53 protein-coding genes (2 of these 53 only partly in view) are annotated in these 57,299 nt (G+C 64.2%); 24 read left to right on the top strand and 29 right to left on the bottom strand.

All coding sequences use genetic code 11. The features are described 5' to 3' along the window. From EP376_RS04460 to EP376_RS04435, 6 genes are all read right to left on the bottom strand, one after another. A protein-coding gene (locus tag EP376_RS04460) for a DUF6691 family protein (protein ID WP_127654321.1) crosses the window boundary here: on the bottom strand, positions 1-297 show its 5' portion. It extends 144 nt beyond the left edge of the window; the window shows 297 of its 441 coding nt (coding positions 1-297); it begins with the start codon at positions 295-297; its stop codon lies beyond the left edge, outside the window. A gap of 2 nt (positions 298-299) precedes the next feature. After that, complete coding sequence (locus tag EP376_RS04455) at positions 300-734, bottom strand: YeeE/YedE family protein (protein WP_127654320.1); 435 nt, start codon at positions 732-734, stop codon at positions 300-302. Between the two features lie 182 nt (positions 735-916). Next, a complete protein-coding gene (locus tag EP376_RS04450) occupies positions 917-1,582 on the bottom strand; it encodes a Crp/Fnr family transcriptional regulator (RefSeq protein ID WP_127654319.1) in 666 nt (221 codons plus the stop codon). Between the two features lie 152 nt (positions 1,583-1,734). Continuing rightward, a complete protein-coding gene (locus tag EP376_RS04445) occupies positions 1,735-2,709 on the bottom strand; it encodes an ABC transporter permease (RefSeq protein WP_127654318.1) in 975 nt (324 codons plus the stop codon). Continuing rightward, entirely contained in the window at positions 2,706-4,223 is a 1,518-nt protein-coding gene (locus EP376_RS04440; protein ID WP_127654317.1) for a sugar ABC transporter ATP-binding protein, read from the bottom strand. Before EP376_RS04440 ends, EP376_RS04445 begins: the two co-directional genes overlap by 4 nt. A gap of 45 nt (positions 4,224-4,268) precedes the next feature. Continuing rightward, a complete protein-coding gene (locus EP376_RS04435) occupies positions 4,269-5,183 on the bottom strand; it encodes a substrate-binding domain-containing protein (protein ID WP_127654316.1) in 915 nt (304 codons plus the stop codon). Between the two features lie 98 nt (positions 5,184-5,281). Between EP376_RS04435 and EP376_RS04430 the strand changes: the two genes are divergently transcribed. After that, positions 5,282-6,769: a xylulokinase gene (locus tag EP376_RS04430; RefSeq protein WP_127654315.1), complete on the top strand. Its 1,488-nt coding sequence runs from the start codon at positions 5,282-5,284 to the stop codon at positions 6,767-6,769. 59 nt (positions 6,770-6,828) lie between these two features. Here the strand turns inward: EP376_RS04430 and EP376_RS04425 are convergent, their stop codons facing one another. The 6 genes from EP376_RS04425 to EP376_RS04400 all read right to left on the bottom strand — a co-directional run bounded on the left by EP376_RS04425 (position 6,829) and on the right by EP376_RS04400 (position 14,044). Further along, positions 6,829-8,394 (bottom strand): ABC transporter substrate-binding protein, encoded by a 1,566-nt coding sequence (locus tag EP376_RS04425; RefSeq protein WP_127654314.1) that lies wholly within the window; start codon positions 8,392-8,394, stop codon positions 6,829-6,831. Between the two features lie 144 nt (positions 8,395-8,538). Beyond that, positions 8,539-9,546 (bottom strand): ACR3 family arsenite efflux transporter, encoded by a 1,008-nt coding sequence (gene arsB, locus EP376_RS04420; protein WP_127654313.1) that lies wholly within the window; start codon positions 9,544-9,546, stop codon positions 8,539-8,541. Further along, positions 9,543-10,811 carry an organoarsenical effux MFS transporter ArsJ gene (gene arsJ / locus EP376_RS04415; RefSeq protein WP_127654312.1) on the bottom strand — a complete coding sequence of 423 codons (1,269 nt, stop codon included), beginning with the start codon at positions 10,809-10,811 and terminating at the stop codon, positions 9,543-9,545. The genes arsB and arsJ overlap by 4 nt, the downstream gene beginning before the upstream one ends. Further along, positions 10,808-11,806 (bottom strand): ArsJ-associated glyceraldehyde-3-phosphate dehydrogenase, encoded by a 999-nt coding sequence (locus EP376_RS04410; RefSeq protein ID WP_127654311.1) that lies wholly within the window; start codon positions 11,804-11,806, stop codon positions 10,808-10,810. Before EP376_RS04410 ends, arsJ begins: the two co-directional genes overlap by 4 nt. Further along, entirely contained in the window at positions 11,803-12,642 is an 840-nt protein-coding gene (locus EP376_RS04405) for an arsenate reductase/protein-tyrosine-phosphatase family protein (protein WP_127654310.1), read from the bottom strand. The genes EP376_RS04410 and EP376_RS04405 overlap by 4 nt, the downstream gene beginning before the upstream one ends. Positions 12,643-12,724: 82 nt before the next feature. Continuing rightward, on the bottom strand, positions 12,725-14,044 hold the full coding sequence (locus tag EP376_RS04400) for an MFS transporter (RefSeq protein WP_127654309.1): 1,320 nt from the start codon (positions 14,042-14,044) through the stop codon (positions 12,725-12,727). A gap of 251 nt (positions 14,045-14,295) precedes the next feature. On the opposite strand from EP376_RS04400, the gene EP376_RS04395 reads away from it, so the two are divergent. The 12 genes from EP376_RS04395 to EP376_RS04340 all read left to right on the top strand — a co-directional run bounded on the left by EP376_RS04395 (position 14,296) and on the right by EP376_RS04340 (position 27,699). Continuing rightward, positions 14,296-17,166, top strand: coding sequence for a monovalent cation/H+ antiporter subunit A (locus tag EP376_RS04395; RefSeq protein ID WP_127654308.1), 2,871 nt, complete (start codon positions 14,296-14,298; stop codon positions 17,164-17,166). A 2-nt stretch (positions 17,167-17,168) separates the two neighbouring features. Next, positions 17,169-17,525, top strand: a complete 357-nt coding sequence (locus tag EP376_RS04390; RefSeq protein ID WP_127654307.1) for a Na+/H+ antiporter subunit C — start codon at positions 17,169-17,171, stop codon at positions 17,523-17,525. Beyond that, positions 17,525-19,063: a monovalent cation/H+ antiporter subunit D gene (locus EP376_RS04385; protein WP_127654719.1), complete on the top strand. Its 1,539-nt coding sequence runs from the start codon at positions 17,525-17,527 to the stop codon at positions 19,061-19,063. The genes EP376_RS04390 and EP376_RS04385 overlap by 1 nt, the downstream gene beginning before the upstream one ends. A gap of 3 nt (positions 19,064-19,066) precedes the next feature. Then, complete coding sequence (locus tag EP376_RS04380; RefSeq protein ID WP_127654306.1) at positions 19,067-19,558, top strand: Na+/H+ antiporter subunit E; 492 nt, start codon at positions 19,067-19,069, stop codon at positions 19,556-19,558. After that, positions 19,555-19,824 carry a K+/H+ antiporter subunit F gene (locus EP376_RS04375; protein ID WP_127654305.1) on the top strand — a complete coding sequence of 90 codons (270 nt, stop codon included), beginning with the start codon at positions 19,555-19,557 and terminating at the stop codon, positions 19,822-19,824. The genes EP376_RS04380 and EP376_RS04375 overlap by 4 nt, the downstream gene beginning before the upstream one ends. Before the next feature lie 15 nt (positions 19,825-19,839). Continuing rightward, a complete protein-coding gene (locus tag EP376_RS04370) occupies positions 19,840-20,223 on the top strand; it encodes a Na+/H+ antiporter subunit G (protein WP_127654304.1) in 384 nt (127 codons plus the stop codon). Between the two features lie 134 nt (positions 20,224-20,357). Beyond that, the gene (locus EP376_RS04365; protein WP_238928568.1) at positions 20,358-21,479 is read left to right on the top strand and encodes a LacI family DNA-binding transcriptional regulator; all 1,122 of its coding nucleotides are present in this window, start codon (positions 20,358-20,360) and stop codon (positions 21,477-21,479) included. A gap of 11 nt (positions 21,480-21,490) precedes the next feature. Continuing rightward, complete coding sequence (locus EP376_RS04360) at positions 21,491-22,834, top strand: ABC transporter substrate-binding protein (RefSeq protein ID WP_127654303.1); 1,344 nt, start codon at positions 21,491-21,493, stop codon at positions 22,832-22,834. Positions 22,835-22,929: 95 nt separating this feature from the next. Continuing rightward, complete coding sequence (locus EP376_RS04355) at positions 22,930-24,174, top strand: carbohydrate ABC transporter permease (protein WP_127654302.1); 1,245 nt, start codon at positions 22,930-22,932, stop codon at positions 24,172-24,174. Continuing rightward, positions 24,171-25,385 carry a carbohydrate ABC transporter permease gene (locus EP376_RS04350; protein ID WP_127654301.1) on the top strand — a complete coding sequence of 405 codons (1,215 nt, stop codon included), beginning with the start codon at positions 24,171-24,173 and terminating at the stop codon, positions 25,383-25,385. Before EP376_RS04355 ends, EP376_RS04350 begins: the two co-directional genes overlap by 4 nt. Continuing rightward, positions 25,382-26,647, top strand: a complete 1,266-nt coding sequence (locus EP376_RS04345; RefSeq protein ID WP_127654300.1) for an MGH1-like glycoside hydrolase domain-containing protein — start codon at positions 25,382-25,384, stop codon at positions 26,645-26,647. The genes EP376_RS04350 and EP376_RS04345 overlap by 4 nt, the downstream gene beginning before the upstream one ends. After that, on the top strand, positions 26,647-27,699 hold the full coding sequence (locus EP376_RS04340; protein ID WP_127654299.1) for an ABC transporter ATP-binding protein: 1,053 nt from the start codon (positions 26,647-26,649) through the stop codon (positions 27,697-27,699). Before EP376_RS04345 ends, EP376_RS04340 begins: the two co-directional genes overlap by 1 nt. Before the next feature lie 9 nt (positions 27,700-27,708). Here EP376_RS04340 and EP376_RS04335 read toward each other — a convergent pair whose 3' ends face one another. Then, positions 27,709-28,968: an AGE family epimerase/isomerase gene (locus EP376_RS04335; protein ID WP_127654298.1), complete on the bottom strand. Its 1,260-nt coding sequence runs from the start codon at positions 28,966-28,968 to the stop codon at positions 27,709-27,711. A 274-nt stretch (positions 28,969-29,242) separates the two neighbouring features. On the opposite strand from EP376_RS04335, the gene EP376_RS04330 reads away from it, so the two are divergent. The 5 genes from EP376_RS04330 (at position 29,243) to EP376_RS04310 (ending at position 35,851) form a co-directional block, all read left to right on the top strand. Beyond that, positions 29,243-30,781, top strand: a complete 1,539-nt coding sequence (locus EP376_RS04330) for a glutamate synthase-related protein (protein WP_127654297.1) — start codon at positions 29,243-29,245, stop codon at positions 30,779-30,781. Positions 30,782-30,808: 27 nt separating this feature from the next. Then, entirely contained in the window at positions 30,809-31,855 is a 1,047-nt protein-coding gene (locus EP376_RS04325) for a glutathione S-transferase C-terminal domain-containing protein (protein WP_127654296.1), read from the top strand. Positions 31,856-32,036: 181 nt separating this feature from the next. Continuing rightward, the gene (locus EP376_RS04320) at positions 32,037-32,783 is read left to right on the top strand and encodes an acyl-homoserine-lactone synthase (protein WP_338068374.1); all 747 of its coding nucleotides are present in this window, start codon (positions 32,037-32,039) and stop codon (positions 32,781-32,783) included. A gap of 208 nt (positions 32,784-32,991) precedes the next feature. Then, positions 32,992-34,161 carry a response regulator gene (locus EP376_RS04315; protein WP_127654294.1) on the top strand — a complete coding sequence of 390 codons (1,170 nt, stop codon included), beginning with the start codon at positions 32,992-32,994 and terminating at the stop codon, positions 34,159-34,161. Positions 34,162-34,510: 349 nt separating this feature from the next. Beyond that, complete coding sequence (locus EP376_RS04310) at positions 34,511-35,851, top strand: cytochrome P450 (protein ID WP_240652428.1); 1,341 nt, start codon at positions 34,511-34,513, stop codon at positions 35,849-35,851. A 17-nt stretch (positions 35,852-35,868) separates the two neighbouring features. Here the strand turns inward: EP376_RS04310 and EP376_RS04305 are convergent, their stop codons facing one another. Beyond that, entirely contained in the window at positions 35,869-37,281 is a 1,413-nt protein-coding gene (locus EP376_RS04305) for a sensor histidine kinase (protein ID WP_127654293.1), read from the bottom strand. Positions 37,282-37,755: 474 nt separating this feature from the next. Here EP376_RS04305 and EP376_RS04300 point away from each other — a divergent pair, with 474 nt between their 5' ends. Next, positions 37,756-38,859: a response regulator gene (locus tag EP376_RS04300; RefSeq protein WP_127654292.1), complete on the top strand. Its 1,104-nt coding sequence runs from the start codon at positions 37,756-37,758 to the stop codon at positions 38,857-38,859. Positions 38,860-38,867: 8 nt separating this feature from the next. Here EP376_RS04300 and EP376_RS04295 read toward each other — a convergent pair whose 3' ends face one another. The 9 genes from EP376_RS04295 to EP376_RS04255 are packed head-to-tail and all read right to left on the bottom strand — an operon-like array spanning position 38,868 to position 45,757. Next, positions 38,868-39,260 carry a CBS domain-containing protein gene (locus tag EP376_RS04295; RefSeq protein ID WP_127654291.1) on the bottom strand — a complete coding sequence of 131 codons (393 nt, stop codon included), beginning with the start codon at positions 39,258-39,260 and terminating at the stop codon, positions 38,868-38,870. Then, complete coding sequence (locus EP376_RS04290) at positions 39,257-39,433, bottom strand: hypothetical protein (RefSeq protein WP_164744860.1); 177 nt, start codon at positions 39,431-39,433, stop codon at positions 39,257-39,259. Before EP376_RS04290 ends, EP376_RS04295 begins: the two co-directional genes overlap by 4 nt. A gap of 11 nt (positions 39,434-39,444) precedes the next feature. Then, a complete protein-coding gene (locus EP376_RS04285; RefSeq protein WP_127654289.1) occupies positions 39,445-40,422 on the bottom strand; it encodes an FAD:protein FMN transferase in 978 nt (325 codons plus the stop codon). Positions 40,423-40,425: 3 nt separating this feature from the next. Then, positions 40,426-41,649, bottom strand: coding sequence for an NADH:ubiquinone reductase (Na(+)-transporting) subunit F (gene nqrF / locus EP376_RS04280; protein WP_127654288.1), 1,224 nt, complete (start codon positions 41,647-41,649; stop codon positions 40,426-40,428). After that, complete coding sequence (nqrE, locus tag EP376_RS04275) at positions 41,646-42,260, bottom strand: NADH:ubiquinone reductase (Na(+)-transporting) subunit E (RefSeq protein WP_127654287.1); 615 nt, start codon at positions 42,258-42,260, stop codon at positions 41,646-41,648. The genes nqrF and nqrE overlap by 4 nt, the downstream gene beginning before the upstream one ends. Then, positions 42,257-42,922 carry an NADH:ubiquinone reductase (Na(+)-transporting) subunit D gene (locus EP376_RS04270; protein ID WP_127654286.1) on the bottom strand — a complete coding sequence of 222 codons (666 nt, stop codon included), beginning with the start codon at positions 42,920-42,922 and terminating at the stop codon, positions 42,257-42,259. The genes nqrE and EP376_RS04270 overlap by 4 nt, the downstream gene beginning before the upstream one ends. A gap of 3 nt (positions 42,923-42,925) precedes the next feature. Further along, positions 42,926-43,720 (bottom strand): Na+-translocating NADH-quinone reductase subunit C, encoded by a 795-nt coding sequence (locus EP376_RS04265; protein ID WP_127654285.1) that lies wholly within the window; start codon positions 43,718-43,720, stop codon positions 42,926-42,928. After that, positions 43,707-44,489, bottom strand: a complete 783-nt coding sequence (locus EP376_RS04260) for an RnfABCDGE type electron transport complex subunit D (RefSeq protein ID WP_127654284.1) — start codon at positions 44,487-44,489, stop codon at positions 43,707-43,709. The genes EP376_RS04265 and EP376_RS04260 overlap by 14 nt, the downstream gene beginning before the upstream one ends. Then, entirely contained in the window at positions 44,486-45,757 is a 1,272-nt protein-coding gene (locus EP376_RS04255) for a Na(+)-translocating NADH-quinone reductase subunit A (RefSeq protein WP_127654283.1), read from the bottom strand. Before EP376_RS04255 ends, EP376_RS04260 begins: the two co-directional genes overlap by 4 nt. Positions 45,758-45,940: 183 nt before the next feature. Here EP376_RS04255 and EP376_RS04250 point away from each other — a divergent pair, with 183 nt between their 5' ends. From EP376_RS04250 to EP376_RS04240, 3 genes are all read left to right on the top strand, one after another. Then, a complete protein-coding gene (locus tag EP376_RS04250) occupies positions 45,941-47,122 on the top strand; it encodes a cytochrome c3 family protein (RefSeq protein ID WP_127654282.1) in 1,182 nt (393 codons plus the stop codon). Between the two features lie 130 nt (positions 47,123-47,252). Next, the gene (eutB, locus tag EP376_RS04245) at positions 47,253-48,260 is read left to right on the top strand and encodes a hydroxyectoine utilization dehydratase EutB (RefSeq protein ID WP_127654281.1); all 1,008 of its coding nucleotides are present in this window, start codon (positions 47,253-47,255) and stop codon (positions 48,258-48,260) included. Continuing rightward, positions 48,250-49,233: a cyclodeaminase gene (locus EP376_RS04240; protein WP_127654280.1), complete on the top strand. Its 984-nt coding sequence runs from the start codon at positions 48,250-48,252 to the stop codon at positions 49,231-49,233. The genes eutB and EP376_RS04240 overlap by 11 nt, the downstream gene beginning before the upstream one ends. Before the next feature lie 5 nt (positions 49,234-49,238). Here EP376_RS04240 and glpK read toward each other — a convergent pair whose 3' ends face one another. Together glpK and EP376_RS04230 are read right to left on the bottom strand one after the other, a co-directional pair. After that, a complete protein-coding gene (gene glpK, locus EP376_RS04235) occupies positions 49,239-50,729 on the bottom strand; it encodes a glycerol kinase GlpK (protein WP_127654279.1) in 1,491 nt (496 codons plus the stop codon). A 66-nt stretch (positions 50,730-50,795) separates the two neighbouring features. Next, positions 50,796-51,512: an RlmE family RNA methyltransferase gene (locus EP376_RS04230; RefSeq protein WP_127654278.1), complete on the bottom strand. Its 717-nt coding sequence runs from the start codon at positions 51,510-51,512 to the stop codon at positions 50,796-50,798. Between the two features lie 124 nt (positions 51,513-51,636). Between EP376_RS04230 and EP376_RS04225 the strand changes: the two genes are divergently transcribed. Beyond that, positions 51,637-53,130: a hypothetical protein gene (locus EP376_RS04225; protein WP_127654277.1), complete on the top strand. Its 1,494-nt coding sequence runs from the start codon at positions 51,637-51,639 to the stop codon at positions 53,128-53,130. Between the two features lie 150 nt (positions 53,131-53,280). Here EP376_RS04225 and EP376_RS04220 read toward each other — a convergent pair whose 3' ends face one another. From EP376_RS04220 to EP376_RS04210, 3 genes are read right to left on the bottom strand one after another with little or no spacing between them, the layout of a single operon-like run. Beyond that, positions 53,281-54,348: a methyltetrahydrofolate cobalamin methyltransferase gene (locus EP376_RS04220; protein WP_127654276.1), complete on the bottom strand. Its 1,068-nt coding sequence runs from the start codon at positions 54,346-54,348 to the stop codon at positions 53,281-53,283. Between the two features lie 9 nt (positions 54,349-54,357). Next, positions 54,358-55,287, bottom strand: coding sequence for a methylenetetrahydrofolate reductase (locus EP376_RS04215; protein ID WP_127654275.1), 930 nt, complete (start codon positions 55,285-55,287; stop codon positions 54,358-54,360). Between the two features lie 29 nt (positions 55,288-55,316). Beyond that, positions 55,317-55,613 carry a virulence factor gene (locus EP376_RS04210; RefSeq protein ID WP_127654274.1) on the bottom strand — a complete coding sequence of 99 codons (297 nt, stop codon included), beginning with the start codon at positions 55,611-55,613 and terminating at the stop codon, positions 55,317-55,319. A gap of 274 nt (positions 55,614-55,887) precedes the next feature. Here EP376_RS04210 and EP376_RS04205 point away from each other — a divergent pair, with 274 nt between their 5' ends. Next, on the top strand, positions 55,888-57,000 hold the full coding sequence (locus EP376_RS04205) for a Ppx/GppA phosphatase family protein (protein ID WP_127654273.1): 1,113 nt from the start codon (positions 55,888-55,890) through the stop codon (positions 56,998-57,000). Positions 57,001-57,057: 57 nt separating this feature from the next. Here EP376_RS04205 and EP376_RS04200 read toward each other — a convergent pair whose 3' ends face one another. Beyond that, a protein-coding gene (locus EP376_RS04200) for an anhydro-N-acetylmuramic acid kinase (RefSeq protein ID WP_127654272.1) crosses the window boundary here: on the bottom strand, positions 57,058-57,299 show its 3' portion. It continues 871 nt past the right edge of the window; the window shows 242 of its 1,113 coding nt (coding positions 872-1,113); its start codon lies off the right edge, out of view; its stop codon occupies positions 57,058-57,060.

The raw sequence follows: 57,299 nt of genomic DNA, 5'->3' as shown, positions 1-57,299 counted from the left end.
GCCAGAGATCCCCCAGCCGATGCCGAAGACGGCCGATCCCCCGACAAGGCGCACGTCGATGTCGCGTCGGGTGGGCAGCTTGAACCCGTCTTCGAAGATCGGGGCCTTGCGACCCAGAACGAGCCGGAAGCCCACGAAGGCCGTCACGAAGGCCGAGGCCATCACAAGGATGAGCGACGGATCGAAGGTTCCGGCGACGTCAAAGAAGTTCAGGACCTTGGCCGGATTGGCCATTCCTGAAATCGAAATCCCGACACCGAAGATGACTCCGATCAGATAAGTGCTGAGCAAACGCATTGTCATGCCCCCAGTATATGACGAACGACGTAAACAGTCGCGAAAGTTGTTGCCATGAACGTGAATGTCGCGACGATCGACCGCGGCGACAGCCGCGCCATGCCACAGACACCGTGTCCGGAGGTGCAGCCCGACCCGTAGGTCACGCCAATCCCGACGATGATGCCACCCACGATCAGGGCGGCGGTCGAGACGGGAACCTGGACCGCGGGCATCTGCCCGGTTACCGCCATCACGATCAGCGGTCCGGTTGCCATCCCCAGCAAGAGCGCGATCCGCCATGCCGCATCGGACAAGTTGTTGGGCCGGATCACACCGGCCAGAACACCTGTCGCGCCCATGACGCGCCCCAGTGTCAGCATCAGTAGGACCGATGCCGTCCCGATAAGCGCGCCACCGGCCAGCGATTGCACGGGTGTGAATGCCGTCTCGATCATGTGTGTCCTCCGTTTGTCTGTTCGCGGCCAAACGGCATGTCCGATGCCGATGTCCTGTTGTTATTACGTGTCATTTCCGTTCCCCTGGAATCAGTTCTGATCCTAGGTACCCAAACGCGGTGCCCGCGTCGGTGACCTTGTTACATTCAGAGCACTGAATTCGAAATTCGCCCGAAACAGAGTCAGACGGCATCCACCAGGCGCTCGAGCGCGGGCTGATCAGACAGCACGATATGCCCGCGCGATTGCTGCACCAGCCCGCGTTTCTGGAAGTCCGCCAACTGGCGCGAGATGACCTCACGCGCGGTGCCCAGTTCGGTTGCGAGTTGCTGGTGCGTCACCTTGAGGTCGTTGGATTCGCCCGCCAGATCGATCAGCCGTTCCGCGAGGCGCACATCGATCTTGCCGAAGGCCACATCGTCAATGACCCGGAACAGATCGGTGATCCGCCGCGCATAGGCCGCGAAGACGAAATCGCGAAACTGGCTCGACACTGTCAGCAATTCGTCAAAGACGGCGCGCGGGATCGACACGGCCTTGATGTCGGTTTCGGCCACGCCTTCGGCGGCATAGGCCTCGTGAGCCAGAAGACAGGCAGTCGTGAGAACGCAGCTCTGCCCAGCCTCAACCCGGTAGAGCACGATTTCTCGCCCCTTTTCAGAGGTTTGCGAGACGCGTACCGTCCCGTCCAGCAACAGCAAAAGGTTGTCGGGGATGTTCCCGGGGCCAAAGATGTGGGTCCCGGCCGATACGTTGATCACGCGGCTGCGGTCGACAAGTTTGGTCCGCACCGGGTCCGGCAACCGTGCCAATCCGCTGAATTGTTCTATCCAATCGCCGCTCGCCATGCTCGTGCTCGTCCTCTTGTTTCCGCAAAGCGGGTATCTCTGCGGCCCTCTGACTTGCCCCAATCACACCGGGGCCGCACCACTTACACTCACAGACATTCAGATATTCGATCAGACACGGCAGACAAGGCCCCCGCCCGCTCACCTTGCCGTCAGGCCCTCCGGGTCAGCCCCCTCCGGCCAAGTGCGCTCAGACCCACCGCGATCAGGATGATCGCGCCCACCAGAACCTCGCGCACATAGCTGTCGACCCGCATCTGCGTGAGCCCGTTGTCCAGCACGCCAAGGACAAGCACCCCCGCCAGCGTGGCCAGAACCCGCGGCTGCCCGTCGCGGGTCAGCGTCATGCCCAGAAACACCGCCGCGATCGCCGTCAGCATCAACCCGTCGCCCTGCGTCGGATTGGCCGAAGCCACGCGGCTGGCATACATCAGCCCAGCAAGCGCCGCCCCCACGCCAGTGAAGGCAAAGGCCGACAGGCGCAACCACATCACCGGCAAACCGGCAAGCCGCGCGGCCTCGCTGTTGCCGCCGATGGCATACAGCCTGCGGCCATAGCTGGTCTGTTCCAGCACGATCCAGATCAGGACGATGACGACGACGGCAACCAGCGTCAGGTTGGGCAGGATCAACGCCCTCTCGTCCACCATGCCGATCTGCGGCCCGCCGCGCGCGAAATCGCCGAACGCCGCCGGGATGTCCCGGCCGAAGATTGTGCGCCCGTCGCTCACGACAAAGGCGATCCCGCTGAACACGGTGAGCGTCGCCAGCGTCGCCACGAAGGGCAATATGCCTACCAGACTGACCATCACCCCGTTGAACAGCCCGCCCAGAAGGCCCACGCCGAGGGCCGCGAGGATGGCAACGGGGATCGACACCTCCTGCACGAAAAGCACCGCCGCCACCACGCCGGCCAGCGAGGCCATCGACCCCACCGAAAGGTCGAAATCGCCCATCACCATCACGACGGTCATGGTGGCCGCGACCACGGCCAGCATGCTCACCTGTTGCGAGATGTTGAGCCAGTTGCGTGCTGTCAGGAAGGTCTCGGGCAGATTGATCGCGAAGAACAGCACCACCGCCAGCATCCCCGCCAGCCCGCCGAACCGCCGGATGATCCCGGTCATGCCGCATTCTCCCTTCCGTCCTGATGATAGAAGCGCTGCAAGAGCCCCGCCTCCGACAGCCCCTCGGCCGTGACGATCTCGGCCAGCCGCCCATCGCGCATCACCGCCACCCGGTCCGACAGGCCCAGAAGCTCTGGCAGGTCAGAGGAGGCCATCACGACGCCCAGCCCCTCGTCGCTGAGTTGCCGGATCAGGCGATAAATCTCGAACCGGGCGCCGATATCGACGCCGCGCGTCGGCTCGTCAAGCAGAAGAACCCGTGGGCCGCCCGCAAGCGCGCGGGCAAACAGAACCTTCTGCTGGTTGCCGCCCGACAGCTCTTCGCAGGCCTGCGTCAGTGACGCTGCCTTCAGCCGGACCCGCCTGCCCTGCTCTTCGGCAAGGCCCGCCTGCCTGCGCGGGTCGAGAAACAGCCCGGCGCGGGCCAGCGGCCCCAGATGCGGCAGCGCCACGTTTTCGGTGATCGCGCGGCCCAGCATCAACCCTTCGGAACGCCGCTCTCGCGGAACATAGGCAAGCCCCCGTGCCCAGGCCTGTGCCGGCCCACCGATCAGTGCTCGGCCGTCAAGACGCACCTCGCCCGCGCGCGCGCGCAATTCGCCGAGGATGGCGCGCAGCAACGCGCCCCGACCCGACCCCGAGACACCGGCAACACCGAGGATTTCGCCCGCGCGCAGGTCGAAATCGGCCGAGCGCAGCGCGCCTGCCGACAGGCCGTGCACCTCGAGGATGGTCTCGCCCAGAATGTCGCTGCGCCGTTCGGGAAAGAGGCCGCTCAGCGACCGGCCGGTCATTTCCTCGATGATGCGATCCTGCCCCGTCTCGGCCATCGGCCGGGTCGAGACGTGTTTGCCATCCCGCAGTACCGTGACCCGATGGGCCAGACGCAGCACCTCTGGCATCCGGTGCGAGACATATAGGACGCCCGCCCCCTGCCGCACCAGCTCGCCGATCACTTCGAACAGCCGCTCGGATTCGGCAGTCGTCAGCGCCGCGGTCGGCTCGTCCATGACGTACAGCCAGGGCGCCGCCCCGGCCTCGCCCACAAGCGTGCCCGCAATGCGGACCAGCATCTGGTCGCCTGCGCCAAGGTCGGTCATGGGCCGGCGCGGATCGAGCCTGTCGAGGCCGAGCCGCGCAAGTGCCGCGGCCGCATCGGCATTCAGTTTGCGCCAGTGTACAAGCCCCGCCCTGCGCGGATAGGGCCTGTCGAGGTGCATGTTCTCGGCCACCGACAGGCCGCGCACGGCGTGCAGTTCCTGATGGATGAACCGCAGACCCGCCGCCCGCATCGCGACCGGATTGGCCAGCGGCAGCGAATTGCCGTCCAACCGCATGGCACCGGTGTCGGGCCGGTCGAGGCCCGCCAGAATGCGGATCAAAGTGGATTTGCCCGCACCGTTTTCGCCCATCAAGGCATGGACCTCGCCCGAGCGCAGGGTCAGGCTGACGCCGTCAAGCGCCTGCACGGCCCCGAAGCGGCGGCCGAGTGTATCGAGATCAAGCTGAGGCATGGCGGGTCGTCGGATGCGCCCGGGGCCCGGGCGCATCCATCGGGATCATTCGTCGGCGTTGGCGGCAGTGATCAGGCGGGTCGGCACATAGACCACGCGCTGCACGATATCGGCCCCCGACAGGATGCGGGCCACGCTGTCGGCGGTGGTGGCGCCGATCTGTTCGAAATCCTGCGCGACCGAGGCTTCGAAATTGCCGCCCGAGGCGATCGCCTCGCGGGCCTGCGGGTTGGCGTCGATGCCGGTGATGACGATGCCTTCGCCCTCGCGGCCCGCGGCCTGGATGGCCTGAAGCGCACCGATGGCCGGCTGATCCCATGCGGCCCAGACGGCCGAGATGCTGCCCGGCTCGGGGTTGGCGGCCAGAAGCGCCTCCATCTGGGCGCGGCTGTCGGCGATGCCACCGTCGCTGACGTCCGGGGTGATCCGGTCGATCACCTCGATGTCAGGGTAGTTGCCGAAGACCGCGTCCGCGATCACGCCGCGCACCTGCACCGGCGGGAAGGGATCGAAGGTGAACATCACGACGTTGCCCTCGCCGCCGATCCGGTTGGCGACATAGACAGAGGTCTCGACGGCCATCGCGTAGCCGTTGGAGGTGACGTTGACGGCAACCAGAGGATCGCTGCCCGCATCCATGCCCACGACAGGGATGCCCGCATCGGCGGCCACGCTCAGGCCCGCGCCGATCTGGGCCGGATCGACGTTGATGACGATGGCGTCCACGCCCTGTGTCACGACGTCCTCGATCCGGCTGATGACGGCGGCCACGTCGCCCGCGGTGTCGATGACGTTGACATCCCAGCCCAGTTCCTCGGCGCGGGCGGAAAAGCCGTCCACATAGAATTGCGTGCCCGGCTGCGCGAGGTATGGGGTGATCACCGCCACCTCCTGAGCCGACAACGGGGCCGCCATTCCGGCGGCTGCGGCAAACCCGATAAGTGTCTTGCGAAGCGTCATCTTCTGTCCTCTCCCTATGGTCTGGCCCCTGGGCCGGCGGTAAGATTGTCATAAGGCCACAGGATGGTCCATATCCGGCAACGGCGAAGAGGCAGGTAATGCATAGCGGGGAAACAGGGCCGGTCTTCATCGGCATCGACGTGGGAACAAGCTCGGTCAAGGCGGTGATGGGCGCCCCCGGCGGCGCCCGGCTCGACGCCTATTCCGGCCACCATGACACGGACCGTCCGTCCCCCGGCGCGGCCCTGCAGAACCCGGCCGCATGGATGCACCATGTGGAAGCCGCGCTCCACCGCTTTGCCGCGCATCCGCGCGCGGGCGACGTTGTGGCGATCGGGATCACGTCGCAGGTCAACACACATCTGCCGACCGACGCTTTAGGCATGCCGCTTCACCCCGCGCTGACATGGCAGGACACCCGTGCCGCCGCGCAGGCGGCCCGGCTGGATGCGGCGATTGACCCCGATGCCAAGACGCGCGCCCTCGGCGCGCCGATCCCCATAGATGCCAGCCACGCCCTTGCGCGCATGGCGTGGTTTGCGGAGACAGCGCCCGGGATGTGGTCAGAGGCCGTGCATCTGATGCTTCCCAAGGATCACATCATCGCCCGCCTGACCGGCGAGGTCGTGACCGACCCGCTCTCCTCCGTCGGGCTTGTAGGCACCGATCTGCGCTATGCCGGTGCGGTCCTCGCCCTGATCGATGAGGCCGCGGACCGGCTCCCGCCCTTGCGCGACCCGCTCGATATCGTGGGACGGGTCCGGGACGGCCTGCCCTTCGCGGGCGTGCCCGTGGCCAATGGCACGATGGATGCCTGGGCGAGCATGTTCGGGCTTGGCGTCGCGGCGGATGGCGAGGCGATGTATCTGTCGGGCACGAGCGAGGTTCTGGGCCTGATTTCCTCAGACCGGCCCGGCGCGCCGGGCATCATCACATTCCCCGACTGGCGCGGCATCACGCTGCACGCCGGGCCGACGCAATCGGGCGGCGCCTCGCTCGGCTGGGTCGCGCGGCTGCTGGGCCGGGACATCGGGGACCTGTCGTCCCTTGCCGGGGCCGCGCACATCACGGCGACGAGCCCCCTGTTCCTGCCCCATCTGGAGGGCGAGCGGGCGCCCCTGTGGGACGCGTCGTCGCGGGGGGCCTTTGCCGGGCTGACATTATCGACCGGACCGGCAGAGATGGTGGCCGCGGTCATGGAGGGCGTGGCCTTCGCCGCGCGGCTGGCCATCGAGGCGATCGAGCAAAGCGGCGCCCGCCGGATCACCGCGCTGCGCCATGGCGGCGGCGGCGCGCGGTCGGATATCTGGTGCGGCATACGGGCTGATGCGCTGGGCCGCAGGCTCGACCGGGTCGCCGCACCCGAGGCCGGCGCCATGGGCGCGCTGGTGATGGCGGGGGTCGCCTCGGGCGAGATGCCCGATCTGGCACAGGCCGCCCGTTCGCTCGTCGTCACGGACCGCAGCTTCGAGCCCGATCCGTCAGCATCGGCGCTCGCGGAAGATCGCTTCGCCGCGTTCCGCGCGCTCTATGAAGGGGTCAAGCCGGTAACAGAGCGGCTGCGGCACGGTCGCCGGGGCGACTGAACGAAAAGGGCCGGGACGCGCGAACGCATCCCGGCCCGATCCTGTCTCGCGGTCACATCTTATGCGAACGACCAACGCTCCATCCAGCGTTCGCCATCCATATCCCAATGCGAGGAATAGACGCCGCCGGTCTCGATCCCGGGGCGCAGGGCAAACACGTAGCTGGCGAACATCGGGATGATCGCGCCGCCGTCCTGGTTCACGATGGCCTGCATCTCGTAATACATCTCCCGACGTTTTGCATCGTCGAGCTCGGCCCGCGCTGTCACGAGAAGCTCGTTGAACCGCGCGTTCTGCCACTTGGTATCGTTCCATGCCGCATCGGCAGCATAGGCCGTGGTGAACATCGCGTCTTCCGTCGGGCGACCACCCCAATAGACGGCCGAGAAGGGATCCTTCAGCCAGACATCGGACCAGTAGCCATCGCTGGGAACGCGGTTGACGTCGATCTCGATCCCGGCGCTTGCCGCCGAGGCCTGGAAGAGCGTCGCGGCATCCACCGCACCCGGGAAGGCTGCGTCAGCGGCCGAAAGCCGGACGCTCAGGCCATCCAGACCCGCCTCGGTCAAATGGAACCGGGCGCGATCGGGATCGTATTCCGTCTGTGCCAGCTCGGTGTTGAAGAAGCGCTGGCCCTGACCGATCGGGTGGTCGTTGCCGACGGAGCCGAAGCCGAAGAGGATCTTGTCGACAAGCTCCTGCCGGTTGATCCCGTACTTCAGAGCGAGCCGGACATTCACGTCATCGAACGGAGCCGTGTTGGCGTGCATGGCAAATGTGTAGTGCTGGTTGCCTGCAACCGATTCGATGGTCACGTTCGGGTCGCGACCCAGAAGCCCCGCGGTCTTGAGATCGAGCTTGTCGATACAATGGACATCGCCGGTGATGAGCGCGGTCGTCCGGGCGTTGAGGTCGATGATCGAGAGCATCTCGACTTCGTCAAAGAAGCCCCGGTTCTGATCCCAGTCGTTGGTATTGCGCGCAAACGTGGCCAGCACACCCGGCTGGAAGCTCACCAGACGATAAGGTCCGCATCCATTGCCCGAGCGCCAGTCGATCCCGCGATCGTCACCCGGAGGCATGATCGTCAGATGATAGTCTGTCAGAGCGGCGGGGAAGTCGGCGTTTCCGGCGTCGAGTGTGAAGACAACCGCATTGCCATCGATCGAGATGTCCTGCACCGCCTCGAGAAGCGGCTTCGCGGCGGATGTGGAATCGTCGCCACGATGATAATTGATCGATGTCGCAACATGTTCCGGCGTCAGCGTCATCCCATCGTGGAATGTCACACCCTGACGGATGTTGAACCGCCAGACAGAGGCATCGGCCGACGCCTCCCAGCTTTCAGCGATTTGCGGCTCGATGCTGCCGTCACGGGCAAAGCCGGTCAAATAGCCATGTATGCCGTAGGACAGGCCCAGCATGAACCCGTTGGTCCAGGTCGCCGGATCGAGCGTATCGGTCGTGTTGCCGTGGCCTTTCGCAACACGGAAAGTGCCGCCGCGCTGCTGGGCCCGCGCGGGCCCTGCTCCCAGACCGGTCATCGCGAGGCCGGCAATCGCCGCCCCCGAGCCAAGAACGGCCCGGCGCGTGGTCATGCTTTTCCCATAGGTGTCATTCGACATCTTCTATACCTTCCTGTTTTTTCCATTTTTTTTGTCACGAATATGCCAGAGACAGCGTTTCCCGCTTTCCGGCCCCCAATTGACAGGCGCCATCATACCCACCCCCGATCAGGAAACAACCGCGCGATGACCTGTCGTCGCGTTTCAGGAGAATCGCGTTCGGGTGCGGTTGGCAAAGGCCACCAGCGACAGCATGACCGGAACCTCGACCAGAACGCCCACGACGGTCGCAAGCGCCGCCCCGGAATTCAGCCCGAACAGGCTGATCGCCACCGCGACGGCGAGTTCGAAGAAGTTCGACGTGCCGATCAGCGCGCAGGGCGCCGCGATTCGGTGCGGCACCCGCATGACGAATGCCGCCGCATAGGCCAGCGCGAAGATCCCGTAGGACTGGATCACGATCGGAACGGCGATCAGCGCGATCACCATCGGCCCGTCGAGAATCACCTGCCCCTGAAGCCCGAACAGGATCATGACCGTCGCGATCAGCCCCACCATCGACCACGGCTTGATCCGGTCGCGGAAGGCCGCGATCCGCGACGCCGTCCCCAGCCGGGCGCGGGTCAGCAAGCCCGCCGCCAGAGGCAAGGCCACGAACAGCACGACTGACAGGACCAGCGTGCCCCACGGGACGACGATATCCGTCACCCCCAGAAGGAAGGCCACGATCGGCGCGAAGGCAAAAACCATGATCACGTCGTTCACCGAGACCTGCAGCAGGGTATAGCCCTCGTCCCCGCGGGTCAGTTGCGACCAGACGAAGACCATCGCCGTGCAAGGCGCGGCCCCCAGCAGGATCAGGCCGGCGATGTATTGCTGCGCATCTTCGGGGTCGATCAGATCGGCAAAGACCACCTCGAAGAACACAACGCCGAGTGCTGCCATCGTGAACGGCTTGATCAGCCAGTTGACCACCAGAGTGATGGCCAGACCGCGTGGCTGTTTGACCACGTCCCGCAGGCTCGACGGATCGACGCCCACCATCATCGGATAGACCATCGCCCAGATCAGGACCGCCACGACGAGGTTCACGCGGGCCACCTCGGCCGCTGCGATCGCCTCGATCAGCGCGGGCGCCACCGCCCCCAGAAGGATGCCCGCCGCCATGGCCAGCGCGATCCAGAGGCTCAGATACCGCTCGAACCCGCTCATGCCGGGGCCACCCCGCCCTGCCCGGCCGTCAGCCGGCCGGCCGCCAGCGCCGACAGAGCGACCATCACCGTGGCCGTGCCCAGCATCAGGGGCAGCCCGCCCAATTGATAGGTCAGGCCCGACAGGATCGTGCCCGCCAGCCGGCCCCCCGCATTGGCCATGTAGTAGAACCCCACATCCATCGTCACACGTTCGGCCCGGGTAAAGGCAAGGATAAGATAGGAATGCAGCGCGGAATTCACGGCAAAGATCGCGCCGAAGGCCAGAAGCCCGACAACTAGGCTGGCCGTCAGCCATGGCGCCGGCCCCGGCGCAACAAGCGCGGCGATTGTCAGGGCCAGCGGCACCGCCGCGAGCGCCAGGGCCCAGCCGCGTGCCGCGCGGATCAACGCGCTCTCCGGTCGGGTGGCCGCGCGCAATATCCGGGGCGCCAGCGCCTGAACGCCACCATAAAGGATGATCCAAAGCGCCATGAACGTTCCGATCATGAAGAAGGCCGCCCGGTTGCCCGCCTCCGTGCCGTCCGACAGGACGGCATAGAAATAGACAGGGATCCCGACCACGAACCAGACATCCCGCGCACCGAACAGGAAGACACGGGCCGCGCTCAGCCAGTTGACGTTGGCCGATTTCGAGAACACGTCCGAAACCCTGGCCCCCTTTCGGCCTCTGGGCAAGCCCGGTGGCATCGCGATGACGACGGCGATCAGGATCACGCCCAGAACCGCGGCCATGACAAGCACAGCCCCGACAAAACCCGAAATGGCCAGAAGTGCGGCCCCCAGCAGAAAACCAAGGCCCTTGACCGCGTTCTTTGATCCGGTCAGCAACGCGACCCAGCGAAACAGCCCACCACCTTCCTCCGGCGCCAGAAGCTTGACCGCCGATTTCGACGACATCTTGGCCAGATCCTTGGCCACGCCGCTCGCCCCCTGAACGACCATGACATAGGCGACCGACAGGCCGATCGCCCAGTCCGGATCAAGCTGCGCCAGCGCGAGAAGCGCCACAACCTGAAGGCCGAGCCCGGCATAAAGCGTCGAGGTCAGCCCGAACCGCGCCGCGAGCCAGCCCGCCGACAGGTTCGTGATCATGCCCGCGATTTCATAGAGCACGAAGAGATAGGCAAGCTGCACTGGCGAAAAGCCCAGCGTATGGAAATGCAGCAGGACCAGCATCCGCAGCGCCCCGTCCGTCAGCATGAAGGCCCAGTAGGCCGCGGTGACGGCGATATAGGCGCTCAGGCCCTCGGCCTTGTCACTCACGGCGCCGCTCCGACCATGAACGCCACATCGACGAGCCGGTGCGCATAGCCCATCTCGTTGTCATACCATGCATAGACCTTCACCTGCGTTCCATTGACCACCATGGTGGAGGGCGCGTCGATGATGCTCGAGCGGGTGTCGTTGGTGTAGTCGGCCGAGACAAGCGGCCGGGTCTCGTATCCGAGGATACCCTTCAGCGCGCCTTCGGAGGCGGCCCTGAACAGGCCGTTGACCTCTTCGACCGTCGTATCCCGCGACATCTCGAAGACGCAGTCCGTCAGGGAGGCATTCAAGAGCGGCACCCGGACTGCATGACCGTTCAGCCGGCCCTTGAGTTCGGGGTAGATCAGCGTGATCGCTGTCGCCGAGCCCGTTGTCGTCGGGATCAGAGAATTCAGCGCAGATCGCGCGCGGCGCAGATCCTTGGCCGGGCGATCGACGATGGTCTGGGTATTGGTGACATCATGGATTGTCGTGATTGACCCGTGCTTTATCCCGATCTTTTCATGCAGAACCTTAACCACGGGCGCGAGGCAATTCGTCGTGCAGCTTGCGGCGGTGATGATGCGGTGTTTCTCGGGAGCATAGGTGCCCTCGTTCACGCCGTAGACGATATTCGCGGTCGGCCCGTCCTTGACCGGCGCCGAGACGACAACCCGCTTCACCCCGGCCTCGAAATAGGGGGCAAGGGCCGCCTCGGACTTGAAGACGCCGGTGCAGTCGATGACTACGTCCACGCCATCGAGCGGGAGCGCCGACAGATCACGCGTCCCGATGAAGGGCAGCCGTGTGCCCCCGATTGTGATGCTGTTCTCGTCATGCGCAAACCCGGCGGGCCAGCGGCCATGGACGGTGTCGAACTCCAGCAGATGCGCATGCATCTCGGGATCGCCGACCGCGTCATTGATCCAGGCGATCTGTGCGCCCCGTTCCAGCAAGGGACGCAGGGCCAGCTTCCCGATCCGGCCAAGGCCGTTGATCGCATAGACCGTCATGCCGATACCCCCCGGCCAACCTGCGCGATATCATCGACCGCGCGCTGAAGGCTGATCCGGTCGAGCGTCTCGATCGGCAGGGCTGTGAAGGTCTTGATCCGGTTGAGGAGCGCGCCGTAGGCATGATGGAACGCAAGGCTTTTCTCGGCAGCCGTGCCCTCGACCGCAACCGGATCGGGCATGCCCCAATGGGCGCTGACGGGCTGCCCCTGCCATGCCGGGCAATCCTCGTTCGCGGCACGATTGCAGACCGTGAAGACGAAATCGAATGTCGGGGCTCCGGCGCCCTGAAACTCGGCGATGTTCTTGGCACGCAGCATGGACACGTCATGTCCCTTCTGCGCCAGCACCTCGAGCGCCACGGGGTTCAGCTCCGATCTCGCGCGGGTGCCTGCGGAATAGGCCTCGAACCTGTCACCGCCCTCCCTGCGGAGGATCGATTCCGCAAGGATCGAGCGGGCGGAATTGCCGGTGCAGATGAACAGCACCTTGAATTTGGTCTGGGGCACGTGGCGCACTCCTTCATCTTTTGAAAACGGGGAGCAGAGGTCGGGTCGGCCCCGGCAGCAGTCGAGCATCAGGTAATCGAGCGTGCGCCCCACCTGTGTCATGTCGATTGCATAGAGACGCGACGTCCCGTCCCGCGTCTGACGGACAAGCCCCGCCTGCATCAGGGACGCAAGATAGGCCGACAAGGTCGAGGCCTTGCAGCCAAGCGCCGAGGCAAGTTCGCCTGCGGGAACGTGGTCGGGATACCGGCGCATCAACAACCGGAACAGCGCCAGCCGCTGCGGATGGCCCAGAATCGCGAGACGGGATGAGATCTCTGTTTCCATATTTCACGAATATTCGAAATAAGAGGCCATTCGAAGCCCTAAACCGACGTGTCATGAAAAATTCATGAAGGCTCGGGGGCTGTCAGAGCTGCGATCCCCAGCGCGGGTGCTCATCATCCACGACAAAGCGATGGGCATGCCGCCGGTTGCCTTTCAGATGCGGGTGATCAAGGGGCAGGTTGTCATGGGTATGCACAAAGGTCTCGGGGTCTTCGCGGGGCCAGAGGCGCAGCGCGGCCAGGGCCCCCGACGCCGACAGGATCGCGAGGCAGATCAGGGCCACGACGGGGCCAAAGCGCGTCATCAGCCAGCCCGAAAGCGGATAGGTCACAAGCCAGCACGCATGGCTGAGTGCGAACTGGGCAGCAAACAACGCCGGCCGGTCCTCGGCATGGGACGAGCGCCGCAACAGCCGCCCCGACGGCGTAAGAACCGCGGAATATCCCACCCCCATGACAAGCCAAGCGATCAACAGGGCCGGCCATCCCAGCCCGCTTGCCGCGATCGAGCCGGCAAGGCCCGCCTGTGTCAGCACGATCACCATCGCGCCCCCGATCATCACGGGCCGGTCCGCCACATGATCAAGCAGCCGCGGCAGGGCGAGCGCCGCGATCATCGATCCCGCACCAAAGGCGAACATCGTCCAGGCCAGCGCCGTCGGATCAAGCCCCAGCACCCCACGCACCAGCACAACGGAATTCACCAGAACCATCGCCCCGCCCGCCGAGACCGCGATGTTGAGCGCCAGCAATCCCCGCAGGCGCGGCGTTGCCAGATAAATCCGGGTGCCGCGCGTCGTGCGGTCATAGATGCCCCGCGGCGCGGCCGGTTTCGCCCCCGGCAGCACGACCGACACCACAAGCGCCGCCGAGGCCGCGAACCCCAGAACCGTTCCGAGGAACAAGGAATTGTAGCTCATCACCGCGAGCAGAAGTCCGGCCAGCGTCGGGCTTGCGATATTCTCCAGATCATAGGCCAGACGCGACAGGGACAGCGCCCGCGTATAGCGCGCCTCGTCGGGCAGAACGTCGGGGATCGTGGCCTGAAAGGTCGGCGTGAAGGCCGCCGAGGCCGATTGCAGAGCGAAGATCAGCACATAGACCTGCCAGATTTCGGTGACGAAAGGCAGGCACAGGGCCGCAGCCGCGCGGACGAGATCGAGCACCACGAGAAGCCGCCGCCGGTTCACCCGCGCGGCAAAGGCCCCGGCGACGGGCGCGATGCCCACATAGGCCACCATCTTGATGGTGAAGACCGTGCCCAGAACCATCCCCGCGTCGCCGCCGGCCAGATCATAGGCCAGAAGCCCAAGCGCGACGGTGGCCAGCCCGGTTCCCACAAGCGCCACGATCTGGGCGAGGAAGAGGTGCCGATAGGTCCGGTCAGCGAAGAGACTTAGCATGACAGATATCCACCCGCATCGGATGAGACACGGTCGGCGGTCACGCGGTCATCCGCCGACCACAGGGGTCGCCGGCCAAGCGAGGTGGGTGTGGTCATTCTTTTCAGCGCCCAAATCTTTACCACTGCACAAATATGCGACAATTTGCGTCCCGTATTTCGGCTGTCGTTTCGAATTCCTGACCGGTTTTGATTGTTATTCCGGCATTCGAACTCTATCTCATCCCGAAATCGGAACAAGAGATCGGGCCAGTGACAGACTCAAGCAATTTTCTGGTGATTATCGCGCTCCTGCCATTTCTTGGAGCACTCCTCCCCGGGGTCATGATCCGGGCCGGACGCACGGCGTGTGCATGGTTTACCGCGTTTCCGACCGCGCTCGCCCTCCTGCTTCTTCTGGTGCTGGCGCCCGCCGTCATGCGGGGCGAGACAATTCACGCCGAAATCGAATGGCTGCCGCAGCTTGGCCTGACGGCCAGCTTCATGCTCGACGGGCTGAGCCTGCTGTTCGCGGGCATGATCCTCGGCATCGGGCTTCTGATCACGCTCTATGCGCGCTTCTACCTGTCGGGTAACGATCCGATGGGAGTGTTCTTCACCTATCTTCTGTTGTTCCAGGGCGCGATGCTGGGCATCGTTCTGTCGGACAACATCCTGCTTTTGCTGATCTTCTGGGAACTGACCTCGCTGTCGTCCTTCCTGCTGATCGGGTTCTGGAGCCATCTGCCCGAGGGCCGTCAGGGCGCGCGCATGGCGCTTGCGGTCACCGGTGCCGGCGGTCTTGCAATGATCGGGGGGATGCTGATCCTTGGCGATATCGCGGGCAGCTACAAGATATCCGAGATCCTTCAGGCCGGCGACGCGATCCGGGCCTCGGACTGGTATATCCCCGCGCTGATCCTGATCCTGCTGGGCGCCTTCACCAAGTCGGCGCAATTCCCGTTCCATTTCTGGCTGCCGCACGCGATGGCGGCGCCCACGCCGGTGTCGGCCTACCTGCATTCGGCCACCATGGTGAAGGCGGGCGTGTTCCTGATGGCGCGGATGTGGCCCGCACTCGCCGGGACGGATGCGTGGTTCTACATCGTGGCGACCACCGGCCTTGTCACGATGGTGATCGGCGCGCTGATCGCGCTCTTCAAGGATGACCTCAAGGCGCTTCTGGCCTTTTCGACGGTCAGCCACCTCGGCCTTCTGACCATGCTTCTGGGCATCGGCACGCCCTTTGCCGCCGTGGTCGCGGTCTTTCACATCATCAACCACCTGACGTTCAAGGCCGCGCTCTTCATGACCGCCGGTATCATCGACCACGAGACCGGAACCCGCGACATCAACCGGTTGGGCGGGTTGCGCAGGCTGATGCCGGTGACCTTCGTGATCGGCACAATCGCCGCGCTGTCGATGGCGGGGATTCCGCTGTTCAACGGGTTCCTGTCGAAGGAAATGATGCTCGACGCGGCGCATGACACGACATGGGCGGGCAACCCGCTGATCGTCGCCGTTCTGGCGACCGTCGGGGCGCTGTTGTCGGTGGCCTATTCGCTGCGCTTCATCTGGCATGTGTTCTTTGGCCCGGTGCGCGACGATTATCCATCCAAGCCGCATGATCCGCCCTTCGGCATGTGGGCCGGGCCTGCGTTTCTGGCGACTCTTGTCGTCGTGATCGGCATCGTGCCGGCGGCGATCGTCGGCCCGCTGGTCGCGGTGGCAGGCGGTGCGGTGATCGGCGATGCCGAGATGCCCTATTACTCGCTCAAGATCTGGCACGGCGTGAATGCCGCGCTCTTCATGTCGATCATTGCCGTGGTGGGCGGGCTCGTGTTCCTTGCCCTGCACGGCGGGCTGAACCGCATCTGGAACGCCCTGCCCCGCCCCGAGGCAAAGGCGATCTTCGACTGGATCGTGGCACAGGTGGCCGCCCTGTCGCGCCGCGTCACGGAGGCAAGCCACAATGGCTCGATCAGCCGCTACCTGGCGATCCTGATCGTCGCTTCGGTCGCGCTGGGGGCCGTGGCCTTCGGCGGAAGCGGGCTTGCCACCCCGTCGCGCGAGATGCTGCCGGTCTCGCTTCCTGTTCTGGCGGGCTGGCTGATGCTGATCGTGGCGACCGGGTCGATCGTGGTGATGCACCATCACAGGTTCCGGGCACTCGTGCTGATCGGGATCATCGGCCTGATGATTTCTTTCGGCTTCGTGTTCCTGTCGGCCCCAGACCTCGCGCTGACGCAGATCTCGGTCGAGACGGTGACGATCATGCTGTTGCTGCTGGCGCTGCATTTCATGCCGAAATCGACGCCGAGGGAAAGCTCCGGCCTGCTCAAGCTGCGCGACGGCGTGATCGCGATCGCGGCCGGCGGCGGCGTGGGTGCCTTGGCCTATGCCTTCATGCTGCGCGATGTCGACACGATCTCGGGCTATCACCTTGAAAACTCCTACACCGGGGGCGGCGGCACCAATGTGGTGAACGTCATCCTCGTGGATTTCCGCGGCTATGACACCTATGGCGAGATCATCGTGCTCGGCATCGCGGGGTTCGTGATCTATGCCCTGATGGATACGCTTCTGAACGGACCCGCCGCGCGGCGGCTGCGCAATACCGACTATGCACAGAACCGGTCGCGCGACCGCCATCCGCTGATGATGGTTGTCGCGACCCGGGTGATGATGCCGATCGCGGTGATGGTGGGCGTGTACATCTTCCTGCGGGGCCATAACCAGCCCGGCGGCGGGTTTGTCGCGGGCCTCGTCATCTCGATCGCGCTTCTGATGCAATACATGGCGTCGGGCTTTGCCTGGACGCAGAACCGCCAGCGGGTCGAATACCACGCGCTGATCGGCATCGGCGCGCTTGTCGCGGGTCTGACCGGCGCGGCCGCCTGGCTTTACAACTCGCCCTTCCTGACAAGTCTCTACGGCTATGTCGAACTGCCTCCGATCGAGGAATTCGGCATCGGAACCGCGTTCCTGTTTGATCTGGGTGTGTTCATGACGGTTCTGGGGGCGGTGATGCTGATGCTCTACAGCCTGTCGCGGATCGCGCGCTATGCGGGTGAGCCGATCAACGTCGATCCGATGGATTACGACCCCAAGCAGGCAATCGTCGACGAAAAGGGAGAGGTCTGACAATGGAACTAATCGTTGCCAGCGCCGTCGGCGTTTTGACCGCGGGGGGCGTCTATCTTGTCCTGCGCCTGCGGTCTTTCCCCGTGATCCTTGGGCTTGCGCTGCTGTCCTACGCGGTGAACGTATTCCTGTTCGCCTCGGGTCGGCTGGCCATCAACATGCCCCCGGTGCTGCAGAAATACGGCGAGGCGAGCTATACCGACCCGCTTCCTCAGGCGCTGGTTCTGACGGCGATCGTGATCTCCTTCGGGATGACGGCCGTTCTGGTGATGATCGCGCTCGGCGCGTTCTTCGAGGCGGAAACCGACGAGATCAACATGGACGATCCCGCCCCTGCAGGTGACGAGGACCGGGCATGATGAGCCACTGGATAATTCTTCCCGTTCTTCTGCCGGCCCTTCTGGCGCCGATCATCGGCTTCGTGATGCGTCACGACCTGACGATGGCGCGGATCGCGTCGGTCGCCGGAACCATCGTTCTAGTTGCAATCGCAATGGGTCTGACGGTCAGTGCGGCGGGCGGCGAGACGCAGGTCTATGACCTTGGCAACTGGCCCGCCCCCTTCGGCATCGTTCTGGTGCTGGACCGGCTCTCGGCGATCCTCGTTCTGCTGACCATGGTTCTGGGCCTCGCGGTGCTGATCCACGCGATCGCAACGGGATGGGATGCGCGGGGCCGCCATTTCCACGCGCTGTTCCAGTTTCAGCTGATGGGCATCGCGGGCGCGTTCCTGACAGGTGACGTGTTCAACCTGTTCGTCTTCTTCGAGGTGCTTCTGATCGCGTCCTATGGCCTGATGATCCATGGCGGTGGCCGCGAACGGATGCGTGCGGGCCTGCAATACGTGGTCATCAACCTCGCGGGATCGACGCTGTTCCTGTTCGCGCTGGGTGTGCTTTACAGCAGTGTCGGCACGCTCAACATGGCCGATATCGCGCTCCGCCTCCAGGAGGCCGATCCGGCCGAGGCCGGGTTGATCCGCGTCGCCGCGATGCTTCTGATGATCGTCTTCGCGGTCAAGGCCGCGCTGTTCCCGGTGCATTTCTGGCTTCCGGCCACCTATGCCAACGCGCCAGCCCCGGTCGCGGCCCTCTTCGCGATCATGACCAAAGTGGGGGCCTATGCGATCATCCGGGTGCATACCGTGTCGTTCGGCCCGGGGCTCGAGGCGACGCAGGACATCCCGGGGACCTGGCTCTTTCCGGCGGCGATCATCACCATCGCCCTCGGTGCGCTTGGCGTGCTGGGCGCGCGGCAATTGCTGCCCCTGATCGCGTTTTCCGTCGTGGGATCGATGGGCACGCTGATGATCGCCGTCGCGGCCCTGACGCCGCAGGCGACGGCCGCCGCGCTCTATTACCTGCTGCACTCGACCCTTGCCGCGGCGGCCCTGTTCCTTCTGGCCGACCTCGTGCTGTCGCGCCGCGACGGGCAGGCCCTGTCGCCCCGCCCAGCCATGGCCCAGACCGGGCTTCTGGCGGCGCTGTTCTTTGGCGCGGCCATCGCGATGACGGGAATGCCGCCGCTGAGCGGGTTCCTCGGCAAGCTGCTGGTTCTCGACGCGCTGCGGATGCCCGGGCAGATCACCTGGGCCTGGAGCGCGATCCTGATCGGCTCCCTCGTGACGATCGTGGGCTTCGCACGCGCGGGCAGCATGATCTTCTGGAAGACCACGCCGACCGACGCGCCTGATGAGTCCGCGCCGGAGACCGAGGTCGCCGAACCGCGGCGCCTGACGGTGGCGGAACTCGCCCCCACGATGGCGATCCTGGCAATCCTTGGCGGCATGTCGATCTTTGCCGGCCCGGTGATGAGCTTTGCCGAGGACGCCACCGCCCAGATATACGACCGCGACGGCTATATCGCCGCGGTCCTTGGCCAACAGGAAGAGGGTTGATCCATGATCCGCCGCCTGATCCCCCACCCGCTCCTGAGCCTGACACTCGGCATCGTCTGGCTGGCCCTCGTGAACAAGGTGACCGTCGGCAACGTGGTTCTGGCCACGTTCCTCGGCCTCGCCGTGCCGATGATCACCGCGCCCTACTGGCCCGACCGGCCACGCATCCAGAAACCCTTTGCCGTTGTCGAATATTTTCTGGTCGTGCTGTGGGATATCGTGGTCGCCAATATCGAGGTTGCCGCCATCATCCTGTTCCGCCGCAAGGCCGACCTGAAATCCCAGTGGATCGTCATCCCATTGGAATTGACATCGGCCGAGGCCATCACCGTTCTGGCCGGAACGATCACGATGACGCCCGGCACGGTCTCGGCCACCTTGTCGGCAGATGCGGGCAGCATCCTTGTGCATTGCCTCCATACCGAGACGCCCGACGAGGTCAGGGACACGATCAAATCGCGCTATGAGCGCCGGCTGAAGGAGATCTTCGTATGATATCTGCGGCCCTTCTCTTTGCCTTTGCCTGCTATACGCTGGGGCTGATCTTCAACCTGTGGCGCATCACGCGCGGGCCGGATGCCGCTGACCGTATCCTCGCGCTCGACACGATGGTGATCAACGTGATCGCGCTTCTGATCCTCTACGGGATTCTCGAGGGGACGGCCGTCTATTACGAAGCCTCGATGCTGGTCGCGATGGTCGGCTTCGTCTCAACCGTCGCCTATTGCCGCTTCATGCTGCGCGGCGACATCATCGAATAAACGGGGGACAGGACCATGGTTGTCGAGATCATCATCAGCTTTTTCATCGTGCTGAGCGGCATCTTCGGACTTGTCGGATCGTTCGGGCTGATCAAGCTCGACGATACGATGCAGCGGCTGCACGCCCCGACCAAGGCCACGACCCTTGGCGTCGGCGGCGCGCTGATAGCGTCGATGCTGTATTTCCTGCTGGTCAAGGGCAGCTTCTCGTTCCACGAGTTGCTGATCACGCTGTTCCTGTTCCTCACGGCGCCGATCACCGCGAATTTCATCGCCAAGGCCTATCTCGCCCACAATGCGACCCGCAATGACCTGCCCGAGACCGGCCGGGACTATGGCTGGGCGCTTTACGATGATCCGCCTCTCCTGAACGAGACGACCGACCCGCGGGGCGAATAACCCGAAGGCTCGTCCGCCCGGAGGCCCTTTCAGCTACAGACGTCCTGACCTCGTGCTGCGGCGCGGCAGAAGAGGGTGATTTTTCCTCTTGCCGAAACCGGTTTCGGAACCGAGCCTAGTCTCGGGAGGACAAGATGATGTCTGCGACCGAACGCACATCGAAGGCGGCGACACCCCGCAGCCGGCGTGGCCGGGTGACGATTTCGGACGTGTCCGACGCGCTGGGTCTGACGAAATCCACCGTGTCGCGCGCGCTCAACGATTATGCCGATATCTCCGAGGCCACCCGCCTGAAAGTCCGCCGCAAGGCCGATGCCATGGGCTACAGGCCCCTGAGCCAGGCGCAGGCGATCCGGACGGGACTGTCGCGGTCGCTGGGGCTTGTCATCCAGCAATCCGATCATGACGCGCACCGGCCGTTCCTCGCCGAATTCCTCGCAGGCGTGTCTGATGCCGCCAGCGCCGAGGGCTATACCCTGACCGTCGCCTCCTCCGCGAGCGAAGAGACCACGCTCGAGACGTTCCGCGCTATGCTGGCCGATCACAAGGCCGATGGCTTCATCCTGCCTCGGGCCCGTCTGGACGATGCCCGCATCCGGCTCCTTCTCGATGAAGACGTGCCGTTCGTCCTGTTCGGACGCACGCGCGATCCCCATGGTTGCGCGTGGTTCGACATTGAGGGCGAGGCCGCGATCGCCTCGGCGGTGGAGCGGCTGGTGGCGCTGGGACATCGGCGGATCGCCTATCTCGGCGGGTTCGAGACCTATACCTATGCCTGGCTGCGCGAGCGCGGATTTCGCGCCGCGATGCAGGCGGCGGGCCTTTCGGTGAACGAGGATCAAGTGATCGGAAATTGCGTCACCCGCGAGGGCGGCAGCGACGCCGCAGCCCGCATCCTCGCCCTGCCCGACCGGCCCACGGCGATTGTCTGCGCCGTCGACATGGCCGCCCTCGGTGTCTACCGCGCAGCCGAAAAGCTGGGGCTGGTGATCGGCCGCGACCTGTCGGTCATCGGCTATGACGGCATCCCGGAGGGAGATCACACCGATCCGCCGCTCAATACCTTCGCCGTCGACAACCATTACAGTGGCGCAAGGCTTGCCGCGCTTCTGATCCGGCGCATCCGGGGCGAAGACCCCGAGGCGCTGCGCGAACTGGCCTCGGCCCGGTTTCTGGACCGGGGGTCCATGGGCCCACCAACTTCGACCGACCGGGAGACCGCGCAACAGCGCGCTCCCCAATCTTTGACATCGTAGGGAGGAAAACGATGAAACTCAGAGCGAAAATCCTGTCAGGCGCCGCGATGGCGCTGGTCCTGGCATCGGGCGCACAGGCGGAAACGCTGCGCTTCTGGACAACGGAAGAACAACCCGAGCGGCTGGCCCGTCAGGAACAGATGGCTGCCGATTTCGCGGCCGCAACGGGCCACACCGTCGAGGTGATCCCGGTTTCGGAAAATGATCTGGGCACGCGGACCACCGCCGCCTTTGCCGCGGGCGATCTGCCCGATGTCATCTATCACACGCTGCAATACGCCCTGCCGTGGGCCGAGGCGGGTATCCTTGATACCGATGCCGCGACCGACGTGGTCGAGGCGCTTGGCGCCGATACATTCGCGCCCGGCGCGCTGAACATGGCGTCCTTCGACGGCGGCTATGCATCCGTTCCGGTGGACGGCTGGACGCAGATGATCGTCTATCGCGCGGATCTGTTCGAAGAAAACGGGCTCGAGCCGCCGAATTCCTATGCCAACGTGCTGGCCGCCGTCGATGCGCTGCACAACCCGCCCGAGATGTATGGCTTTGTCGCCGCCACCAAGGTGGACGAAAACTTCATGAGCCAGGTTCTGGAGCATGTCTTCCTAGCCAATGGCGTGAGCCCCGTCGGCCCCGACGGGTTCGAACCGCTGGACGAGGCCGCGACAATCGAAGTCCTCGAATTCTACAAGGCGATCGCCGAAGCCTCTCCGCCGGGTGATCTGTTTTGGGATCAGTCGCGCACGCTCTATTTCAGTGGCAACGCCGCGATGATCATCTGGTCGCCCTTCATCCTTGACGAACTGGCCGGTCTGCGCGACAGCGCGCCGCCCACCATCAACGATGACCCGACCTCGTCCGAGCTGGCGTCCAAGACCGGCATCGTCACCAACTTCGCCGGCCCCTCGAACCCCGATGGCGCCGCATGGGGCGATGTTCGCTACTTCGGGATCACGTCTGATGCCGCCACCGACGCGGCGATGGAATTCGTCGAATATTCGATGGGCGAAGGCTATGGCCAGACCCTTGCCATCGCGCCCGAGGGCAAGTTCCCGGTGCGCCGCGGCACGGCCGACGATCCGACCGCCTTCTCGGAGTTGTGGTCGACGCTGGATGTGGGCGTGGACCGCAAGGCCCCGCTGGGCGAGCTGTATGACGCGGCGATGATCAACGAGATCGTCGGCGGCCTCGACGTGGCACAGCGCTGGGGTGTCAACGAGGGTCAGCTGAGCCTCGCCTCCTCGATCATCAACAGCCAGGTCATCAACCGGCTGGTGCGCGAATATATCGACGGGGAGCGGGATGCCGCCGCCACCGTCGCCGCGCTGAACGACGAGCTGGCTGCGATCCAGTAACGGATTGCGCACTTGCGCCGGGCGGGTCGCTGGCCGGCCCGGCGCACAGCTGACCGACGTTCCGGCAGGCGCCGGAATGAACGAGGATCGCCAAGATGACCGAGATCACACCACCGAAAGGAACGGGGCCGCTGGCGCGCCGCGAGGCACGGCTTGCCTGGGGCTTGCTGCTGCCGACGATCACGGCGGTGTCTCTGGTGGTCATCCTGCCGCTTCTCGCGATCTTCTGGATATCGGTGAAACCGGTGACGCTGGCCGATCTGCGCCCGCCCGAGGTCACGATGCGCGAAGACTTGCGCGGCAATCCCGAGGTGGCCGGCGACGAGGCGACCCTGCGCTACCGCCTGCGAAACAGCAGCCAGGCGCAGCCGATCCTTGGCGTGGGCTTTACAGACACGCTCCCCGAGGGACTGGTGATCGGCGAACTGCCCGAGACCTGCGTGATCGAGGCGGGCGTCCTGACCTGCGAATTCGGCGATTGGGACCCGGGCGCACGCGAGACGATCGAAATCCCCGTCATTGTGGAGCAATCCTATTTCGACGCGGGTCTTGGCCCCCGCGACGATCCGGCGGTTGTGCGCGGCGATGCCTCGAACGTGCTGACCAATGCGACCTTCACCTTCGAGAATTTCGCCCGGATCTTTGACGGGCGGGAATTCTGGTCGGTCCTGTGGGTCACGCTGTTCTATACCGTCTTCGGCACGATCGGGGCGCTTGTCTTCGGCCTGTTTGCCGCACTCCTGCTGAACAAGAGCTTTCGGGGTCAGGGTATCCTGCGCGGGCTCTATCTCTTTCCCTATGTGGCGCCGGTGATTGCGGTGGCCTTCGCGTGGATCCTTCTGTTCGATCCGTTCTCGGGCTCGGCCAACGCACTCCTGATCCAGATGGGCGTGACGGACGAGGCGATCAATTTCTTCGGTGAACGACCGCTTGCACTGATCACCGTCACGGTGTTCGAGATATGGCGCTATTTCCCGCTGTCGTTCCTGTTCATCCTCGCCCGGATGCAATCGATCGACAACGACATGTACGAGGCCGCCGACATGGATGGCGCCTCGCCGTTCCAGCAGTTCTGGTATCTGTCGATGCCGCAGCTGCTGGGCATCCTGAGCGTCTTGTTCCTGCTGCGCTTTATCTGGACGTTCAACAAGTTCGACGACATCTTTCTGCTGACGGGCGGCAATGCGGGCACGCGAACGCTGACGGTCAATGTCTATGAACAGGCCTTTGCCCTGTCGAACCTTGGCGCGGGGGCTGCGGTGGCGGTGGTGATCTTTGCCTGCCTGCTGACCTTTTCCATCTTCTTCCTGAAATTCATCAGCCGGGAGGAAGGGCTGTGAGCGCGCTGCGGTTCGGATATGTCGCGGCGCCCTTGCTGGGCGCGTTGTGGATGGTGACGCTGGCGGTGACCGTCGCGGTCGCCATGTCCTTTGCCACGGGCGAGGCATTCCGTCCGGCGATGCTCTGGTCGCTGGTCTGGGGCGCGATCGGTGGCGCGGCCTTCCTCGCGATCCGGCCCCGACGCGCGGCAAGCGCGCTGGTCGCTGTGGCGGTCGTCGTGTTCATCGCCGCGGGCGTGGGGCCGGTGGTGGTGGGGCCGGACGTCCCGGCCCTGTCGCGCGGGATATGCGGGCTGATCCTCGGGATCGGCTTTGCCGCCTCGACCTTCCGGATCATGGAGGACCTGAGTCCCGGCGCGCTCACGCGGCACGAATTCGAAGGCGCGGTGATCCGGTTCCTGACGGGTTTCGGTTATATCTTCTTCACCGCAATCGTGCTGATCCCGTTCTACGTGATGGTGATGACGAGCCTCAAGAACCAGTCCGAACTGGTGATGAACCCGCTCGATTTCTCGATCGACCTGTCGAAGGGCTGGGATCTGTTCCGCTCCTACGAGGAGCTGTTCCGCGACTTCAACTTCGGCACCTACATGGTCAACTCGGCGCTGATTTCGGTGCTCACGGTGATCATCACGCTTCTGTTCGCGGTGCCGGGCGCCTATGCGGTGGCGCGGCTGAGGTTTCGCGGGCGGGCCGCTTTTTCGCGGTCGATCCTTCTGATCTACATGGTGCCGATGATCGTGCTCGCGCTGCCGATCTATATCGCCTTTTCGATGACGGGGCTGCGCAACACGTTCTTCGGGATCGTGCTGATCTATCCCGTCACGACCATTCCTGTCGCGCTTTACATGCTTCAGGGCTATTTCCGGGGTCTGCCGTCCGAAGTGGAAGAGGCAGGGCTGATGGACGGCCTGACCCGGCTGGCCGTGATCTGGAAGATCACCCTGCCGCTGTCGCTTCCGGCGTTGGCGTCGGTCTCGCTCTATGTCTTCATGATCGCCTGGAACGAGTTTCTTCTGGCGTTCATGCTTCTCGATGATCCGTCGAAATTCACCCTGACCCGCGGCATCGCCTCGCTCAATTCCTCTGAAATTCCGCGCCAGCACCTGATGGCGGGATCGGTGGTGGCGACGGTGCCGATCATGGTGATCTTCCTCGGGTTGGAACGCTTCATGACCAAGGGTCTCACAGCAGGATCTGTCAAAGGATGACAACACACGACGACACCGCCCGCGCCATCCTGCGCGGCAACGATCGCGGCGGCTACACGGTGCCGACGGCGGGGCTTTATCCCTATCAGTGGAACTGGGACAGCGCCTTTGCAGCCTGGGGATTTTCGACCTTCGACCTGCCGCGCGCCTGGGACGAACTCGATACGCTGTTCTCGGCGCAATGGGATGACGGGATGGTGCCGCACATCATCTTTCACCGCGACGATCCGGGCTATTTCCCGGGGCCGGATGTCTGGGGCACGGGCCATGTGCCGGCCACGTCCGGCATCAGCCAGCCGCCCGTAGCCGCGATCCTGGCGCGCCTGATCTGGGACCGGGATCGCGATCTGGGCGAGGCCCGGATCCGAGCGCTCTTTCCCGCGCTGCGCGCGTGGCACCGCTGGTGGGCCGAGTATCGCTGTGGCAGCGGTGCGGCCGCGATTACCCATCCATGGGAAAGCGGCCGAGACAATTGCCCGGACTGGGATATCGGCATGGCCGATGTGGACGGGTCCAACGTAGGCGACTACACGCGCCGCGATACCGGACATGTCGATCCCTCGATGCGGCCGGGCAAGGCCGATTATGACCGCTATCTTGCGATGGTGCAGTTCGGGCGCGGCTGCGGCTGGGATCAGGCCCGGATCGTGCGCGACGGGCCGTTCCTCATGGCCGATCCGGGCATCACCTTCATCCTGCTGCGCGCCCATGACGACCTGGCCGCCATCGGCCGCGCCCTCGGTGAAGACGTGACCGAGATCGAAGGCTGGGCCGCGGACCTGCGCGCCGGGCTGGAAACGATCTGGAACCCCGCACTGGGCGCCTATGACGCGCGCAACCTGCGCGACGGCGAATTCGCGGGCGTTCTGGGCTCGGGCGCGTTTCTGGCCTATCTCGCGGGCGCGGAACGGCCCGAACTGGAACAGCACCTCCTGCGATCCTGGGACGCGGTGAAATTCGGCATTCCCTCCGCCGACCCCGAAAGCGCGATTTTCGAGTCCCGCCGCTATTGGCGCGGCCCCTCATGGCCTGTCGTCAACGCGCTGATCGCGCTTGGCCTGCACAGCGGCGGACGGCCCGAACTCGAGGCACGGTTGCGCCGGGAAACGCGCGAACTGATCACGCGCGGCGGCTTCTACGAATATTTCGACCCGCTCGACGCCACGCCCTGCGGCGGGGCAGATTTCACATGGACCGCGGCGATCTGGCTGACATGGGCCAGCCCGAGCGCCGGCGAAACCCTTGCACAAGGAGCGGCGTGATGGCTTCGATCGAATTGAAATCGGTTGAGAAGTGGTTCGATGACACGCAGGTGATCAAGGGTGTCGACCTTGCCATCCACGAGGGCGAATTCGTCATCTTCGTCGGCCCGTCGGGCTGCGGAAAATCCACGCTACTGCGTATGATCGCGGGGCTTGAGGAGACGTCACGCGGCCAGATCATGATCTCGGGGCGCGACGCGACGGCAGAGCCACCGTCCAAGCGCGGACTTGCCATGGTATTCCAGTCCTACGCGCTCTACCCGCATATGAGCGTGCGGGAAAACGTGGGCTTTCCGCTGAAATCCGCGGGCCTGCCCAAGGACGAGGTCGCGGCCAAGGTGGCCGAGGCCGCTCATGTTCTCAAGCTCGACGGTTACCTCGACCGCAGGCCCAAGGACCTGTCGGGCGGGCAGCGACAGCGGGTGGCCATTGGCCGCTCGATCGTGCGCGATCCGACGGCGTTCCTGTTCGACGAGCCGCTGTCGAACCTCGATGCCGCGCTCCGGGTCGAGATGCGCTACGAGATTGCGAAACTGCACCAGTCGCTGGGCGCCACGATGATCTATGTCACCCACGATCAGGTCGAGGCGATGACGCTGGCAGACAGGATCGTCGTTCTGGAATCGGGTCGCATCGCGCAGGTGGGCAGCCCGAAGGAGCTGTATCTGCGCCCCGCCGATCTGTTCGTCGCGCAATTCATCGGCAGCCCCAAGATGAACGTCCTGCCGGTCAGCACCGAAGCGGGCCGCTACCGGATCGACGGCGCGCGCGGCGGGACCTTTGCGGGCGACAGGCCTGCGGTCACGCTGGGCATCCGGCCCGAACATATCGAACTGGGCCCCGAGGGCAGCGGAGAGCTGGACGGAACGGTCGATGTCACCGAATACCTCGGCGCCGACACTTTCGTCATCATGGATTGCGGCAGCGCCGGTCAGGTCAATGTGCGCGTCGACGGTGGTGCGGAGATCACACCGGGCCAGCGGATGGGCCTGACACTCGGGCCCGGCAACCTGCATTTCTTCGACGCGCAGGGCCGCGCGATCCGCGACTGACCGGCCCCGTTACGGGGCCAGCAGGTCTGATCCCTTCAGCGCATCGATGCTGCGCGACAGCCCCGGCGCAAGCGGCAGAAGATCGGCCTGAAGCGCGTGATAGATGTCGGGCTTGCCGATGAATTGCCTTGGCGCGGGCCGACCGGCCGCGTCGACCTCGGGGATCCAGCCGCCCCTTTCGGCATCGACGAACAGGTCCGCCGCCGCGCCCCAGACGCGGCGATACCAAGCCTCGTCCTCGGGTCGGTCCTCGATCTTGAGAAAGGCTGCCAGAACGCCGATCGCCTCCGTCACGGGCCACCAATAGCGGTCGGTGATCTGCGGCGCCACCGCGTAGTCGAGCGTGTAGACAAAGCCGCCCCCATCGGCGACCCACGCGTCATCAAGGGCGGTCTGCATCAGCGCGCGGGCGCGCGCCGGCATGTCGCCCTCGGGCCGCCTGCGCAGATCCCAGTATTGCAGCAACAGCCTCGCCAGTTCGAAGGAATGGCCCGGGGTCGTGCCCCGCGGGCGGAACATCGGATCGCCCTCATAGGCCATGTCGACGCTCCAGTCGGGCGTGAAATGCTCGGGGATACGCCAGTCATGGGCGGGCGCAATGCGCGCGGTGAAGAAATCGAGAATGCGGCCCGCCTTGTCGAGATACCCCACATCGCCCGTCGCCTCGAACCCCGCCATCAGGGCCTCGCAGCCATGCATGTTGGAATTATATCCGCGATACTCGGAGAAGGGCTGCCAGTCGCGCGTGAACTCATCGAAAAGGAGCCCTGCCCCGTCGTCCCAGAACCGGGTCTCGATGACCTGCGTGATATCGGCAAGGATCGGATCGGCCTGATCGAAGCCCACGGCCCTCGCGCTCGAGGCCGCCAGCAGAACGAAGCCATGACCATAGGCCAGCTTCACGTCGCGGTCGATGCGCCCGTCGGGATGGAGCGACCAGAGATAACCGCCGTGATCGGGATCGCGATGGCGCGACCAGATATAGGCTAGCCCGGCCTCGATGACCTCGGCGCAATCGGGCGCGCCCGCGGCATGGGCCATGGCAAAGGAATGGACCATCCGTGTCGTGGCATGAAGCTCTTGCGGAGCGCCGGGGATCGGGGTGCCGTCGGTTTCAAGCGCGTCGAAGCCGCCATCGGGCCTCAGGCTCCTGCGAAAGAAATCGATCTGCCGGATCGCGTCCGAGCGGAGCCAGTCCCGGTGCCGGGGGTCTTCCAGCCAGCGCTGATCGGGCGCGTCCGGCCCCAGGATTGTCTTGCCTTCCGCCACGTCATTTCCCCTGTTCTGGCAGGCGCCACCACGCGGTGGCGCCCGGTTCGTGCTTGCCTCGCCGCTTAACAGACCCAGTATCAACCCGGAAGGCCACCGGCCTGCAATGCAATAATCGGCCTGCCCCGAGGGTTTGCGCGACAGTCGGGACTGCTGTTCCTAAGATTGTTCGCCCGCGCACAATGATTGCGCCCCTTGCCATGTTTCGTGCAATCGCGCGGAGGGGTAGGCTCAATCCAACCGATACCCGCATCAACTCAAGGGCTGAACTATCATGTCAGATCAAGACGTCCCGATCATCGCCGCCAAATCGCCGACCCAAGTCGAGCTTGAGGAGGGCAAGTCCTACCACTGGTGCCGCTGCGGTCGATCAGGCAATCAGCCGTTCTGCGACGGCTCCCATGCCGGGACGGGGATCACGCCGCTGAGTTTCACCGCCGACAAAAGCGAAACCGCCACCCTGTGCCGCTGCAAGGCCAGCGCGAATGCGCCGTTCTGCGACGGCACCCATGCCAGCCTTGGCGACAAGGAGCCGGGCGATCCCGCGCCCGAGCCGAAATCCGATGCGCCCAAGGCCAAACCAACGCCCGAGGAGCCGACCGTCGCCCGCATCCACGATCTTGCCCGCGACGGTCTCTCCAAACTGGGACATCACGGCGAGATGGGCGCAATGGGCGTGCCGCGCAAGGACCTGCCCCATTGGGATGACATTCAGATCCTGCCCGCCCAGCTGGCGCGCAAACCCCTGCTTGAGGATCAGGACGTCACAACGCAGGTCATCATCGGGCCGAGGGCGGACCGGCCACTGACCCTCGATATCCCGCTCTTCGTGTCGGACATGAGTTTCGGCGCCCTGTCCGAAGAGGCCAAGATCGCGCTGGCGCGCGGGGCCGAACTGGCCGGCACCGGGATCTGTTCCGGCGAAGGCGGGATGCTGCCCGAGGAACAGGCCGAAAATTCCCGCTATTTCTATGAGCTGGCCTCGGCCCGGTTCGGCTGGGACCCCGCGCTTGTCGAAGAGGTGCAGGCCTTCCACTTCAAGGGCGGGCAAGGCGCCAAGACGGGCACCGGCGGGCATCTGCCCGGCGACAAGGTCACCGACAAGATCGCCGAGGTGCGCGGCCTGGACGAAGGGCAACCCGCGATCTCGCCCGCGACGTTCCCCGATCTCGACGGGCCGGATGATTTTCGCAAATTGGCCGACGAGGTGCGCGAACGCACGGGCGGGATACCGATCGGGTTCAAACTCTCGGCCAACCATATCGAAGACGACATCGATTTCGCACTGGCCGCCAGCGCCGATTACATCATCCTTGACGGGCGCGGTGGCGGCACAGGCGCTGCCCCCCTGATCTTTCGCGATCACATCTCGGTGCCGACGATTCCGGCGCTGGCCCGCGCCCGGCGCCACCTTGATCAGCGGGTGGGCCGCGAGGTCACGCTGATCGCCACCGGCGGGCTGCGCGTGGCCGAAGATTTCGTCAAGGCAATGGCCCTTGGGGCCGATGCGATCGCCGTGTCGAATTCCGCGATACAGGCGGTGGGATGTGTCGCCGCCCGGATGTGCAACACCAACAATTGCCCCGCCGGCATCGCCACCCAGAAACCGGAACTGCGCAAACGGCTGGACGTGCAGCAGGGCGCAGAACGGCTGGCCCGATACTTCGGTGCAAGCGTCGAATTGATGCAGGTTTTGGCCCGTGCCTGTGGCCATGACAACCTGAGCGGTTTCAACCCGCGTGACCTGACCAGCTGGAAACGCGACGTCGCGGACCTCAGCGGCCTGCGCTATGCAGGCGTCAGCCGAGAGTGACATCGCTGCAAGAGGAAAAGGCGCGCCATGACAGGACAGGACCGCTCCGTCGAGGAGGATCAGACAGATGCAGAAGCGCGGCGCGCCCGGGGCGAATTCGTGCGCGGCGTCAGCGCGTTTCGCCATGCGATCGGCGAGCCGGACTTTCCGCCCGAACCCGGCCGCTATCACCTGTTCGTCGCGTTGAATTGCCCGTGGTGCCACAGGGTGACGCTGGCGCGCGCCGTGCTGGGCCTGACCGAGTCCATCACCATGGATGTGGCCTTCCCGAACCGCACCGACGAGAACGACCCGGCAGGCCCCGACCTGTGGCACTTCGCGCCCGACCGCGCGGCCAGCCTGACCGGCGCGCCGCTGCCCGAATGCACAGCCGAGACCGCGACGGGACAGGGCCACCGGCTGGTGCGCGATATCTATGCCGCCGAAGGTTCGAACGAAAAATCCGTGCCGATCCTCTATGACAAGCGCGCGGGCCGGATCGTGTCGAACGAAAGCGCCGAGATCATCCGCATGCTCGACCGGCATGCCGCCGCGTTGGGCACCACCCTGCCCGATGATGAGCGGCCCGAACTCTACCCCCACGGGCCGGAGACGGCCGAGTTGAGGGCCGAGATCGACAGCCTCAACGCCGACATCTATCGCGACATCAACAACGGCGCCTACAAGGCGGGCTTTTCCTCGGATCAGGCCGTCTATGCCGCCGCGTTCGAGGCCTATTTCGACCGGCTGAACGAGCTTGAGGCCCGACTGGCCTCTGACAACCGGCCCTACCTGACGGGCGATCGCTTTACCGAGGCTGACCTGAGACTGTTCCCGACCCTGTTCCGGCACGACCCGGTCTATTACCTTCGGATGAAGCTGAACGGCGCCCGCATCCTCGATCTTCCGCATCTGTGGCGCTGGCTGTGCCGGGTGCATGCGCTGCCGGGGGTGGCCGCGTCGGGATCGCTTGTCCATTGCCGGCAGGGCTATTTCGGACGGTCATGGAACGGGGTCGTGCCCCTTGGTCCACGCGTCCCGATGCCCTACCCCGAAATCTATGACCGCCCTGAACTTGCGGACCCGGCAAGTTAGACCACGGCCTATCATGGGGCCCCACGTCGGAAAAACGAGCATTGGTCAGTCCGTGTGTGGCGCAAAAGCAGCAAGACCCGCAAATTGGATAAAAAGATCGCTCAAAAGCGAACTCCGCGAAGCAAACGGATCGAAAGCAGGCATATATGTGTCGAAAACGAGGCAGTAAATCGAGTGTTGGATGAACCGCACATGGTCGCCCTCATGGGCAATACCAAGAGCGTCATTGCTGCCGACCCTGGAACCAAGTGAACCATACGGTCGGCACTACGACGAACGACAGCGGGTAACGAGTTCAAGACCAAGGGACGACAAACTAGACAACAAGACAATCCGTCACGTTCGGTCCGTGACGATGTCGTCCCGAAATATTCACGAGTACGGAGAGCTGTTCGCAAAATACCTTGAAGCCAGGAAAGCGATTTTCCTGGATAAGCTCGGCTGGCATGTCTCCGAGGCCGATGGGATGGAATTCGATCAATACGATACCCCCCAATGCCGCTGGATCATCCTTCATGAATACGGCGAGGTTCTGGGCGGCGCGCGCCTGATGCCGACAACGGCGCGCTGCGGCATCTACAGCTACATGTTGCGCGACGCACAGAAAGGTATCCTGCCGGATTTGCCGCGGGATGTTCTGTTCTTCGAAGCGCCCGTCGAACACAGCGTCTGGGAGGCCACCCGCTTTTTCATTACCGACGATGTGTCGGCCAAGCGCCGGTTCACCATTCGGCACCTGTTGTTCAACAAGATGATCGAAGCGGGCGTCGCGCATGGTGCGACCCATATCCTCGGGATCGTCCCGTATCTGTGGATGCGGTGGTCACGCCCGATGGGAGTAACAGCGACGCCGATCGGCGCAAAATTCGAGATCGACGGCACGCAAAGCCAAGCGGTCCTGTTCAGCACCGGCACCTACGAGGCCTGACCCGCAACCGGACCGGGCGGGCCATCCGGCCCCTTCGACGGGAAACAATCTGGCCGTTGTTACGGGATTGATCCCTATTCGCGCCAAACGCCATCATTTGGTCGAACGATCACACCGTTTCCGCCCGGTTTGAGCGGCCGCCGACCTAATTTGATCTTATTTTATTGGTAATTTTTTAGGGTGATCTTGATCAGAGTGGTCGTTGGATATGAATAGCCCTTTTTCCGATAACGTCGAAGTCCGTTCCGCGCCCGACGAGCTTTCGGCCAGTGGGGCAACGCTCGATATCCTCGTGGTTGATGACGAGCCCAGCATTCTCGAACTGGTCAAGGTGGCGCTTGAGAACCTTGAATCCTACAGGGTGACCACCGCTCATGGCGCGCAGGACGCCATGCGTCAGCTTCAGGCGCGGCACACGCCGTTCGACTGCCTGCTGCTGGATATCCAGATGCCGGATGTGAACGGAATCCAGCTTCTGAAAGAAATTCGCAAACTGCCCGAATATGCCGAGACGCCTGCCATCATGCTCACCGCGATGAGTGAGCGGAAATATATCGATGGCGCGTTTCTCGAAGGGGCCACCGATTATGTCAGCAAGCCCTTCGACTTCTTCGAATTGCGCGGCCGGATCCGCTGTGCGCACAAGTTGATCGAAGCCCGGACCAGGCAAGAGACCCCGCCCGCGGCCGAAGCCTCAGCCCCCGCCCAACCCGATCCCCAGCCTCAGGACGCCGCGCAGGACGAGGTTGCGCGGCCCGAGACGCGGCCCGTCTTCAACGACGCTCTGGCTGTCGAGGATCTGGACCGGATTCTGCGGGACGTGGAATTCGACAATTACCTCGATCAGCTGGCCCGGCAGAAACTCCTTAAATCACAGGCGATCGCGATCAAGTTGCAGGATGCCGACCAGTTCCTTCGCGACGAGGGCGAGGACCGGTTCCGCGGTGCGGTTCAGAACCTTGCAGCGGCCATACAATATGTGACCAAAGACATGGATCGCGTGTTCTCGTATCGCGGCGGTGGCGTTTTCATTGTGATCGTGCATGGGCGCAAGCTCGGCGCCGGTCTGCCGAACCTGCACAATCTCGACGAGATGATCACCGCACGCCTGACCGAACATCTGGAAAGCGGGCATATCCGCTTTGTCATCGGCAAGCCGATCCAGATGGCCGCCCTGTCGCGGTCACGGGCGGCCAAGGCGCTTCAGCTGGCGGTCGATCAGGTCCAGATGCTGAGGGCGCGAACCCCGCTCGAGGCAAGTACCAGCCGGCGGACCAAAACCCGGCTTTTCCGTCCGACGACCCGCCGCGAGGACCGGATGTACGAACAGGTCCTGCACGAGCTTTATGGCAATGCCAGCTATCTGAAAGCCCGCTGATCACCGCCCCGCCCGAGGGCGGTGCCCCGTGGCAGATTTGCTCATTCCTCGGTCAAAATGCGCTCGAATTCCCGTTCACGGCGGCCGCGCAACCCCCACCGCTTGCCCCGCACCGGTGGCAGGGCTATCAACAAAGAAACGTGTCTGACGATCGCATGATTGAGATTGGCTAGCGCACGGTCCGTCGGCGCGACATGTCCATTTCACTGCGCCGCCGGGACTTGTGTTCCGCGTACTGGTTCCTCGTTTAGCAACATTCGCCACGGCCCTGTAACCTGCCCATCCGGCAGAGCGTCCGGCCATGTATTTTAGATAGGCTCGTCGTCAGAAGCTGGGGGTTTGGGTTCAGGTGAAAGCCAATTCATTCGAAGCGATACCGATCACCGCGAAACTTGCGACGAAGCCCGTGGGCTTGCTGGAATTTGCCCGGCTGGCCGGCCATAACATGCTCGAAGTGATCCCGGTCGAAACCACGCGGCAGACCTATCTGCGCGGCCCTCTCAACATCCACTACATTTGCGATCCCGAGATCATCACCGAACTTCTGGTCGGCGCCGGTCGGCGGTTCCCCAAGGCCCGGTTCACCAAGGACATCATCGGATCGGCGGTCGGAAACGGGTTGATCCTGTCGGAGGGTGAACGCTGGCGGAAACAGCGGCATCGCTATTCGCCCCTGTTCGCCGCGCGCAACCTGCCCATGCTGGCCACGCATTTCGCGCAGACGGGGCTCGAGGTCGCGGATTCGCTAAGTGATGCGCCCGGCATCGTCGATATCAACCAGATGTCACCCGCATCGACCATCACCAACATCTCGCGCGTGATCTTTTCCGGCAACGAAGAGGTCAGCGCGCAGCAGATCCGGGCCGGGCTCAAGACCTATTTCGATTACATCTCGGACATCTCGCTGTTCGATCTGATGCAATTGCCGAAATGGGTGCCCCGTCTGAACTGGCTGAAAAGCGACAAGCCGGTCACGACGATGCGCGACCTGGCCCGCATCGTGATCGAGAACCGGCGCGCCCAGAAGCGGACCGAGCCCGAAGATTTCCTCGACCTCATGATCGCGGCGCTTGACGAAGATTTCGAGGATCTCGAAACCACGGTCGACAACCTGCTGACCTTTGTCGTCGCGGGCCACGAGACATCGGCCAACGCCCTGTCATGGGGCTACTACCTGCTGGCGCTTTTCCCCGAGATGCAGACCCGCATCCGCAAGGAGGTGCAACGTGCCGCGCCCAGAGGCCCCGTGGGCTATGAAGATCTGCAGCACATGCCGCTGCTGAAGGCGCATCTCAAGGAGACGCTGCGCCTTTACCCCTCGGCCGCCTTCTTCGCGCGCGATGCCGCCGAAGACCTGACCGTCAAGGACATCACCTTCCGCAAGGGCGATGCCCTGTTCTTCCCGGTCTATTCCCTGCACCGCCACACGCAATTGTGGGATCTGCCCGATTGCTACCGCCCGGAAAGGTTCGAAGACGCAATCATTCCACGGGGACAATACATCCCCTTTGGCGACGGGCCGCGGGTCTGCATCGGAGCGCAATATTCCGAGACGGAGATCATGGTCCTGATGGCAAGCGTGCTGCGTCAGAACGAATTCCTGCTGACAGAGGCCGAGATCCCCCGCCCTGTCCTGACGTTCACGATGCGCCCCGAAGGCCCGATGATGCTGGAGGTCCGGCCGATCTGACGGCCGCCGAGGGCCCCCTAGCCCGAAATCGCCGCCGCATCGGCAGCGGGTTCGACATCTTCGCTGCCGTCCCAGACCTCGAAATCGGTGAAGAAAGTCGTGCCCGTTCCGACGCGGCTGACATAGTCGATCGTGCCGCCCATATGCTCCACGATTTCCTTCGAGATGTTCATGCCAAGGCCGCTGCCCATCGCGCGCCTCTGATCCGAGGAATCCAGCTGGCTGAACCGATCGAAGACCTTTTCCTTCATGCCATCGGGAATACCGGGACCGTTGTCGTCCACGAAGATGCGGACCGTTTGCCCCAGCCGCCGGCAGCCGACCCGCACAACCCCGCCCTCGTCCGAAAACTTGACGGCGTTGGAAATCATGTTCGCCATGACCTGCATCATCCGCGCCTCGTCCGCGCGGATCAGAAGCGGCTGGGAGTCTTCGCAATCCAGAACGATCTCGACCTTGTTGAGATTGGCATAGCCCGCATTGCTCCGGACGGCATCGCGCACCAGTTCGGCCACGTCGAGCGTTCCGATCCTGTATTTCAACTCGCCCGCTTCGATCTTCTGGAGGTCAAGAAGATCGTCGATCAACCGTGACAGACGCAGGCTGTTCCGGCTTGCCATGTCGATCAGCCCGGCCATGTTTTCCGGGACCTCGCCCAGGGCGCCGGAGTTCAACAGATCGAGCGATCCCTTGATCGACGTCAACGGCGTGCGCAACTCGTGACTGACGGTCGATACGAATTGCGACTTGGCGATATAGGCGGCCTTGGTGTGTTTGTGCTCTTCCTTCAGCGCCTCGAGCTGGTCGAGGTTGCGGCGATACAGTTTCAGGAAGACGATCGAACAATCGATCAGGAAGTACATCACGAAGATCGTGGTAAAGAATTGCAGCCAGATGTCCGACGACAAGGGCGGGCGCTCGATCAGGATGTCGGCAAAGACGATCACGAGGAACGACAGGCCATACATCGCCAATCGGACAACAAGGGCCATCAGCAGTTGATGATTGTTCATCGCCGCGAAAAGCGCCGCGGCGAAGAGGAAAAACAGCGGCGTGAAATGTCCGCCCGTCTCCTGCTTGAGAGCGACGGACACGGCATAGACGCAGATCGCACCAGACGTCAGAAGCGTGTTTTGCAGAACCCAGATCAGCGACTTGATGATTTCGTCGCGCTGGCTTGGTTCCAGCCGCGCGACGCGCCGCGCGATATTGATATCCTGAATCTCGCCAAACAGGATCACGCAATAGAAGATCAGGGCATTGATGGGATCGAAATAGAATGCGGTCAGCAAGGTCGCGCCGAAAAAGATCGCCTGCCTTTGCCACAAGAGGGCAAAGCTCACGGCGGTATAGTCCTTCAGATTCTGAAGGAGCCGTTCACTCGCGAGACTGTCAGCATTCGTCAAAGCGCTGACAAGGGAGATGGCCATGTTCGGACCTGCCGATGTTTCAATCACGTCTGCATTGTCGGGGTATCGCATGCAGGCTTGTAGGAATTACGGCCATCGTGCGTGCAGACTTTGACACGATGTCCCGAGGATCCGGGATCAACATCCTGTAATTCATTAATTTATTCAGATTCCCTCATCCCGGCAACGATTCATCGCGCCCTTCTGCGCATTTGGAAAAACACTGTTCTCGGCATTGCGACAAACGCGGTGCCAAGGGGATATTTTTCGCGACAATCCTCCTAAAATCCTGCCAAACAGGCTCTTATGCGACCTGTCCAGGAAAAAATGGGCGACATAATCGTTTGACCCACCAAGGGATATCTCGCGGCATCCGCATGCCATATTCCTGACGCAATGTTGCTTCAGAAACGCCGGATTCTCCGGGCAGTTTCGGATCGTTAGCGGTTGGGTATTAAGGTTTTGCGCAACACGATCCTGGGTGAGCGTTCGTCAATGGAAATTCTGGTCGTCGATGATGACGGTAGCGTGCTTGAGCTGCTGACCGAGATCCTGACAGTCACCGGGTATCACCGCGTCACGACCGCACCGCATGGCAAGGCCGCCCTCGAATATATTGCCGATTCCGATACACAGTTCGATTGCTTCCTGGTCGATATTCAGATGCCCGAAGTCGACGGGATATCGCTTGTCCGGCTGATCCGCGACACGCCCGATTACCGCGACAGCCCGATCCTGATGCTGACGGCAATGGACGAAAAAACCTATCTCGACCGCGCCTTTGCCGCGGGCGCCACCGATTACATCACCAAGCCCTTCGATCTTCTTGAACTCAGAACCCGGATCATCGAGGCCCGCCGTGTGGTGCATGAGCAGTTGCAGGCGGCCCAGCAACCGCTGATGGCCGGTCAGTTTCGCGAGACCGGCGACGGCGCAAAGGTCTTCAGACTGGCGCAGCCGATACCCCTGAAATCCCGCGAGGTTGCCCTGGGTCATCGCGAATTCGAAAATTATGTTCTGGAACTGGCACGGTCCTGCGAACTGGACGCGGCGTTCCGCGCCGTCAAGATTGCCGATGTTGAACGGCACTACCGTGAGAAATCCTCCGAGGATTTCATTCGGCTTGTCGAAGTGGCGGCCCGGGCTGTCAGAAACGCCCTGACCTCGGAACGCGGCGCGTTTTCCTATCGCGGGAACGGCGCGTTCGTCTGCCTGTGCGAACCACCGATGACCGCTGCCGCATCCCATCTGGAAGATGTGCTGGCCCAGCATGTCCGCGACGCCGCGACCGAAGCCGGGATCGCGCCGTTCCGGATGCTGGTTGGTAATCCGGTGCACATCTCGGGAAGTTCGGACAGCGTTGTTCTCGATCTCATGTCGGACGCCGTGGAAAGCGTCGAACAGAAGTCTTTCCAGGCGCGCGATATCGTAGCGATGACACGGCGTCTGCTGACCCGCAGACCGGTGACCGAGGATCAGCAAAGACTGGAACAAAAGGCCTATCAGAGCCTTTTGAAGAAGCTTCTGCAAAGTCCTGAAGATGAAACCTGGTCACGCAAGTTGCAGGAACGCGAAGATCGGCTGCATCGCAGCACCTGATCGCGGCGTCAGCCCACCCGCGTCAGCAGCGCGAGCACGTCGGACCGGTGCACCAGCCCCGCGACACTCCCCCCATCGAGGACGGGAAACACGCGGTGCGGCTGATCCATGAACATCTCGGCCACGCGGATCACGTCATCGCCGATGTCGACGGTGACAACCTCACGCGACATGTGATCTGCGACCCGGCCCGTCCATTCCCGGTGATAGCTGGCATGAAGCGCCGGGCGAAAGCAGTCCTTCTGGGTAAGGATGCCTATCAGCCGCCCGTCATCCCCCAGAACCGGCGCCGCCGCCGCCCGCGTATCCACGAGAACCGCGACTGCCCGCCGGATCGGCGTGTCCTCGGTCAGCATGGTGATGTCGCGACGCATGATCGCCTCGATCGTGAATTCCGTCATGACGGCTCCTTTTCCGCGTGCCTGCGCCTGAGAGGACAATCCTCGCACCGCTCGATTGCAAGCCCCTCGGCTGCGCCGCAACTGGTCTTGGCCGGCCCCCGCCCCAAGGCAAGGCCCAGCCCGATCCCACCGGCGGCAAGGCTGACGATCACGATCGCAAAGAGGATTTCCATCATGCCCCTCCCTAGACGATCAGGTCGGACATACCGCCCGACCGGATGATCCGCCGCGTGCCGCCCGTGTCGAACTGGAAAAGGGCCGTGATGTCCTGGCCTGCGGCAAGGTCGGGCCCGGCCTCTTCGCCCGCCGCGCACAGCGCCGTGGCCCAGCCGTCGGCCGTCATTGCATCCGCCGCGATCACCGTGACGGACCGGTGCCCGACAAATGTCGCGCGGCCCTCGGGCGGCGCGATGATGTGGCTATAGAGCCGCCCGTTGAGATCATAGCTTTGCGCCCGGGTGCCCGAGGTCGCCACGGCGGCCCCCGGCGGCAGGCGCAATGCGGTTGTCCCGGGATCGAACGGTACCGGCGCCTCGACCGCGACCCGCCAGTCGCGTCCGTCGGGATGATGGCCCGCCGTCACGAATTCGCCCCCGATCTCGAACAGGAAATCACGCGCTCCCGCCCCGCGGACGATTTCCGCCGCTCGGTCGAGCGCCCATCCCTTGGCGATGCCACACAGATCGAGCGTCAGGTCGGCACGAGCCTTTGTCAGGGTGCCTTGCCCGGCCCCGAGGCCCCGCCAATCCGGGGCCGCGCCATGGGAAATCGGGCCAAAGCCGCGCTGCGCCACAAGCGGCCCGACCGTCGGGTCAAAGGCCCCCTCGCTCCGCCGCGCGAGATCAAGCGCGGCCTCCGCCACCCGGGCCAGATCGGTGCCAGCGGTATGTATTCCCTCAGCTTCGGCATTGAAGCGACTGATTTCACTGTCAGATCGCCACGGCGAGAACTGTCTATCGATCTGCGCAAACAGGGCCTCGATCTCGGGCCGCAGCTGCGCCAGGCCCGCGCCCCGAGGTGCCAGAACGCGCCACCGCGTTGCAAATGCCGCGCCCTCCAGAACATCCATTTGCCCGGCCATCGCCGTGCCCGGGGCCACGAAGGCCGCGCCCAGCAATCCCAGTGCGGCACGTCTCGAGGGGTGAAATGGCAATGTCGACATGTATCAGGCTCCAAAATCGTCATAGAAGATCGAACCGGGTTCGACGCCCAGTCGCTTCAGCGTGGACAGGACGGCCGAGATCATCAGCGGCGGGCCGCAAAGGTAGTATTCGCATTCTTCGGGCGCCGGATGGCCGCGCATCTCGTCCAGCAAAACCTCGTGGATGAAGCCTGTGGCCCCGGTCCAGCGATCGCCAGGGGCCGGGTCCGACAGGGCCGGCGTCCAACTGAAATTGCCGTGCCGCGCGGCCAGTTCGCCCAGCTCGTCCGAATAGAACAGGTCGGCAGCGGTGCGCGCACCATAGAAATACCGGACGCGCCGCGACGTGCCGCGCCCAAGTTCCTGATGGATCATCGCGCGCAGGGGCGCCATCCCGACACCACCGCCGACATAGACCATTTCGCGATCCGTCGGCTGCACATGGAAATCCCCGAACGGGCCGGACAGCGTGATGTCATCGCCCGGCGCCAGCGTGAAGAGCCACGACGAAACGATCCCCGGCGGCACCTCCGTCTCGCGCCCGGCGGGCGGCACCGCAAGCCGGATATTGAACACGGCGCGGCCGGTATCCTCGGGCCGGCTGGCCAGCGAATAGGCGCGCGTTACGTCGGTTTCAGAGCTGACGCTCATGTTGCGCCAGCCCGCGATGTCCCAAGCGTCGCGGTATTCCGGCGGCACGTCGAGACGTGCGAAATCAAGCCGATAGGGTGGCGCGGTGATCTGCATGAAGTCGCCGGCCAGGAAATCCGACGACCGGTCCGGCGGCAGATCGACGACGATTTCGCGGATCAGCGGGGCCAGCATCCGGGTCGAGGCGACCTTGCAGGCAAAGCCCCCGCCCGCGCTGAGAATGTCGTCGGGCACCTGGACGGCACAGTCGCCCCGCAGGCTTGTCTGGCAGGCAAGCCGAACGTTCGCGCGCCGTTCCCGGGGCGAGAGGATCCCCATCTCGGTGGCCTGCGCGCCGCCCGCGCCCTCACCCGTCACGGTCACACGACACAGCCCACAGGTGCCCGAGCCGCCGCAGGCGGCCGGGATCATGACACCGCCGTCATGTAGCACGCCCAAAAGCTTGTCGCCGCGCCGGGCATCAAGATGCATGGAACCGTTGACCAGAACCTCGAACCCGGTCGCTGGAACAAGCCGCCAGCGCAACACCAGAAGCCCGATCGCCAGACCGACGATCAGGGCCACGATGACGAGGCTGGCCAGAACAACCTCGGTCATTGCGCCGCCGCCATCTGTGCAAAGGAAGCAAAGCCCAGCGACATGAGCCCCGCGAGAACGAACGCGATGCCAAGGCCCCGCAGGCCCGCCGGCAGGTCGGCATAGGCCAGCCGCGACCGGATCGCGCCCAGCATGGTGACGGCCACCGCAAAACCGACCCCGCTGCCCAGCCCGAAGACGGCCGATTCAGCCAGCGTATAGCTGCGCTCGACCATGAAGAGGCTCCCGGCGAGGATCGCGCATTGCACGGTCAACAGGGGCAGGAACACACCGAAGGCCCGGTGAATCTCGGGAAAGAAGCGATCAAGAACCATCTCGAGCAGTTGCACCGCCGCCGCGATCACACCGATGAAGGCGATCAGCGCGAGATAGGACAGATCAAGGTCGGGATAGCCCGCCCAGCTCCACGCGCCCGGCGCCAGAAGCGCGTTATATATCAGGTTGTTCAAAGGCACTGTTACACCAAGAACTCCGATCATCGCGACGCCTAGGCCCAAGGCCGAACCGGGCCGCTTCGACAGCGCAAGAAAGGTGCACAGCCCCAGAAACAGCGTCAGCGGCATGTTGTCGACGAAGGCCGCCATCACGAAGAGATCCCACAGCCCCGTCATTCCGCAGGCTCCGCCCGAAGGGGGGGCACATGCTCCGGCGCCTCGGCCTGCTCGGGCAGCAGGCTCCGGATTGCCCAGACCAGAAGACCCAGCAGGAAGAATGCCGAGGGCGCCAGCAGCATCAGGCTCAGAGGCGTGAACCAGCCGCCCGCATCGGCCAGCGGCAGGACCTGCACGCCGAACAGCTCGCCCTTGCCGAACAGCTCCCGCAGGCCGCCGATGATGATCAGGATCAGCGAATAGCCCAGCCCGTTGCCAAAGGCATCGACCATCGCGGGCCCGGGCGCGTTGTGACGGGCAAAGGCCTCTGTCCGGCCAAGGACAAGGCAATTGGTCGTGATCAGCCCGACATAGACCGACAGCGCACGGCTGATCTCGGCGAAATAGGCCTGAAGCAGCTGATCGATCACGATCACCAGCGAGGCCACGATCACGATCTGCACGATCAGGCGGATCGTGTCGGGGATATGCCGCCGGATCATGCTGATGACACCCGCCGACAGGGTCAGGACCACGGTCAGCGACACCGACATGGTCACGGCGGTGGCCAGCGTCGTCGTGACGGCAAGCGCCGAGCAGATGCCGAGGATCTGCAAGGTCACCGGGTTTTGCCGGATCAGCGGTTCAGTGAGGATCTTTCGGTAGTCGATCGTTCGGGCCATGGCTCAGAACTCCCCCCGCGCGATGGCATCGAGAAGCGGCCCATAGCCATCGGGGCCGAGCCAGAACCGCACCATCTGGGTGACACCGCGCCCGGTGCGGGTGGCACCGGTGATGCCGTCGACCTCGTGCACGCCGGATGACGGCCCGCGCGCCACGCGAAAGCGCATTTCTCCACTGTCGTCGCGCAGCTCGGTTCCCGGGAAACTGGCCTGCCAGGACCTTTCCTCGATGCGCCCGCCAAGGCCCGGCGTTTCGGAATGCCGGGTCACGGCGATGCCCGCGATCGTGTTCATGTCGCCCCGGAGCGCTAGGATCGCGTCGATCATGCCGCCATAGCCCTGACCACTCAGCGGCAGCAGGACAAGGCTCACCTCGTCGCCCTCGCGCAGAAAGAAGACCTGCGCAAAATCAGGGCGCTGGCCAAGGCCCGCCAGATCGGCACCCGCCTCGAGCGCGGTCCAGTTCGCCGGATCTGAGAGCGCGGCGTCCAGCGTCGCGGGCGTCACCCCGTCGGCGGCGCGGCCGGTTTCAAGGTTGATCACGACAGTGCTGAGCGTGCCGCCCGATTGCTCGAGGATGGCGGCCATGCCGGGAATGCCGTCGACCAGCGCCGCGATCCGGGCCTGTTCCTCTGCTGCGCGATTCGCCGCCTGGATCGGGCGCAGCGCGACCGTGGCCCCGCTGACCAGCGCCGCACAGACCGCCGAGACCAGAAAGGCCACGATCACGGTCTTGGTCCGGCTTTCGTTCGGCAAGGCGAGCAAGCGGCGCCATGGGTTCCAGTCACGTTCTGCCATGACGTCTCCTGCGTTTGGCAAGCCAGATCGCCAGCGCCGCCTCATCGAGGAGCGGGGCTGCCAGCGAGGCAAGAAGGGCGGCGGCCACCGCGATCTGGACGGGCGCTGCACCAGCCCAGCCCGATGCGAACAGCGCCACGAGTGCGGTATAGAGCGCGCCGTGGATCCAGCGGCCCAGGGTGGTGGCGGCAGATGTCACGGGATCGGCCACCAGAAGGACGAGCACGATCCCCGCCATCAGGATGACCGGCCCGCCGAGGACACCGCCGGCATAGGCCACAAGCCCGGTCAGGATCGCACCTGCGAAAAGCGCCCCCGGCATGACGCCTGTCGCCACGCCGATCACGATCGCCGGGATCGCGGCCCAGGCGACCTGCGGGTCGAAGACCGGCCAGTCGAAGGCCGGAAAGCCAAAGCCCAGAAACGACAGGGCAATCGTGGCCGGGTTCACGACATTGCGGCCCCAGCCGCCGAAGACCAGCTCTCCCATCACGACACCGAAACTGATGCCCAGAACCATGCGCAGAACGCCAAGTTCCTCGGGCGCCAGCATCGCGATGGCAAGCGCGCTCACCAATGCCGCCAGCGATGGCGCCTGCGCGCGTGCCAGCATGAAGACGAGGTGCCAGACACCGATGACCAGCGCCGCAAGGCCCAGCCGCGCGACCGCATCCGCGCCGCCCGACCAGAGCCAGAACAGGGCCAGCGGAAGATAGGCCGCGATCAGCATCAGCGCCACCGTTTCGCGATTCCAGAGCCCCCGTGTCATGCAGCATACTCCGTCTCGATCCGGTCGAGCATCCCGCGCAAATCGGCCGTCAGCTGGCCCGACTGGCTCAGAACGTAATCCGCCAGCGCGAGATCCTCCTCCAGCAGGGACAGGACGCCCAGTTTCATCGCCGTTTCGTCATCGCTGGCACTCAGCGCGCGGATGAACGGGATCGCCGGCATGGCGGCGGCCAGCGCCTGATCGAGTGCTGCCGTCGGGATCACCGGATTGGCGCGCGACGCGCGCGTCAGCGCGGCGATCAGCCAATGGGGTTTGTCCGGGACAGCCTCCCGCGGCAGGACGGTGATCTGGCGGTGGCGTGGGGCGAGCCAATGGGCCATGTGCCCGTCGAGCGGCGATCCCGACATCAGGACATGCGGCCCCCGCTCCACATAGCGTTGGGTCAGTTGCCGCAGGTCTGCACCGGGATGGGTCCGGACAATGCGGGCCTCGCGAAGCGCGGCGCCGGCGATGTTCACGAGCCGCGTCATCGGCAATTCGCCGCTCTCGACGAGCGCGCCGAGCGCGGCCACATCCTCGGCGCCCAGATCCCAGACCGGCGTGTCGAGAGCAGCGGGACACAGATCGTGGATCCGGATGCCGGCCGAGCCCTGAGGATGGCGACGACCACAGCGGGCAACCCGCACGCGGCCCCCGCCAAGGCCCGGCGCGATCCGGACAGGATCGTCCTCGGCACAGATGACATGCACCGGCCCGTCGGTCAGTTCGGCGAGCGCGGCAAGCCCGCGGTCGAAGACTTCCGCCTGCCCCTTGATCGCCCGGCGCGGATCGGGGGCGAAGGGCCGCGTGTCGATCGCCATGACGATGATGGCGGAGGGCTGTTCCGATTGCGACGGCATGCCGCCGAAGGGCCGCCGCCTGATCCGGGGCCAGAAGCCCGCGACTTGCATCAGATGCCTCACCCCGGCAGCAGTGCCCGCACGGGACGTGTCGTGGTGCTCCACCGCGTCTTCGTTCTCGCGGAACAGCACGATTTCCGAGAGCTTGCGCCCCGGCAACAGATCGAGCCGGGCGACCCGGCCCGCGATGGGCGCTGCGAAACAGATGTCGGGCGCATGCCGTAGGCAGGCCAGGGCCGCGCCTTTCGCCACGACCTCTCCTTCGGAGACGAGCGGCGTGACATGCAGGGACGCGCCGCGCGGAGGCCGAACGCCGGCCTCTTCGGTCACGACCTCGTCGATCGCCGATCCCATGGGGGGAGAGGGGAAATCGAGGGCCAGTCCGGCCCCTGTTCCGGCGAATGTCATCCTGCCTCCGGTCACACATGGTGCAGCCCGACCCCGGAGGATTGCCCCCGTGACGCCGGTCTTGCATCGAGCAGAGCCTAACAGCGCGATTCCCCCACCAATATGAGCGAGATCAAAGTCGGCCCGGCAGCAGCACTCTATTCTCGGCGCACGCAATTCACCCGCAAGCGCAGGAGAAACGTAATGCATTTGCCCAGTCTATTATCCTCAAGGGCGGTGGTTCCGCTGGTCCTAATTTCAGTTTTATTCCTCGGTGTTCAGACACTTGCGCAATCCGAACCAGAGGATGCGGAGACGGCCGAGGAAAGTGTTGTCCCCTTTGCCCTGCCGCAGTCGGGGCCATTTACCCCCGCTGAAATCAACATCGACAACGACAAGGCGATCAGCGACTGGTTCCGATCGGCCCATGCCAATGCCGCGGCCGAGGCCTTCAGCCACTGGGACGACGACGGCGAGGTCCGTGCCGCCTGCGCCACCTGCCATTCCGGCGAGGGGTTCCGGGATTTCCACGGGCTGGACGGCACCGAGGCCGGTGTGGTCGACGGTCCGATCGACGTGGGCGGCGTCGTCGATTGCGGCACCTGCCATAATGCGGGCCTTGCCGAGATCCGCGAGATCAGCCTGCCCAGCGGCGTCGTGCATCCGGTTCAGGGTGTCGAAGCCTCCTGCCTGACCTGCCACCAGGGCCGGTCGGCCGGTATCGATGTCGAAACGGCGACAGCCGCGCTGGCGCTTGACGAACCCAATCCTGAACTGCGCTTCATCAACCCCCATTACGCGACAGCCGCCGCGACGTGGCTGGGTGGATATGGCCAGGCCGGTTATCACTACGAAGGTCGTGAATATTCGGGCCGGTTCTTCCATGCCGCCCCGGTGGCAAGCTGCAATTCCTGCCACGAGCCCCACACGCTCGAGGTGGAATTCGAGCCCTGCCAGACCTGCCACCTCGCCGATAGCCCGCAAAACGTCCGGATCGCACGGCAAAGCTATGACGGCAGCGGTGACGTTTCCGTCGGCATCCGCTCTGACATCCAGAACAACGCAGCAACCCTGCTGTCGCTGATCGAGGATTATGCCGCCGAGGTCGTGGGCGTCCCGATGATCTATGACGGCTCGCGCTATCCCTATTTCTTCACAGATGCCAATGGCGACGGCGCCATCGACATGGTGGATGGGCAAAACGTGGCCTACGCCTCGTGGACCCCCAGAAGCCTGCGCACCGTCTTCAACTGGAAACTGGTGACGGCCGATCCCGGCAACTATGCCCACAACCCGGAATACTCGCTCGAACTGCTCTACGATTCGATCGAGGATCTCAGTGGGCCGCTGGGTCTCGACATGGACGAGCTTGGTATCCTGCGCTAGGCGACCAGCCTCTTGACGACAATCGGCGGGCCTCACGCCCGCCGATTTTTTTTGCGGCCCGTTCTGGTGCAATCGCCCCCATGCTCGGCTAGACAGGCGGGACGACACAACATCCCCGGCGTGCCATGACATGAGCCTGACCCTCACAGATATCCTTGCCGCGCGCGCGGCGATCCGGGGCGTGGCGGATCACACGCCCTTTGTGCCCTCCCCCTTCCTGTCGGACAGGATCGGGCAGGACTTCCTGCTCAAGCTGGAAAACATGCAGCCCATCGGTGCGTTCAAGCTGCGCGGCGCGATGAATGCCGTGATGTCGATCCCCGACGGGACGGCAGGTGTCACCTGCTGTTCCACCGGCAATCACGGGCGCGGCGTGGCCTATGCCGCTGCCAAGCGCGGCATCCGGGCGGTGATCTGCATGTCGGAGCTTGTCCCGCAGGTGAAGGTCGACGGCATCCGCGCGCTGGGGGCCGAGGTTCGCATCGTGGGCCAGAGCCAGGACGACGCGCAGGAAGAATGCCTGCGACTGGTCGGGGCAGACGGTCTGGTCGAGATCTCGCCCTTCGATGACGCCAAGGTCATCGCGGGTCAGGGCACCATCGGGCTCGAGATGCTGGAGGCGCGGCCCGATCTGCAAACGATCCTCGTGCCGCTGTCGGGTGGCGGTCTGGCCGCGGGCGTCGCCCTGGCGGCCAAGACGATCAGGCCCGACATCCGGGTGATCGGCATCACGATGGAGCGCGGCGCCGCGATGTATGCCGCGCTCCGCGCGGGCCACCCGGTCGAGGTCGACGAGGTGCCGAGCCTTGCCGATTCGCTGGGCGGCGGGATCGGAATGGACAACAAGCTGTCCTTCGCCATGTGCCGCGACCTGCTGGACGACACCATCCTCGTGTCGGAAGAGGAGATCCGCGACGCGATGCAGGTGCTGTTCTTCGAGGACAGGATCGTGGCAGAGGGGGCCTGCGTGGTCGGCATCGCGGCCCTTCTGGCGGGCAAGCTGCCACAGGCGACGGGGCCTATGGCCACGATCATCACGGGCCGCAACCTCGACATGGGCATGTTCCTTGCACTGATGGCGGGCAAGGACGTGCATTTGGGCGAACTGACGATCAGGGGCAAAACATATGGCACATGACATCCGCATCGTGACCGAGGCCGAATTGCGCGCGGCGGTCGCGCTCGATCTCGAGACGGTCGACGTGATCGAGAGGGCCTTTGCCGCGCTTGCCTCGGGCGAGGTCATCATGCCACCGATCCTTTCGATGGAGATGATCGCCGCAAATGGCGAGGTCGACGTCAAGACGGCCTATATCCCCGGCGTCGACGGGTTCGCGATCAAGGTCAGCCCCGGCTTCTTCGACAATCCCAAGATCGGGCTTCCCAGCCTCAACGGGTTGATGATCCTCTTTTCCACCAAGACGGGGCTGGTAGAGGCGGTGTTCCTCGATAACGGATACCTGACCGATATTCGCACCGCCGCCGCCGGCGCCGTGGCCGCGCGCCATCTGGCACCCGGAGAAGTGACCACCGCGGGTGTCATCGGCACAGGCGTTCAGGCGCGACTTCAGATCGAAGCCGCGCATCTGGTGCGGCCCTTCGAGCATGTGCTGGTTCATGGGCGTGACACGGCAAAGGCCCGCGCCTGCGCCGCGGATCTGGCACAAACGCTCGGGATCGTGGCCGAGGTCGCGCCCGACGCCGAAACGCTTGTCCGCGCGTCGCAGCTTGTGGTCACGACAACGCCCTCCCGCAGCCCGCTGATCGAGGCCGATTGGCTGCACCCCGGACTGCACATCACCGCGATGGGGTCGGACCAGTCGGGCAAGACGGAACTCGCCCCCGAGGCCCTGGAGAGCGCGGATCTTTATGTCTGCGACCGGGTCAGCCAATGCGAAGTATCAGGCGAACTTGAGGCCGCCCGCGCGGCGGGGCTGATGGCCGCCACGCCGCCGGAACTGGGCCAGATCCTCGCGGGCCAGGTGCCGGGCCGAACGGCGCCCGATCAAGTGACGATCTGCGATCTGACCGGAACCGGAGCGCAGGACACGGCCATTGCCAGCCACGTCTTCGCCGTGATGGGCACGGCGGGCACGACGATCCGCGCCTGAGGCCCCTACCCCGCGCTCAGCGTGCGGCGCACCGCATCGCGCCAGCCGGCGATCCGACGGTCGCGCTCGGCTGCATCGAGAGCCGGCTCGAACCGACGCTCCAGCGCCCAATTGGCGGCAAAGCCCTGTTGATCGGGATAGATGCCCGCCCGCATCCCCGCGAGCCACGCCACGCCAAGCGCCGTTGTCTCGAGGATCCTGGGCCGGTCCACCGGCGCGCCGAGGATGTCGGACAGGAACTGCATCGTCCAGTCCGACGCGCTCATCCCGCCATCGACGCGCAGAACACCGCCCGCAGCCCCGTCTTTCCAGTCGGCCTGCATCGCATCCAGCAGGTCGCGCGTCTGGAACCCCACGCTTTCCAGCGCCGCGCGCGCGAATTCCGCGGGGCCCGAATTGCGCGTCAGCCCAAAGATTGCACCGCGGGCCTCCGGGTCCCAATGCGGCGCGCCAAGGCCAGTAAAGGCCGGCACGAGATACAGCTCATGGCCCGCATCCGCACCTTCGGCCATCGCCTGCGTCTCGGGCGCCGCGCCGATCACGCCCAGCCCGTCGCGCAGCCATTGCACGACCGCCCCCGCGATGAAGATCGACCCTTCGAGCGCATAGGTGGGCCTGCCCTCGAACTGGTAGGCGATCGTCGTCAGTAGCCGGTTTTCCGAGCGGACCGGATCGGCCCCGGTATTCAGAAGCGCGAAACAGCCGGTTCCATAGGTCGACTTCATCATGCCCGGTTCGAAACAGGCCTGCCCGATGGTCGCGGCCTGCTGATCGCCCGCCACACCAAGGATCGGGATCGCGGCCCCGAGGATAGCGGCATCCGCGACACCGAAATCGGCGGCGGAATCGTGGACCTCGGGCAGCATCGCCATGGGAATGCCGAACCGCTCGCAGATCGTGGCATCCCATGCGCCTTTGCGGATATCGTAGAGCATGGTGCGCGCGGCATTCGTCGCGTCGGTCACATGCGCCGCGCCGCCGGTCAGTTTCCAGATCAGGTAGCTGTCGACGGTGCCAAAAAGTATCTCTCCGCGTTCGGCCCTCTCGCGGGCGCCGTCGATGTGATCGAGCACCCATTTCAGCTTGGTCGACGAGAAATAGGGATCGAGCAGCAGGCCCGTCGTCGCGATCACATGCTCCTCGAAGCCCTCGGCCCGCAGTTCGGCGCAGAAATCGGCCGTCCGCCTGTCTTGCCAGACAACGGCCCGGTGGATCGGCGCGCCGCTCTCGGCATCCCAGACGACGACCGTCTCACGCTGGTTCGTGATGCCGATGCCGGAGATATCACCGGCAGCAAGGCCGGCCTTGGCGATGGCGTCCCGGCAGGTGGCAACGACACTGTCCCAGATCTCGTCCACGTCATGTTCGACCCAGCCCGATTTCGGGAAATGCTGGGTGAATTCCTGCTGGGCCACGGATGCGATGTTCATCCCGGGATCGAACACGATCGCACGGCTCGATGTGGTGCCCTGGTCGATGGCAAGGATATGGGTCACGTCGTCCTCCCTTGTATTCGGCTGGGCGACAGAATGTCGTCAAGGCCGGTCAAGGGCAATGGGGGCTCAGCCGCGAAACCCGCGCGCCACGACGAACTTTTCCGAACTGTCCGAGCGGGAACTGGGCGGTTTGACGTTATCGACCTTCTCGAACTTCTGCTTGAGCCGCTTTTGCAGATCGCCCTCGGCACCGCCCGCCAGAACCTTGGCCACGAAGGTTCCGCCGGGGCGCAACACGTCGAAGGCCAGCTCGGCCGCCGCTTCGCAAAGCGCGATGATGCGCATGTGGTCGGTCTGCTTGTGCCCGGAGGCGGAGGCGGCCATGTCCGACATGACCACATCGGCCTGACCGCCCAGCCAGTCCTTGACCTTATCGTCGGCACCCTCGTCGAGAAAGTCGAGCACGTGGAGCTCCGCCCCCGGGATCGGCTCCACCTCCTGGATGTCGATCCCGATGATCCGGCCCTGCGGTTTCCTTGCGTTGTCGCCAAGCGCATTGATCCGCGGCACGGCAACCTGACACCAGCCACCGGGCGCACAGCCCAGATCGACGACGCGGGCGCCCGGCACGAGAAAGCCGAAGCGGTCGTCAAGATCGAGGATCTTGAAGGCCGCCCGCCCGCGGTAGCCCTCGGACTTGGCGCGGGCGACGTAGGGGTCGTTGAGCTGGCGTTGCAGCCAGAGCGTCGAGGACATCTTGCGGCCGCGCGCTGTCTTGACCTTCACGGTCAGATCGCGCTGGCCGCGGCCAGAGGTGCCCTTCTTGTCGGTTTTCTTCGCCATTCCCGTTCTATGCCCGAGCGCCCGGCCCCATGCAAGGCAGGTCAATCGCGGACCTCCTGACTTGACATTCCACGGCGAAAACAAGGACGATTAGATTTTCCGCCTAGCTGGTTGGTGAGGGTCCGTGATTTCCTATCGCAATACATTCGAATTTTCATTCTGGCGCGCCGATCGTGCATTCGATGCATTTCTGGCCGAACTTGCAGGCCGGTCGAGCCCGGTTTCAATCTCCGCCGCCGCCTTCGTTGCGGATCAGGAAATCTCTGAGATCGCGGAATTCCTGGTCGAACTGCCTGATCTCGTGCCAGGCACAGGTCAGCTGATCAAGGTGGGAACCAATGAGACGATCACCGGAGGGAATGAGGCGTCTCTCATTGCAGGTGATGTTCTCCTCATGGAGGAGACCTCGCCCCTCGAACCGGGCGACGGCGGGCGACATCGATACAAGTTCGGAAACGATACGATATCAGGAGATAGTAGCGCAGGCGGCGGAGACGATCTTATATCCGGCGATGTCTACGATTTCTCCGTGTCCGTGATCTACGAGCTTCCTCGGGGGGGGACCGATGTTCCCAACAGCTCCATCTATTTCCAGTTCGGCGACGACATGCTGGATGGAATGGACGGCAATGACATCCTGACCGGGGATATCTACGATCCATCGTTCTCTCTGGGCGTGGAATTCGACCTGAACATCCACGATGACCCATTGGACGCCATGAATGGGGAGACGATCCTCTTTTTCGGTGACGACATCCTGTTTGGTGGCAACGGCGCGGACAACCTGTCGGGGGATACCGTGGGGGGCTACTTCGCCACCAACCTGCCTGCGCTTTTCAGTTTTGGAGATGATGAGCTCTACGGAGACGCGGATGGGGATCGGCTGTTCGGCGACATTGGCGACGCGCATTTCATGTCAGAGTTGACGGGCTACTGGGGGATCGGGTTGCAGGGGTATCTGGAGAACACGCGTATCAACGTCATCTATAGCTATGTATTCCCGAGCTATTCCCAGCGTTACGAATTCGGGGATGATCTTCTTGACAGCGGGTCGGGGGCCGACCTTCTGATCGGCGACGGCGGGGCGCTGGAGATCGACTACGGCTGGACCGACATCTACACCGAGCACTTCTTCGGCCACGATACCCTGCTTGGCGGCTCCGACAACGATATCCTATTCGGAGATGTCGCCGGGCTGTCCATCGGAGCGCCCTGGTACTACAGCGACGGAAACGCGGTGGCCGAGCAGAACCACACCTATCTTTACTATGGCAGCGACACGATCGTCGGCGGGTCTGGCGATGACAAGATGTGGGGGGATTATGAGGCGTCCGACGAATTCCTCGACAAGCTGCCCGCCGATGCAACCCACGTCACGCAGGTGGGCGGCCAGGACGTGTTCGTCTTCGATATCGGCAGCGGTCATGACGAGATCTGGGATTTCAGGCGCAACGAGGATACGCTCGATCTGCGGGGATACGGCTATGACGACGTGTACAACATCGTCTGGTCCTGGCAGGGAGACAACATCCTGATCGACCTTGATGGCACCAGCGAGGACATCGCGTCGATCCTGATCATCGGTGGCGACATCTACTACAGCGATATCCTGATCTGAAATCCGGGCCGCCCCGTTCAGGCAGGCCACACCGGGCGAGCGAGCCCGCGCCAGCCCGGTCCCGACAGAGGCAGGACAGCCAAGCCTGGACCCGGCTTCTTTCAAAGAAGCCGGTCGGAAACTTTGCAAGTTTCCGTCGGCGTCCCGAAATCAGCCGGCGCGGCGACGACGTCCGCCCGAACGCCCGCCGCGACCTCGGCCGCCTTCTTCGCCCGGCGCCGCAGGGGCCCGGTTGAAGCGGATCCATTCCGCGCCCGAGGGATCGTTGTCGGTAAGGAAGTTGGCGGCACGGATCGCCGCCATCTCGCCACCCGGGCGTGGCTTGGTGGAGCCCATGCCGAACAGCTGGACAAAGGTTTCGTCATCCATATCCTCGGGCAGGATCACGCCTCGGGCGGCGACTTCGGCCCGCTTTTCGGCGATCTTCGTCTGCGTCACCGGAAGCGCCACCGGGTTCATGATCGCGCTGGTCATGCCAGACGCCATCGCCATCGGCAGGAAGGCATTGTTGATGCCATGCCGGTTCGGCAGGCCGAAGGAAATGTTCGACGCGCCACAGGTCGTGTTCACGCCCAGCTCGTCGCGCAGGCGCCGCACAAGCGTAAAGACCTGAAGCCCGGCCGTCCCCATCGCGCCCACCGGCATGACCAGAGGATCGACCACGATGTCATGGGCCGGAATGCCGAAATCGGCGGCACGTTCGACGATCTTCTTGGCCACCGCAAAACGCACGTCCGGGTCTTCGGAAATGCCCGTGTCGTCGTTCGAGATCGCCACAACCGGCACGTTGTATTTCTTGACCAGCGGCAGAACGAATTCGAGCCTGTCTTCCTCGCCCGTGACCGAATTCAGAAGCGGCCGGCCTTCACAGGCCTGCAAGCCCGCTTCCAGCGCCGCCGGAACCGAGCTGTCGATGCAGAGCGGCACATCGACCAGCCCCTGCACCAGCTCGATCATCTTCGTCATCAGCGGCGGTTCCGTCTCGTTCGGATTGGGGTTCGAGTTGTAGACGACACCCGCGTTCACATCGAGAATCGTGGCGCCGCAGGCCACTTGGGCGACCGCGTCCTTCTCCACGGTCGAGAAATCGCCCGCCTCGAGTTCGGCGGCCAGTTTCTTGCGGCCCGTGGGATTGATCCGCTCGCCGATCACGCAGAACGGCTGGTCAAAGCCGATGATGGCGGTCTTGGTCTTCGATTCGACGACGGTCTTCGTCATGTGACTTCCTTACTGATCTGCGGCCGGAACGCCTGCGGCGCCGCCGTTTTCACGTGTCCAGGTGGCATTGGTCTTGATCCCCCCGAGCGGGAAGAAGTGCACCTTCTCGATGTTGAAATCCGGGTTCGCCGCCTTGTGGGCCGCAAGCTCGGCCACGAAGTCGGTCGGCTCATAGGGCAAAAGCAGCTTGGAGACATCCATCGCCCGCTTCTGAAGCACCCTGAGCGACGGGCCCACGCCGCAGGCGATCGCGAACTTGATCAGCGTCTGAAGCTTGGCCGGACCCGCGACGCCGATATGGATCGGCAGCGTCACGCCTTCGGCGCGCAGCCGGTCGGCCCAGTCGATCACGGGCCGCGCCTCGAAGCAGAATTGCGTGGCAAGCGCCATTTCGGCATCCGTCCGTTCCGAGAACGCCTGCTTCCAGCGCAGAGCCTCCATCACGGCGCGGTCCGAACCGTCGGGATCGATATCGCGGTTGCCCTCGGGGTGGCCCGCCACATGCAGCCGCCTGAAGCCCGCCTTGTCGAAAAGACCCGTCTCCATCAGTTGCATCGAGCAATGAAACGCCCCTTGCGGCTCGGCCACACCACCGGCCAGCAACAACGCCTGATCGACACCGGCCTCGCCCTGATACATGGCGATCCAGTTCTCGAGCGTTGCGGCATCGGGGATGATCCGCGCGGGAAAATGCGGCATGACCGGGTAGCCGGCGTCATTGAGACGCTTTGCGGTGGCGACCATGTCCTCGATCGGCGTGCCGTCGATATGGGCGATATAGACGCGGGTTCCCTCGGGCAGGAGCACGCGGAAATCTTCGACCTTTTCGGCCGTTCGGGGCATGACCTCGATGGAGAAGCCGTCGAGAAAGGCCTCGATCTCGGCCGGAACCTCTGACTGCGGCGCGACGCGGCGCTTTCCAAACGACAGGATCGACATCACCAACTCCCTAAGTCCGGACACGCGGATCACGCATGACCGTTGTTCTCGATCAACGCCATCAGGCGCGGCTTGTCATAGGCCGCCTCAAGCTCATCGGCCTTGGCCTTCGCGGCGTCTGTCGGGTCGCCCTCGGCCGAGCCGACGATCTCCTTGCGCCATTCGGCAAGGTAGTCATCCGTCCCGGCTGCCCCGCTCTTCATCGCGGCGCGGTCGATCGCCTGTTCGAAACGCTCTGACAGGGGCACCTTCGTGCCCCGCCGTCCCTTTCCGACGATGACCTGTGCCGGGATGTCCCGCCAATAGACAACCGTGATATCGCTCATCCGACTCGTCCCCGAATTCCTCGTGCCTCTTTACCGCGATGTTGCCGCGCGCAGCGTCGAATTTCGACATCTGCGACGCCGGCAACGACCAAGCCCGCGATTGGAGGTGAAACCTACTGCCAGCGGACCGGGAATACCATGCGCGCGTGCCTCCGGATTGTTCATGTTGATCATGAGCCGGGTGATATCGCGACCTCGCGGCCATCACTACGCTTGCGCCGGAGAACGCGGCACCCTAAGCTGATCTCAACTCGAAATCGGAGGGCGTTGAGAGATGACGCCCAAGCGTCCCACTCGCGCGGGCGCGTTCCCGAAAGCGGTCGAAAGCCCCGCGCCAAATTCGCCCGATCCGGCCGAACTCTATGCGGCTCTGGACCTGGGCACAAACAGCTGCCGCATGCTGATTGCCCAGCCGAAGGGCAACCAGTTTCATGTGGTGGACAGCTTTTCGAAATCCGTCCAGCTGGGTCACGGACTTGAAAAGAGCGGTCGGCTGTCGCGTAATTCCATGAACCGCACGATCAGCGCGCTGCGTATCTGCCGGCAGAAACTGTCGCGCCACAAGGTGCGGCGGATGCGGCTGGTGGCGACCGAAGCATGCCGCCGCGCACGCAATGGTGCGGCCTTCCTCGCGCAGGTGCAGCGCGAGACCGGGCTTGTCCTCGAGATCATCAAGCCGGAGGAGGAAGCCCGGCTTGCCGTGATCTCCTGCGCGCCGCTCGTCTCGACCCGGACCGAACAGCTTCTGGTGGTGGATATCGGCGGCGGCTCGACCGAGTTGGTCTGGATCGACCTGACCAACGTTCCGCGCCGCGAACGGCCGCGCGCGATCATGCGTCTGCATGCCGGGTTCACAAGCGATCCGGGGCCGTTCCAGGCGGCCAAGGTGGTGGACTGGATCTCGGTTCCGTTGGGCGTCGCGACCCTGCGCGACCAGTTCCGGGACGTGGAGGACGATCATGCACGATTTGCGCTGATGAGCTGGTTCTTCGAAGAGAACCTCTCGGCCTTCGCACCCTCGGCTGCCGAACACGCCCGTGAAGGGTTCCAGATCATCGGAACGAGCGGGACCGTCACGACAGTCGCAGCCTCTCACCTTGGGTTGAAACGCTATGAAAGATCGAAGGTCGACGGGTTGCGGATGACCTCGGACCAGATCGATGCGGTGATCCGCAACTACCTCGCGCTTGGTCCGGCCGGTCGCAGAAAGGACCCGCGCATCGGTCAGGACCGGCAGGCCCTGATCATGTCGGGCGCGGCGATCCTGCAGGCCCTGATGCGGCTCTGGCCGACCGACAGGCTCTCTGTCGCCGATCGTGGCCTGCGCGAGGGGCTCTTGTATGCCCAGATGTCGGCGGATGGCGTTCTGGAAGACGACGGCCTCTAGCGCGGACCAAAATTCCCGAATTTTGGTGGCGCAACAAAGTTGGACAACTTTGTTCCTTCAGCCTTCGCCCGGAAGGCTGATATAGCCGCCCCCCACGCAGGCGCTGACCCCAGTCGTGCCCGGCTGTGACGTGGGCAGCCCCCGAAGCACGCGCGCCGCAAGATAGGCGAACGCCTGCGCCTCGATCATGTCGCCGTCGAACCCGGCCGTCTCGATCGGCTCCACCGGACAATCGAGGCTGGCCGAGATCATCTCCATCATCGTGGCGTTGTGGCGCCCGCCGCCGCTGACCAGCACCC

Source organism: Alexandriicola marinus, from assembly GCF_004000435.1.
Classification (GTDB): Bacteria; Pseudomonadota; Alphaproteobacteria; order Rhodobacterales; family Rhodobacteraceae; genus Alexandriicola; species Alexandriicola marinus.
This window is presented reverse-complemented; position numbering and strand designations above follow the sequence as displayed.

Excerpts from the sequence above, each read along its gene's own strand:
- EP376_RS04305 (WP_127654293.1), bottom strand. The coding sequence starts at position 37,281 with ATGGCCATCTCCCTTGTCAGCGCTTTGACGAATGCTGACAGTCTCGCG.
- nqrE (WP_127654287.1), bottom strand. The coding sequence starts at position 42,260 with ATGACGGGGCTGTGGGATCTCTTCGTGATGGCGGCCTTCGTCGACAAC.
- EP376_RS04240 (WP_127654280.1), top strand. The coding sequence starts at position 48,250 with ATGGCACATGACATCCGCATCGTGACCGAGGCCGAATTGCGCGCGGCG.
- EP376_RS04290 (WP_164744860.1), bottom strand. The coding sequence starts at position 39,433 with ATGGAAATCCTCTTTGCGATCGTGATCGTCAGCCTTGCCGCCGGTGGG.
- EP376_RS04250 (WP_127654282.1), top strand. The coding sequence starts at position 45,941 with ATGCATTTGCCCAGTCTATTATCCTCAAGGGCGGTGGTTCCGCTGGTC.
- EP376_RS04295 (WP_127654291.1), bottom strand. The coding sequence starts at position 39,260 with ATGACGGAATTCACGATCGAGGCGATCATGCGTCGCGACATCACCATG.
- EP376_RS04445 (WP_127654318.1), bottom strand. The coding sequence starts at position 2,709 with ATGACCGGGATCATCCGGCGGTTCGGCGGGCTGGCGGGGATGCTGGCG.
- EP376_RS04455 (WP_127654320.1), bottom strand. The coding sequence starts at position 734 with ATGATCGAGACGGCATTCACACCCGTGCAATCGCTGGCCGGTGGCGCG.
- EP376_RS04450 (WP_127654319.1), bottom strand. The coding sequence starts at position 1,582 with ATGGCGAGCGGCGATTGGATAGAACAATTCAGCGGATTGGCACGGTTG.
- EP376_RS04360 (WP_127654303.1), top strand. The coding sequence starts at position 21,491 with ATGAAACTCAGAGCGAAAATCCTGTCAGGCGCCGCGATGGCGCTGGTC.
- EP376_RS04285 (WP_127654289.1), bottom strand. The coding sequence starts at position 40,422 with ATGTCGACATTGCCATTTCACCCCTCGAGACGTGCCGCACTGGGATTG.
- EP376_RS04425 (WP_127654314.1), bottom strand. The coding sequence starts at position 8,394 with ATGTCGAATGACACCTATGGGAAAAGCATGACCACGCGCCGGGCCGTT.
- EP376_RS04210 (WP_127654274.1), bottom strand. The coding sequence starts at position 55,613 with ATGAGCGATATCACGGTTGTCTATTGGCGGGACATCCCGGCACAGGTC.
- EP376_RS04315 (WP_127654294.1), top strand. The coding sequence starts at position 32,992 with ATGAATAGCCCTTTTTCCGATAACGTCGAAGTCCGTTCCGCGCCCGAC.
- EP376_RS04365 (WP_238928568.1), top strand. The coding sequence starts at position 20,358 with ATGATGTCTGCGACCGAACGCACATCGAAGGCGGCGACACCCCGCAGC.
- eutB (WP_127654281.1), top strand. The coding sequence starts at position 47,253 with ATGAGCCTGACCCTCACAGATATCCTTGCCGCGCGCGCGGCGATCCGG.
- EP376_RS04255 (WP_127654283.1), bottom strand. The coding sequence starts at position 45,757 with ATGACATTCGCCGGAACAGGGGCCGGACTGGCCCTCGATTTCCCCTCT.
- EP376_RS04325 (WP_127654296.1), top strand. The coding sequence starts at position 30,809 with ATGACAGGACAGGACCGCTCCGTCGAGGAGGATCAGACAGATGCAGAA.
- EP376_RS04320 (WP_338068374.1), top strand. The coding sequence starts at position 32,037 with ATGAACCGCACATGGTCGCCCTCATGGGCAATACCAAGAGCGTCATTG.
- EP376_RS04390 (WP_127654307.1), top strand. The coding sequence starts at position 17,169 with ATGGAACTAATCGTTGCCAGCGCCGTCGGCGTTTTGACCGCGGGGGGC.
- EP376_RS04220 (WP_127654276.1), bottom strand. The coding sequence starts at position 54,348 with ATGACGAAGACCGTCGTCGAATCGAAGACCAAGACCGCCATCATCGGC.
- arsB (WP_127654313.1), bottom strand. The coding sequence starts at position 9,546 with ATGAGCGGGTTCGAGCGGTATCTGAGCCTCTGGATCGCGCTGGCCATG.
- EP376_RS04430 (WP_127654315.1), top strand. The coding sequence starts at position 5,282 with ATGCATAGCGGGGAAACAGGGCCGGTCTTCATCGGCATCGACGTGGGA.
- EP376_RS04370 (WP_127654304.1), top strand. The coding sequence starts at position 19,840 with ATGGTTGTCGAGATCATCATCAGCTTTTTCATCGTGCTGAGCGGCATC.
- EP376_RS04345 (WP_127654300.1), top strand. The coding sequence starts at position 25,382 with ATGACAACACACGACGACACCGCCCGCGCCATCCTGCGCGGCAACGAT.
- EP376_RS04265 (WP_127654285.1), bottom strand. The coding sequence starts at position 43,720 with ATGGCAGAACGTGACTGGAACCCATGGCGCCGCTTGCTCGCCTTGCCG.
- EP376_RS04405 (WP_127654310.1), bottom strand. The coding sequence starts at position 12,642 with ATGGAAACAGAGATCTCATCCCGTCTCGCGATTCTGGGCCATCCGCAG.
- EP376_RS04300 (WP_127654292.1), top strand. The coding sequence starts at position 37,756 with ATGGAAATTCTGGTCGTCGATGATGACGGTAGCGTGCTTGAGCTGCTG.
- EP376_RS04205 (WP_127654273.1), top strand. The coding sequence starts at position 55,888 with ATGACGCCCAAGCGTCCCACTCGCGCGGGCGCGTTCCCGAAAGCGGTC.
- EP376_RS04385 (WP_127654719.1), top strand. The coding sequence starts at position 17,525 with ATGAGCCACTGGATAATTCTTCCCGTTCTTCTGCCGGCCCTTCTGGCG.
- EP376_RS04270 (WP_127654286.1), bottom strand. The coding sequence starts at position 42,922 with ATGGCCCGAACGATCGACTACCGAAAGATCCTCACTGAACCGCTGATC.
- EP376_RS04355 (WP_127654302.1), top strand. The coding sequence starts at position 22,930 with ATGACCGAGATCACACCACCGAAAGGAACGGGGCCGCTGGCGCGCCGC.
- EP376_RS04380 (WP_127654306.1), top strand. The coding sequence starts at position 19,067 with ATGATCCGCCGCCTGATCCCCCACCCGCTCCTGAGCCTGACACTCGGC.
- EP376_RS04230 (WP_127654278.1), bottom strand. The coding sequence starts at position 51,512 with ATGGCGAAGAAAACCGACAAGAAGGGCACCTCTGGCCGCGGCCAGCGC.
- nqrF (WP_127654288.1), bottom strand. The coding sequence starts at position 41,649 with ATGACCGAGGTTGTTCTGGCCAGCCTCGTCATCGTGGCCCTGATCGTC.
- EP376_RS04400 (WP_127654309.1), bottom strand. The coding sequence starts at position 14,044 with ATGCTAAGTCTCTTCGCTGACCGGACCTATCGGCACCTCTTCCTCGCC.
- EP376_RS04410 (WP_127654311.1), bottom strand. The coding sequence starts at position 11,806 with ATGACGGTCTATGCGATCAACGGCCTTGGCCGGATCGGGAAGCTGGCC.
- EP376_RS04340 (WP_127654299.1), top strand. The coding sequence starts at position 26,647 with ATGGCTTCGATCGAATTGAAATCGGTTGAGAAGTGGTTCGATGACACG.
- EP376_RS04260 (WP_127654284.1), bottom strand. The coding sequence starts at position 44,489 with ATGACACGGGGGCTCTGGAATCGCGAAACGGTGGCGCTGATGCTGATC.
- EP376_RS04375 (WP_127654305.1), top strand. The coding sequence starts at position 19,555 with ATGATATCTGCGGCCCTTCTCTTTGCCTTTGCCTGCTATACGCTGGGG.
- EP376_RS04330 (WP_127654297.1), top strand. The coding sequence starts at position 29,243 with ATGTCAGATCAAGACGTCCCGATCATCGCCGCCAAATCGCCGACCCAA.
- EP376_RS04435 (WP_127654316.1), bottom strand. The coding sequence starts at position 5,183 with ATGACGCTTCGCAAGACACTTATCGGGTTTGCCGCAGCCGCCGGAATG.
- EP376_RS04215 (WP_127654275.1), bottom strand. The coding sequence starts at position 55,287 with ATGTCGATCCTGTCGTTTGGAAAGCGCCGCGTCGCGCCGCAGTCAGAG.
- EP376_RS04440 (WP_127654317.1), bottom strand. The coding sequence starts at position 4,223 with ATGCCTCAGCTTGATCTCGATACACTCGGCCGCCGCTTCGGGGCCGTG.